We start from the raw sequence: 57,462 nt of genomic DNA, 5'->3' as shown, positions 1-57,462 counted from the left end.
TATGAAGAAAAGGCCTGAACGCCTATGCCATGCTGACGTGCGAGTGAGACAATTTTCTTATCGTCGGTGCCAGGTGCAAGCAAAAGCGTCAGATGCATACCTGATTTCCCGCCAAGCACTTGTTCCGGTGAAAAATGTTCTGTCAGGGCCTGCCGCAAGATCCGCTGACGCTCACGGTAAAGTCGGCGCATACGGCCCAGGTGACGACCAAACTCACCACTTTTCATAAAGTCTGCCAGGGCAAGTTGCTGAAGCTGCTGACCACTGCGCATAATTTCATTCAGCACCGTGCTGGCCTGCTTCATCACGTTCGCCGGAAATACCACATAACCGAGCTTTAGCGACGGAAACATTGTCTTGCTGAACGAGCCGATATAAAACACGGGTGCGTCTTCCGTAAGGCCCTGCATGCTGGCAATTGGGCCACCGGAGTGCCTGAAGTCGCCGTCATAGTCATCTTCAATCAGCCAGGCGTCCTTCCTGGCAGCTTGTGTAATCAGCGACAGCCTTCGTGAAACAGATAAGACGGCGCCGGTGGGATACTGATGAGCAGGTGTAAGGTAGATAAGTTTTGGCGCACGGTTCTGCCAGGCATCCTCCGGTATACATACCCCTTCCCCATCCACCTTCATCATCTCCATGTGCAGATTACCTGCAGAAAATGCCGCTTTAGCGCCCCGGTAGCCAGGTTCCTCCATCCAGACCGTGTCGCCCGGATCTGTGAGCAGGGTCACGCAGAGTTCCAGCGCCTGCCTGGCACCTTCTGTAATGACGATCCGGTGCGGATCGCAGCGGACTCCTCGCGCAACATGAAGATGCGTCGCTATAGCGTCACGCAAGGCGTACTCGCCCGTTGGAGCGCCATAACCCAGCATGCGAGGCATAAACTGCCGGTTTGCCCGCTCGATGGCGCGACGCCAGACAGTAATCGGAAATTCTTTTATCGCGGGCATACCGGGAGATAGCAACGCATCAGACTCCGGTTGCAATGGATTAGTGATAAAGGGAGTCAGACGGGTAGCAAGCTGAACGGTACCGGGTCTGGATTGCATTGGTGCAGTGGCCTTACTGGCCAGGCCGGATACAGGCGCCACGCGCGTGCCTTGCCTGTCAGCCAGAATATACCCTTCAGCCGCAAGGTGCTCATAGACATTCACCACGGTGTTTCGCGATATGCCGAGCTCTTTCGCCAGCGCGCGGGAGGACATCAGCCTGGTGTCTGCAGGCAAGTAACCGCTCAGTATCGCCTGCTGTATACGTTCGGTCAGTTGCTTCTGCAGGGATACCGGCCTGCCGTCCGGGCTAATGGCATCTGGCTTCAGGGGCTCGGTAATATCAAGCATGTATCGTGGACCTGTAAAAAATAGATCTTGTGGACCTTTCAAGAGTACCACAAGAACGTCATGATCCCGCGACGGTAATATTTATTGGTTGAGGAGCAGACAATAGTCATGACACAGAGACTAAATACTTTTAATCAACCGGTAGGCGTGGAGCTTACGGGTTGGAAAGGTGCCATTTTCCCTGACGAAAGACGCCTTGAAGGACGCTACTGCCGACTTGAGCGTATCAACACCGCCCGCCATGCGGCAGAGCTTTATGCGGCCTATCGCGAAGCGCCTGACTGGCGTGACTGGACCTATCTTCCTTCAGGGCCTTTTGAAACGTTTGATTCTTATCGCGATTATTTGCTGAATATTGAAAAAAAGACGGATCCGATGCATTACGCCGTGATTGATTCCACCAGTGGCAAGGCGGTGGGTACGGTTGCCCTTATGCGGATTGACGCTTGCAATGGTGTAATTGAGATAGGCAGCGTGACGTATTCACGACACATGCAGCGCACGCGCATTTCTACCGAGGTGATGGCGCTTTTTTTGCGCCACGTGTTTAAGGATCTCGGCTACCGTCGATTTGAGTGGAAATGTGACTCGCTGAATGCCCCGTCCCGGGCGGCTGCGGAGCGTTTTGGCTTCCGGTTTGAAGGTATTTTCCGGCAGGCGTTGGTTTACCACGGACGTAACCGTGATACTGCCTGGTACTCAGTCATTGACAGCGAATACCCTGCGCTGCGCGTTGCCTATGAAAAGTGGCTCGCACCCACCAGTTTCGATGAAAATGGATGCCAGCGGGAAAAGCTCAGCCAGCTTATTAATGAGGCATGCGCCAGGGATAGCGTCTGAAAATTTTTCAGATCATCTCTTTCTGTCATCTTAACGCCGATTATTTTTAACAAGCGTATAAAATTACAGAATGAAGGGCTGACAATTTCAGATAAAGGTCCAGGGTTTAAGTATAGGAACAAACATCAATCACTCATCTCATCTACAGGAGACTGCCAATGTCCGACTGGAATCCTTCGCTCTATATGCAATATGGCGCCGAACGTTCGCGGCCTGCGGCAGAGCTGTTGACGAGAGTTATGCATGAGCACGTCCAGTCAGTTGTCGATTTGGGATGTGGACCGGGCAATAGCACCGCTCTACTCCGCCATCGCTGGCCAGATGCCGTGATCGTTGGCGTGGATAGCTCACCATCAATGCTGAACGAAGCGCGAAAAGCGTTGCCGGATTGTCAGTTTATCGAAGCCGATATTCGCGACTTTCATGCTGCCACAGCGCCTGATGTGCTGTATGCCAACGCTTCGCTTCAGTGGATCGACGATCACTACACGCTGTTCCCCCGCCTCGTTTCTTTGCTTAATTCACGTGGCGTCTTGGCCGTGCAAATGCCCGATAATACGCTGGAGCCGTCGCATGTTCTGATGCGCGAAGTGGCTTATGAGCAAAATTATCCCAACCACGGACGCGAGCCGCTTCCTGGCGTTCACGCTTATTACGATATCCTAAGCGAAGCCGGTTGCGAGGTGGATATCTGGCGCACAACCTACTACCACCAAATGCCAACCCATCAGGCGATAATCGACTGGGTCAGTGCGACCGGGCTGCGGCCCTGGTTACAGGATCTTAATGAGCCAGCGCAAAAACGCTATCTTGCCCGCTATCACGCGCTGTTACAGGAGCAGTACCCGCTTCAGGAAGATGGGCAGATACTGCTGGCATTCCCACGACTGTTCATGGTCGCCCGTCGCCTGACATAACGATCGAGCGCGCGCCGCGTTTAACAACGATACAGCCAGGAAGGTTATGTCAGTTGATAGTGCTTGTCCGGAACGTGCTTCGCCGGAATGGCTGTTTCATTGTTCATTTGAAGCAGATCGATCTCGATGGCATTACAGATAGCATCAAGCGGCAAGTCGTTGTTTTCCGTACCGAACGGATCTTCCAGTTCCTCTGCCAACGCATCCAGGGAGATAAAGGTATAGGAGATCAGTACCGAGATAAACGGCGTCATGTAATGCAGGTCAACAACCAGCGCAAACGGCAGCATGATGCAAAACAGGTACACCGTGCGATGCAGGATCAACGTATACGCAAATGGCACCGGCGTATTGGCGATTCTCTCGCATCCTGCCAGCACCGCTGACATATCGTTTAACCGATTGTTTAAACTGTGAAATAATATATCAGACAAACGTCCGTCGCGCCGACGAACAGCCAGCCACTCCCCCATCAGCAGCAGAATGCGGTTTGCCGGAGAGTGCGCGGCGAAGACCTGTTTCAGATCTTCCGCGTTGAGGTATTTCGCCAGAGGTTCGGCCTGCGGTTTTCGCCGCAGCGTCATGCGCAAACAATGGGCAAAGGCAATTTGCAGGCGAACAAATTCTCCAGACTGCGTGTCGTCCGGGAGCGTGGTTTTGACTTCCCGCAACAGCGACCGTGAGGCAATCATTAACTGTCCCCACAGTTGTCTCGCTTCGACGTAACGTGCGTAGCAGGCGTTGTTGCGAAACCCTAAAAATATCGCGATGGCCACACCAAGGATGCTGAACGGCGCAAGCGTGAACTTGATACCGAGCATGGTGTACCACGGAAGCATGATGATAACAGCGATGGAAAGCAGGAAATTCAGCAGTAAACGAGAAGAGATTTTAGCTAAAACGGAGCCATGCCAGACGAATATCAGGCGTAGCCAATGCTGTTGAGGACGAACAATCATGACGGTTTTCAGAAAAGAAGCGAATCCCGTTATTAAACGTGATCTGGATCAAACTTACAACTTTCTTGAAACGGGCCATGTTATATCTGTCAGACTGTTAACGGCTTAGGAGTCACAGATCGACAGGTATAAAAATAGATTGTATGTTGTAACTAATTAGCATATACAATAAACCCGGCCTTCGCCGGGTCAATCTTATCGCACACTTATTTTAGCATAGCGGTTTTACCGCTTCGCGCATGCCTTTGCTCAGGATGTTGTCGAGATCGCTGGTCACCTGCTCCACCAGTCCTGGGACATTGGTCAGGTCCTGCTCCCAGTGTTCCTCTGCGGCCAGAACGGCGCTAACCAGTTGCTGCGTACTCAGTTGGCGATCGCCATGCTGGCTCCAGAGCTGCTGGAAACGGGTGATCCAGTGCGCGTCATCCTGCACCGGATACGCTTCACCGCCACGTTCCCCGCGGTAGAAGGCAATCAGCGCGGCTAAAGCAAACGTCAAACGCGCCGGTAATTTACCGTTGGCCCTCTGCCCTGCCAGCAGTTGCGGAAGAATACGGGTGCGGAATTTCGTCATGCCGTTCAGAGCGATCGACAGTAACTGATGCTTAATGTACGGGTTACGGAAACGTCCGGTGACCGCGCTGGCGAACGATTCCAGTTCATCACGCGGCAAATCAAGCACAGGAATGATTTCCTGATAGACAGCCTTTTCCACAAAAGCGCAGATATCGCTATCATTCATCGCCTCGCCGACCGTATCCAGACCCGCCTGGAACGCGACCGGAACCAGCGCGGTGTGCGCGCCGTTCAGAATGGCTACCTTACGCTCTTTATAAGGCTTGATATCATCGACGATTAAAACATTCAGCGGGTATTTGTCGAGGCGTAGCTCGGAAGCCAGGGTCTTCGGTCCCTGGATAACAAACAGGTAGAAATGCTCGGCGGTATCCAGGAAGCCATCGTGATAACCCAGTTCTGCTTCCAGTTGTGCCACTTCATCTCGTGGGTAACCCGTCACAATACGGTCCACCAGCGTCGAGCAAAACACATTAGCCTCATCCAGCCAGGTAACAAAGGCCGCCGGCAGTGACCATTCCTGCGCATAGCGCAGCACCAGTTCACGCAGCGCGTCGCCGTTATAGTCGATCAGCTCACAAGGAATAATAATCCAGCCTTTATCCTGCGCGCCGTTGAAATGACTAAAGCGCTCAAACAACAGGCGCGTCAGCTTCGCCGGATAGCTCACCGCCGGGGCATCATCGAACTTATCGCCCGCATGGTAGCTGATGCCCGCTTCGGTGGTGTTAGAGAAGACAAAACGCATGTCCGGGTTGTGCGCCAGCTTCAGGAACGCATCGTACTCACCATAAACACTGATCTCACGGTTCACTGAACGAATCAAACGCGCATCGCTGACGGCCTCGCCCTGCTCATTCAAGCCGCGAATGATTGTTGTATAAAGCCCATCCTGCGTGCTGAGCGATGGCGGGAAAGCGCTGTCGATGGGACGTACAATCACCACACCGGCGTTCAGATCGGTATGTTCATTGAGCAGATCGATCTGCCAGTCAACAAAGGCGCGCAGAAAGTTACCTTCACCAAACTGAATGATGCGTTCAGGATAGTGGGCACCGGGAAAATCGCTACGGTTTAGAGTTTTCACAATGGGTTCCCTTTCGATTAGTCATACAACCTGATTAAATTGGTAGAACAGGTTAGCAAAACTTTACGCCAGTAAAACCCCGTTTTGATCAAGTGATAGCGATAAATCAAAGCGCTTTGTAGAAAACTGTGGTGCCGGTCAGCGTTCCATCAGGCATCAGCGCATAATCAGGTATCACACCCGCTTTTTGCCACCCGCACGAGTGGTAGAACAACTCGGCGTCGCTACCGGTGGCGGTGTCCAGGACCAGTTGTGTTTTACACTGTTCCCGTGCGCACGTTTCAAGCGCCTGCATCAGATGGCGGGCCAGTCCCTGCCGCCGCGCCGAAGAGTGAACGAGCAGTTTAGCGACATCCGCCCGATGAGGCTGGTTTTCGGGTTGCCGGGTAATGAGCTGCACGGTGCCAACAATCACGCCCTGCTGATTTTCAATAACGAGAACCTGTCGCTCGCCTCTGCCCACGCTTTGGGCGACATCGTTCCAGAAAACATTCGCTTTTTGACGATCGAAGGGGGAAAGAAAACTGACCGACGCGCCGCGATTGACGCAGTCAGTCAGAAGATCACTGAGTTCATCCTGTCGCGCGAGAAGCGTCTCAGCGCTCAATAACATACAGGGGGGTAATGGCATTATAAGGGCTCCTTGAGTAGACCTTGATACCATGCACTTAACATTGTGATAACACAACATGCCGGTCATAGCAGTTTGTTATGACGTCTTACGCCAGATCGCTTTCTGACAGTATCGCCAGGTCAGCCTGGCGAGCGCTGGTACGATTACGCCCCTCTCTCTTCGAGCGGTACAGACACTCATCCGCTTCCACCATCAGCGTGTTGAAAAGCTCCGTCAGCGTGCGTCCTGCCACCCTGCCGTTCCCCAGACCAATACTGACCGTCAGATAGACGCTTTGCTGTTGCCAGTTGAAAGGTTGTAGCGCTACGGCTTTACGGAGAGTTTCAGCGATACGCATTCCTTCTTCAGGATGCAGTGTCGGCATGACCACAGCAAATTCTTCGCCGCCCATGCGGGCAATGAGTCCTTTGCCGCCAACAATTTTTTGCAGTTGTTGAGCAAACACCCGCAGCACCCGATCGCCACATTCATGGCCGTGGCTGTCATTGATGCTCTTGAAGAAATCGATGTCCAGAAGCATAACGGTAAAATGCTGTGTTGCCGGCGCATCCTGCCGCTTCAGCGCCTCGTAAAGGCCCGAGCGCGAGTAAACCTGAGTCAGGAAATCAAAATCGGCGCGTAAAGAAACCTGTTTCATCAGGGAATTAATTGCCGCTACGCTAACTGAAACCATAATGGGGCAAATGGCCATGGTGGCAATCCCCAGCCTCGCGGAAAACATCTGCGGGATCGAGAATGGCGACGCAACGGCGATATCGATTATTGAATTTGCCACCAGCACGATTTCCACCGCACCGGTAATAAAAGTTAACAGACAGGTCACCTGAGGCGTATAGCGTACGGCGCACCAGATAAGCGCAGGAAGGGGAAAGGCAAGGCTCCCTGCTCCGCCAATGATCACCGAGGCCAACACCGAGACGATCAGCGCGATAACCGGCATCATCTGTTCCGGCTTGAAGCGTGTAACGACGCCCGGCATGCCGAGAGTCATCATACAGGGGATAATTAACACGCCCGTTGAAAATTGCTCGCTAAACCAGTCAGCAAACAACGGCCAGAAGGAAAGACGATCAATGCCTACCGAGCCTGTCGCGCCGACCAGGGCACAGATCAATGCGGCGATCAGACAGTAATTAAATAAGCGTAAAGCGCTAATCGGCTGATATTTATTTTTCCCCAGTCGTTTATCACGAATGACCAGTTGGGCGACAATAACAATAAACACCATATTGGAGAGATTAATCACCAACGACACCCAACCCCATTGCGTGGTGAGCGCATCATAGCCAAGCATCGCAACATAACTTACCGCGTAGTAATCCAGTCGGTTTAACCAGACGAAGCGAGCAAAAATCCCGGCCAGTACGCCATTTAGCGGCCAGAACAGCGACAGTTCATGAATCAGGCGCAGCTCTGCGCCGATAAAATAGAACAGTGTGGTGAACGCAAATACCGCGACCGCATTACGCAGTGGACGATCTTCCTGAAACAGGCGGAAAGAAGGAATGGGAAGTGATTGCATTAACTCTCTGTCCATATCACTGCCGGGGGCAATTATCTCTGCGGCGTAATGGTAATATTTTGAGAATAGCATGAATTATTCTCAAAGATAGTCATTACCGGCAGCGTTAACCTGTTATTTTCCCGGCTGGAATAAAATAAACCCTGGCAATTTCACGGTTTTACACTACGCCGTTAATTATCAGGTTTTATTCATTTGAATAACCAGCCAGTGATGAATAACCGCAACAATATAACGTTGTTGCTCTTCAGTCAGCGCGTCGCCTTGCGGGATCGCATGCCATTTAGCAAGACAGCCGCGACAGCAGGTCGCCGTGGCATGCTGGGCAATAAAAACGGGATGGCCGCGCATCGGGGTTTGTTTGCCGTCGTTCAGCGGAATGGCGGGCGCAAGTCGTTTTGCCACAAAGTCTGCGGCGTGCTGGTCAATAACCTCTGCGCCTTTATCCCAGCAGTACTGCCGCTCTTTCGGCCCGAGACGAAAACGGGAGCGAAACGTTGAACGGGAAAGTCGTGCAAACAGGGAATCAAATGTATTCATCAGTACACCGAACGACCTAACCGCTTTGTCAGTTGCTCCAGCGCGGCGATGCCCGCCAGCGAATTACCGGTCGGGTCCAGCTCAGGACTCCAGACGGCTATTGCCATTTCGTGGGGAACGATCGCCACGATCCCGCCGCCGACGCCCGACTTCGCCGGTAGACCGACGCGCCAGGCAAATTCGCCGGCGTTCTGATACATTCCACTGGTCGCCATCAGCGCATTGATCTGCCTGGCCTGTAAAGGCGTCACCACCGGTTCATCAAGGTGAAACGCCTTTCCCTGATTAGCAAGAAAGACAAAGGTCCGCGCGAGCTCAACGCAATTCATCTTTAGCGCGCAGTAATGGAAGTAATTTTGCAGCACCGTCGTGACGTCATGATGGAAGTTGCCGAAGGACTTCATCAGCCAGGCGATAGCGGCGTTACGGGCGGAATGCTCGAATTCAGAACGAGCGACCACCGTATCGTAACCGACGTCCGAAACGCCGCTCAGCGCACGGACAATTTCCAGCATGCGCTGACGCGGCGCGCTCAGCCGCCCCTGTAACATATCGCAGACCACCAGCGCGCCCGCGTTGATAAACGGATTGCGCGGGATCCCCTGCTCCATCTCCAGTTGCACCAGCGAGTTAAACGGCGAACCGGAAGGATCTTTTCCGACGCGCTGCCAGATCTCATCTTCCGCATAGTGGCGCATCGCGACCACCAGACTGAGCACCTTAGAGATAGATTGAATCGAAAAGCGTTCAGTCGCGTCCCCCGCCTGCCAGCGCTGACCGTCAACGGTACAAATCGCAATGCCCAGCCGGGCGCCGTCAACGGAGGCGAGCGCAGGGATGTAGTCAGCCACTTTTCCCTGGCCGATCAGTGGACGAACCTCAGCCAGAATGGTCTCTAAAATTGAATTGTCCAGGGCGATTGCCACCGTCTGCTCCTTGCCTGCCAGTCAGAAAAGGCCTGGGAGTATAGCAGAGCGAAATGTGTCACGTCAGGCCGGAAGACGAAATCGCGCCACGGCGTTGATCAACTGATGTGACTCCGCATGCAATTGCTGTGAGGACGCCGACGCGGTATCCACCAGCTCCCGCGTATCGCTCGCCGCCCGGTTAAGCGCCTGCAACTGACGCGTCATCTCATGAATGCGGCTACCCTGATGCAGCGTGGCGGTAGAAATATCCTTTAACGACGCGCCCAGGTTATCCACCAGAGCCATCACCTGCTGAAAGTTTTTTTCCAGATGGTTTACCGCATCGGAACCCTCTTCAATCCCCTCCAGCGAATGATGGATCAGCGCCTGGATATCCTGCGTTGACTGACTGCTCTTACGCGCCAGCACCCCCACTTCCCTGGCGACGACCGCAAAGCCTCGCCCCTGCTCCCCGGCATGTGCCGCCTCAATTGCCGCATTCAGCGCCAGAATATTGGTCTGGAACGCAACGTTATCGATAAGCGCGACAATCCCGCGCATTTCTGAAGAGCGATCGACAATCGCCTGCATCGAACGGTTGACCGTATCCATCATTCTGTCGCCGCCGGCAGCAATCGTCCGCGCGTCTTCCGCGCGCTGATTTGCCCGCTGCGCGATCCCGCTGTTATCTTCAACGTGATTTTCAAGTACAGACACCTGCGCCGTGACGTTGCTCAGTTCTTCGCTTTGCCGGGCGGACTGCTGGTACAGCCGCTGATTGTTCTGCGCCAGTCGATCGATGTTATCCGCCATTGCCGCCGTCGCATCGCTCACCTGTTGAACAAGCTCGCGAAGTCCCTGCTGCATTGCGCCAATACGTTTCGAAAGCTGTGACACTTCACGATTAAACTGCGGCACCGCGGGGACTGTCAGAGAAAGATCGCCTGCCGCCAGAATATTAATATGCCCGATAAGCTGACGCAGCGGCGTTATAACCCAACGTGACATTCCCCACCACACGGCCACCGCAATTACCAGCAGCATGACAGGTAGCGCCCAGAACAGGCGCTGAAGGTTAAGCAAGCGATCAAGCAACTGCTGGCGTCCTTGCTCTCTCGCTTGTGCGTTAACCTTTTGCACCCGGCTATAGTTCTCATTGAAATCGGCCTGGAATGCCTGTACCGGCACCGCAAAGAAGGCATCGATCGATTGTGTTTCGCTTAATCCCTCCACCTGCTCCGCTATCCCGCCGCTGAAGCGCTGATAGCTTTCTACCAGACCGGTATCCGCACGCGGATCCATCTTTCGCCAGGCGTCCCACGCCGCGCCGGACTGCTGAAGCGCCAGCCTTGCCTCATCAATAAGCGCTTGCCAGCTTCCTTCTGAGCCTGTCGCGGCATCCTGCATAAAGTACACTCCCGCGCGGTTAAGCAGGTCGCTTGCCGTCAGCAATGCGATACGCGACGCCTCCAGCGTTGCCTGCTGGCGTAGCGCCAGTTGATTGTGCTGTTCGTTCTCCCGCGCCTGACTGACGGAAAATGACAGCATCAGCGTGGAAGTCACCTGCAGCACGCTGAATAGCGCAATAATGCAAAAAATGCCGGTAAGCAGGCCAAACTGACGGCGGACAACACGGCGTAAAATTTGAGTTAAGTTCATAATATTCTTCAGTATCAACACGTTATACGCGAGTCTACGAAGCGTAAATGACAAAACTATGGCAGAAATATGACAGGTCGAATTGGATTACGCAGACGCCGGGTAGGCAGTGCTACCCGGCTGAGACAGGTTAGCTAACGCAGCGGGATTAAACGCGGTTCTTCCACACCGTCTGGACGTTGCAAAACTCATGCAGGCCAAAGTGAGAAAGCTCGCGACCAAAACCGCTCTTTTTCACGCCTCCAAACGCCACGCGGGCATCGCTGGCGCTGAAGCCATTAATAAAGACGCCGCCGCATTCAAGGCGAGCGGCCATTTCCCTGGCGCGAACCTCATCCGCCGTAAAAAGGGTCGCAGACAGGCCAAAATCGCTATCATTGGCCAGTTCCAGCGCGTGTTCAACATTTTTCGCTACGGTAATGGCGGCAACCGGCCCGAACAATTCCTCACGGAACGCGGTCATTTCAGGCGTGACGTTAGCCAGCACCGTCACCGGGTAATAATTCCCCTTTCCGGCCATTTTCTCACCACCCAGCAGCAGTTGCGCCCCCTGCGCAAGCGTGGCCTGTACTTGCTCATGCAACTCGTCACGCAGATCGAAACGCGCCATCGGGCCAAGATCGTTGTGCTCGTCAAGCGGATTCCCCATTTTCAGCGCCGCGGCAGCGGCCACAAAACGTTCGGTAAACGTATCGGCAATCCCTTCTTCGATAATAAAACGTTTCGCTGCCGCGCAAACCTGCCCGGTATTCTGGTAACGTCCGGCCACCGCCGCTTTCACCGCCAAATCCAGATCGGCGTCGTTAAGGACAATAAACGGATCGGAACCGCCCAGTTCAAGCACACATTTTTTCAGCGCCGCCCCGGCCTGAGCGCCGATTGCCGCGCCGGCGCGAACGCTTCCCGTGACGGTCACAGCGGCAATTCGTCGGTCCTGGATGACAGCGCTGACGCCAGCGTTATCGGCGTTCAACCAGCCATAAACGCCCGTCGGGATCTCCGCTTCCGCAAACACTTGCGCGATGATTTGCGCGCAGCCCGTCACGCATGGCGCGGGTTTTAACAGGTAGCCATTCCCCGCCAGCAAAATCGGCACCGCCCCGCGCAGCACCTGCCAGAGCGGAAAGTTCCAGGGCATCACCGCCAGAATGGTGCCGAGCGGTCGGTACTCAATCACCGCCTGCTGATTTTCCACCAGCGTCGGCTCGGTCGCCAACATCGCCGGACCGTGCTCTGCATACCAGTCGCAAAGCGCCGCTGACTTAGCGACTTCGGCGCGCGCCTGTTTAACAGGTTTGCCCATTTCACGGGTAATGCACTGTGCCATTTCTTCACCATGAACACGCAGCGCCTGACCGAGATCACGCAGCTTTTGCGCGCGAAACGCCACACTGGTGCGCTTCCATGTCGCGAAGCCCTGCTCAGCAAGCGATAAAGCCCGCTCGATATCGTGCTGGCTGGCCCACGGTAACGCGGACAGCTGTTCGCCAGTATCGGGATTAACAGAAATGGCATGTGTTGCAGATGAAATCGTCACAGGGTTTCTCCATTGTTGGTTTTATCATCATCATGGACGCGTTTACTCTTTCCTTAAAATGAATAATATTGAGCAGGGTATTCACAAAATGAGAAAACTATGGACCTGACGCAACTGGAAATGTTTAACGCAGTGGCCGAAACGGGCAGTATCACGCAGGCTGCGGCCAGGGTGCATCGCGTGCCGTCGAACCTGACCACCCGGATACGCCAGCTTGAAGCCGATCTTGGCGTCGATCTGTTTATTCGCGAAAACCAGCGCCTGCGTCTTTCTCCCGCCGGGCATAACTTTTTGCGCTACAGTCAGCAGATCCTGGCGCTGGTCGACGAGGCGCGAATGGTAGTGGCAGGCGATGAACCGCAAGGCCTTTTTACCCTCGGTTCGCTGGAAAGCACCGCCGCCGTGCGCATTCCGGCGACGCTGGCGGAATTTAACCAGCGTTACCCTAAAATTCAGTTCTCGCTGGCGACCGGCCCTTCCGGAAAAATGCTTGACGGCGTACTGGAAGGTCACCTTAACGCCGCGTTTATTGACGGTCCCGTTCCCCACCCGGGACTGGAAGGCATTCCTGTGTATAAGGAAGAAATGATGGTGGTCGCGCCACACGGTCATCCGCCGGTATCGCGCGCCAGCGATGTCAATGGAAGCAACCTGTTCGCCTTCCGCGCCAACTGCTCGTACCGTCGGCATTTCGAAAGCTGGTTTCACGACGACCAGGCCATGCCGGGCACAATCCATGAAATGGAGTCATATCACGGCATGCTGGCCTGCGTGATCGCCGGTGCAGGGATTGCGCTGATCCCCCGCAGTATGCTGGAAAGTATGCCCGGTCATCACCAGGTGGAGGCATGGCCGTTGCCAGAAGAGTGGCGGTGGCTTACCACCTGGCTGATATGGCGGCGCGGCGCCATGACGCGCCAGCTGGAGGCGTTCATCACGCTCCTGAAAGGGACATCAACGCCGGGTTAGGGGGCAGTTTGGTTAAGGTGATTCTTTGTATCTGTGTTTTGGCGGGATGTGAGAACTGTCATCACTCCCGCCCCAAGAAGTAACACTGCGCTCAGGAAAAAAGTACTTTTCCATCCCATACTGTCGAACACAAGCCCTCCGACCGTTGAGCCAAGCGCAATTGAGAGCTGGATGACAGCAACCATGAGACCACCACCCGCTTCAGCATCTTCGGGCAGCGTTCGCGCTATCCATGTCCACCATCCCGTTGGCGCTGCCGTGGCAAACATCCCCCACAGGCTTAGCAATAAGGCAACTGTCCACGGGCGTTGTCCGGTCAGAAGCAATAAGCCGACAATGATAGCCATAAGTAACGGAATGGTGATTAATGTCGGGTAAAACCTGGCATTGAGGAAGGTTGACACGAGCATGGTGCCGATAAAACCAGCCACGCCAATGGACAGCAAAATCAGGGAGAGACCGGAAGTATTAACTCCGGTCACGGTTTCCAGAAAAGGCCGCACGTAGGTAAACAGGGCAAACTGCCCAGTAAAGAACAGCCCACAGGCTAGCAGACCCACGGGTACAACAGAAACGCGGAACAGGCGCAGCACAGACCTCTGCGGTTTTTGTTCTTTCGCGCTTTCCATTGATGGCAGACTGACGCATTGCCAGATGAACGCGGCTATCGCAAGGGGGACAAGGCACAAAAAGGCGCCTCGCCAGCCGATGTTTGCCCCCAGGTAGCTACCAAGCGGTGCCGCCACAACGGTAGCCAGCGCGTTTCCGCCGTTAAATATCGCCAGGGCGCGGGGAACCTGGTGGTACGGCACTAACCGAATCGCAGTTGCCGCCGACATTGACCAGAATCCGCCAATGACGATACCAATCATCCCCCTCCCCAGCATATAAATCGGATAACCGGGCGCCAGTGCAATAGTAATTCCTGATATAGCCATCAACACTGTCAGCCCCAGCAGAAGATATTTACGATTCAGATCTCTGGCGAGGCGAGAAATCGTCAGACTGGTAAGCACCGCCAGTGCGCCAGAGATGGCAATACCTTGCCCCACCACCCCCTCCGTAACATTCAGATCGCGGGCTATGGGCGTAAGCAGGCTGACTGGCATAAATTCAGATGCAATGAGCACAAAAACGCAGAGCGTCATAGCAAAGATACCGCCCCAGTAAGCATGTGGTTTTGAATATGACGATGCAGGATTTAATACAGACATTATTAACTTCTCTTAATCACGTTCCGGGTAATTTCACGCACAGTAGGTATGCCGTTATTCAAGGAATAACGCCATCAAACGAGAGTGAAAGATGACATATTATTTTGAGTATCAGTCAGTTAAAAACCATCCGCCTATAGCGGATGGCCCGGCAACGTGTGCTCAGTGGATTATCTTAAGTTGGTCTTAAAGAACTGTTCAAATTTAGCAAATGGGATCTTACCCGCAGCGTTGTCGTATAAATCTACATGGTTTGCATTCGGAATAATCACCAGTTCTTTCTCTTTGCTGCCGATAGCCTTAAAGGCATCTTCCGCAAAATAGCGTGAATGGGCTTTTTCGCCGGTCACGATGAGTGTCGGGATAGTCACTTCATTGGCGTAACTCAGCAGTGGCATATTCATAAACGACAGAGGCATTGTCGCATTCCATGCGCCGGTTGAATTGACCGAACGCTCATGGAAACCACGCGGCATGCGGTAATAATCAAAGAATTCTTTTAAAACCGGGTTCGAATTAGCAGGCAAGGTTTCCGGCAAAATACGCTCAGAAGTGGTTGCCAGGCCCTTCTCGTCGACATAAATATCATGTCCGCCGGGAGCGACAGTGCCGTTTTCGGCGTCTTTCCAGCGCTGGGCATTCAGATACTGCAATACGGTACGACGATCGGCGGTCGTGTAGCGGTCTTTACCCTCCCCCACGCCATGCCCCATCGCGCGGCTCATGTCATACATAACACTGGTCGCCACCGCCTTAACGCGGGTATCCATCGCGGCATCATTTAAGGCCATGCCGCCCCAGCCGCAAATTCCTAGCAGGCCGATACGGTTGCGATCCACCTCTTTTTGCAGCCCCAGGAAATCAACCGCCGCGCTAAAATCCTCGGTGTTGATATCCGGCGACGCGACGTTACGCGGTTGGCCGCCGCTTTCGCCCGTATATGAAGGGTCGAAAGCCAGAGTAATAAATCCCTTTTCAGCCAACGTCTGAGCGTACAGGCCACTGGATTGCTCTTTGACCGCACCGAAAGGTCCGCTTATGGCAATAGCTGCCAGCTTACGCTCGCCGCGCTCTTTCGGCACGTAAAGGTCCCCAACTAAAGTGATCCCGTAGCGGTTCTGAAAGGTCACCTTACGGTGATCGACCTTGGTACTTTCGGCAAAGGTTTTATCCCACGTATTGATAAGCGAAACGGGGCTGTTAGGGTTGGATGTGTCAGCATAACTCATCGTCGTTACTCCACTTAATGACGCACATAGCAGCATGGCGGGGATCGTGGCCGTTAGTTTTTTGGTGAAAATGGTCATCAAAATACTCCTGAAAACGTTTTAGAAAACAGGTTTCATACGGACAACTCTGCTGTGCTTTGTTGCAATGCGAATATTATAATCAGCATAATTAGTGCTGATTAGAGGCTAAAAATTGCTAAAATTAATACCATATTGTTATGAATAGTGATGATGTTACGAGGGTATAAAGGTGGCAAAACGAGAAAACTACAACGATCTCTACCTTTTTATGCTGGTTGTTCGGGAAGGGAGTTTTACCGCCGCAGCAAAGCGTCTTGGCCTGGCGCAATCAGGAATAAGCCGCTCTGTACGTGAACTTGAAGATCGGCTGGGTATCCGACTTCTTGTTCGCACGACACGGAAATTATCGTTTACCCATGCCGGTGAGCAGCTCTACCGCACCGTCGAGTCAGGATTCGATGCACTTGATATGGGGCTTGCCACGCTGGCCCACTACCGCCAGACTCCATCGGGTTTAGTGCGCATCAATGCCAGCCAGCACGTTATCGATAAAGTGCTCTTGCCGAAGCTTGCGGTGTTTAAGCAGCGCTACCCTGATATCAGGCTGGAACTCATCAGTGAAAGTCGGTTTGTAGATATCATTACAGAGAGGTTCGATGCGGGCGTACGTCTGGGGCCAGAAGTTGGCAGCGGCATGATTGCAGTGCGCATCTCTCCCGATATGGAGATGGCCGTTGTCGGTGCGCCAGAACACTTTCGTCGCTACGGGTTTCCGCACACCCCGGAGGATTTAGTGGTTCATCCCTGCATCGCCTACCAGTTCGGCGACGGCAGTTTGTATGACTGGGAACTCCATCAGGAGGGTAAAAAAATCACCCATCGGCCACAGGGACAATGGGCTTTCGCTGACAGTTATATGGAAGCCAAAGCCGCCAGACTAGGATTAGGGCTGGCTTATGTCCCCGAAGAACTGGTTTCCGATGATTTAGAATCGGGGACGCTCATCAGAGTCCTACAACGTTATAGTCAGCGTCTGGAAGGATCATTCCTCTATTATCCACATCGTAATGTGTCGCCTGCTTTACGAGCGGTGATTGATGCCTTGAGAATTTAAGGGGTAAAGAGGATATTTAACACAAGGCCGGGACATGAACGGGTGAATAGCGTCCGTATTTGGCGCACAGTGGAAAGTAGAAGGGTCAAAAAACAACCTTAACGTACGATCATTTTCGATATCCAAACTGACCCCGGTTAACCCGTTATAATCTTACCCGTTAAATACGTTCTCGCCTTCCCGCCCATCAGTACCCGATCGTTTCGCCACTCGCAGCGCACGTCGCCGCCGCGAGCGGAGACCTGACGGGCGAGCATTTGCGTTTTATTGAGCTTTGCGCCCCAGTACGGAATGAGCATCGTATGCGCAGAGCCCGTGACCGGATCTTCCCATACCGCCTCGCCAGGGGAGAAAAAGCGACTCACAAAATCATATTCGCCGTCACCTGCCGCGGTTACCGAGACTTTATGTTCGCCGGGTCGCATTGCGCCAATCGCCGGGGTGAGCGACTCCACCTGTTGACGGCTTGCCAGCTCAATCATCCAGGCGCGTCCTTTGCGGGCGTGGAGATACTGTTCTATCCCCAGCGCGCGAAGCATTTCCGGCGGCGGCGTCTGTTCTTCGGTCGCGCCAGCGGGAAAGTCCAGTGTTAACCATTCGTCGCACCGCTCCACGGTCAGACGACCGGAAAGCGTATCAAAATGAAGTTTACCGTCAGGATAATTAAGGTGACTGAAAATGACATGCGCGCTGGCAAGCGTGGCATGGCCGCAAAGATTAACCTCATTACGGGTGGTAAACCAGCGCAGGGAAAAACCGCTTTGCTGGCGGACGATAAAGGCGGTTTCCGATTGATTATGCTGCTGCGCCATCTTCTGCAGGATGGCGTCAGGCAGCCAGTCATCAAGCAGACAAACTGCCGCGGCATTGCCCCCAAATGCGCTATCGCTGAACGCATCAACCAGATAAAAATCAATCTCTTTCATGCCTTTGCCTCGTCCGTCTTTGTTTTCTTGCAAAGTGGCATAAATACAGAATATTCACAAGCGTCGATCTCTTTAGTGTGACAACGTCACTTATCCAGTAAAAGGAGATCTGAATCACAAAATGATTGTCTTTTCGCCAATAAACGTTTTAAGATCGCCTTCTCATCCTTTCGCAACTAACCCGACTCATTTCTATGACAACTCACACTGTTTCCCGCAAGGTCGCGTGGCTACGGGTAGTTACGCTTGCCATTGCAGCGTTTATTTTTAATACCACGGAATTCGTCCCTGTCGGTCTGCTGTCTGATATCGCGCAGAGCTTTCATATGCAAACCGCCCAGGTCGGGATTATGTTGACCATCTACGCATGGGTCGTGGCGCTGATGTCGCTGCCGTTCATGCTGCTGACCAGCCAGGTCGAACGACGCAAGCTGTTAATTGGTTTGTTCGTGTTGTTTATTGCCAGCCATGTCCTGTCGTTTCTGGCGTGGAATTTCACCGTGCTGGTGCTTAGCCGTATCGGTATCGCCTTTGCGCATGCGATCTTCTGGTCGATTACCGCCTCACTGGCGATCCGTCTGGCCCCCGCCGGGAAGCGCGCGCAGGCGCTGAGCTTAATCGCCACCGGCACCGCGCTGGCGATGGTGCTTGGCCTGCCGATCGGACGCATTGTCGGTCAGTATTTTGGCTGGCGTACCACATTTTTCGCGATCGGTATGGGCGCGTTGATCACCCTCGTTTGTTTGATAAAACTGTTACCGACATTACCCAGTGAACATTCCGGCTCGTTAAAAAGCCTGCCGCTGTTATTTCGCCGGCCGGCGCTGGTGAGCCTTTATCTACTGACCGTTGTCGTGGTAACCGCTCATTATACCGCTTACAGTTACATTGAACCGTTTGTTCAGACCGTCGCCGGGTTGAGCGCCAATTTCGCTACCGTGCTGCTGTTGGTGCTGGGCGGAGCAGGCATTATTGGCAGCGTCGTGTTTGGTAAGCTAGGCAACCAGCACGCGTCGGCGCTGATTAGCGTCGCCATCCTGTTGCTGACGGTATGTCTCTTGCTGCTGTTGCCTGCGGCGGGCAGCGAAATGCATCTCGCCGTCCTGAGTATTTTCTGGGGGATTGCCATTATGGTGATTGGTCTCGGGATGCAGGTAAAAGTGCTGGCGCTGGCGCCCGATGCCACCGACGTGGCGATGGCGTTATTCTCTGGCATCTTCAATATCGGCATTGGCGCTGGCGCGCTGCTGGGCAATCAGGTAAGCCTGCACGGGTCAATGTCGTCCGTGGGGTACGTCGGCGCCGTCCCGGCGCTGGCCGCGCTGATTTGGTCGATCATCATCTTTCGGAAATGGCCTGTCTCGCTGGAAGAACAACCTCAGCATAGCTGATAAAGCGTGAATCCGTCCTGACCGGAAGGACCGACCAGGACGGTATGACGTGCGCATTAGGGGTAGGTTTTAATAATTTCCAGAACGCCGTTAATTATAAACTGCACGCCCATACAAACCAGCAAAAAGCCCATCAGGCGGGAAATCGCTTCAATACCGCCCTTACCCACCAGACGCATAATGGCGCCGGAACTGCGCAGACAGCCCCAGAGGATCACGGCGACGGCGGCAAAGATAATGGGCGGCGCAACGGTAATCACCCAGTCCGGGAAATCGGCGCCGTGGCGTACCGTGGATGCCGAACTGATGATCATCGCAATCGTTCCCGGACCTGCAGTGCTCGGCATTGCCAGCGGCACAAAGGCGATGTTAGCGGTGGGCTCATCAACAAGCTCTTCCGACTTACTTTTCGCTTCTGGCGATTCATGCGCCTTCTGCTGCGGAAACAGCATCCGAAAACCAATAAACGCCACAATTAACCCACCGGCAATACGCAGACCGGGAATGGAGATGCCAAACGTATTCATCACCAGTTGACCGGCATAGTAGGCCACCATCATGATGGCAAACACATAAACCGAGGCCATCAGCGACTGGCGGTTGCGCTCTGCGCTGTTCATGTTTCCGGCGAGGCCAAGAAATAACGCTACGGTCGTTAACGGATTCGCCAGCGGCAGAATCACCACCAGCCCCAGTCCTATCGCTTTAAACAACTCCATCATAATGGCTTCAGTTCCTGTTTCGATCGTCTGGCGGCAAGTATAAGTGGAAACCCGTCTCCTTCGCCATTCCGCGGCTGTAAGCATTCATGAGCGTCAAAAACTCATAATGTCTAATTATCATTAACATATTCGAATGTGATTTAGATCACGCAAAACGGCTTTTAGCAAATCGTGTGATCGGCCAATTCATTCGTTTGACTTATAGTTGCCTGGGCAATATTATCTGCCGTAACTAAATACTTGCCAGGGCAACCATTGTGAAAAGCACCAGTGACTTATTCAACGACATCATTCCGCTGGGTCGCTTGATCTACATGGTTAATCAGAAAAAAGATCGCCTGCTGAACGAGTACCTCTCGCCGCTGGATATCACGGCATCGCAGTTTAAGGTGCTTTGCTCGATTCGCTGCGCAGGTTGTATCACCCCGGTTGAGTTGAAAAAAGTGCTGTCCGTCGATCTTGGCGCGCTAACGCGAATGCTCGACCGTCTGGTCTGTAAAGGCTGGGTCGACCGACACCCTAACCCAAATGACAAGCGCGGCGTGTTGGTCACACTGACCGAGCACGGCGCGGCAATATGTGAGCAATGTCATCAATTAGTAGGGCAAGACCTGCACCAGGAATTAACAAAAAACCTAACGGCTGACGAAGTGGCAACGCTTGAGTATTTGCTCAAGAAAGTTCTGCCGTAAAAACAAAAAGAGGTATGACGATGTCCAGACGCAATACTGACGCTATCACCATTCATAGCATTTTGGACTGGATCGAAGATAACCTGGAATCGCCGCTCTCACTGGAAAAAGTGTCTGAGCGTTCAGGTTACTCCAAATGGCACCTGCAGCGGATGTTTAAAAAAGAGACCGGCCATTCGTTAGGTCAGTACATCCGCAGCCGTAAGATGACGGAAATAGCGCAGAAATTAAAGGAAAGTAACGAGCCGATTTTATACCTGGCCGAACGTTACGGTTTCGAGTCGCAGCAAACGCTGACCCGGACCTTCAAAAACTATTTCGACGTTCCGCCGCATAAATACCGTATTACCAATATGCACGGGGAATCACGGTATCTGCACCCGCTAAACCATTGTAGCTAACATCGCCTGTAAACGACGTAATCGAGGAAATCATGAAACTGTTGTCTTCTGTAATGCTGGCCCTGCTGCTGGTTATTTCCGGCCAGAGCGTTGCAGAGCAACCTGCCCAGCTTTCGACATCAGATAATCGCGACACGATGCTGATTCCAACCGCTCAGGAACAGTCACCGTTCGATCTGAACCATATGGGCACGGGAAGCGACAAGTCCGACGAACTGGGCGTGCCTTATTACAACCGGCACCGACTCTGATTCGTCTTGCCCCGCCTGCGCGGGGCTTTTTTAGTCCTTCTCCTCAATCTTGTGATACAGTCCAGCCAGATTCTCCACCGCGAATTTTTTGTAGATATTCCTGCGATGATGGCAAACAGTCTTTTCGCTCAGATTAAACTGTCGCGAAATTTCTTTATTCTTCTTACCAAACATGATGTAAGGCAGCAGACTCACCTCTTTTTGTGACAGCTGGGCTTCCTTTTCCAGATGATACAATTTCATGTTTTTGGTAATGACGATTTTTTGATTTCCTTCTTTAAAACTCTCCAGAAAGCTGCTGATTTTTTTGATCACAGCCTTACAGTCGATACTGAATTCCGAGATTGAATTGATAATAATATTATCAATGGTGCTTTCGTAGCACCGCTCACGGGTAATCAATACGATATAACTCTCAGGATAGTGAGATTTAAAATCGAACAATTCACTCAACAGTTGGGTATTGCTTTCGCCATAGTCCACAATAATGGCTTTGATCTTAGCAATACTTTTTTTGTGAATCTCGCGAATATGATTAACATAGCGGACTTCTGAAAATGAATGATGCTCTCTTCTGATTTCTTCAATAATATAGCCAAATCCTTTCTTAAAGTATCCACACGATGTGATAACAACAATCACGTTTCCATTCCTTTGACATGGTTTTTATAAAACTATTTACAGCATATTTTAAATGGCCCGCAAATCAGAAGGCTCCCGGCAGTATAAGATAATTCTTAATCCCGGAGTAACAAAATGTGCTACCACGCACAGTTTTGGTGATGAATTTAATTTTAAGCACCATATAAAACAAAGCGTTATGCAAATATTAGGATTTTTCTTAAGTCGTAATCTGACGTCCTATATCACTCATTCTCGTCGTTTGCTAAATTTCGAAATGTAACTAAGGGTAAATAGTTTCCTGGTTCACTACTTTTCAAGGTTCCTCAGCAACTGGATGGCAAATATTATGGAAAATAAATTAAGCCTTACCCCTCTGGCTAAAAGTATTAGCCTGATTTTCGGCAGTAGCATGGTGCTTTTTGCCGCGCCCGCAGCTGCTGATTGCACAACGTACACGGACGGGATCTGTAATTTGAAAGAATTTCAGATGACCTCCCCTGTTAAGCCGACACCGACTGCCTGGTATTTTACGCTGCCTACCCAGGAGGCGGCCATCAATGCCCAGGCACAAACACAAAACGTCTATTTCGCCAGCGGTACATCATCGCGTAGCGCAAACGACATTCAGCATCTGGTCGTCGATGGCGCAAATTTAAGCGGTTATTACATTAACGCCAGTAAAAATGGTACAGCGGGGATTCACCTGGTAAATAACGCTACTGTTGACTGGCTGGAAGCGGGCGGGAGTCTCACAAATAAAACCAACACGATCATCACGGTGGATAAATCCACATTGAATGGCGCTAATGCGAATACGGATTATGACGAGACGCAGAAAGCGCCCCAGCGCAGTAAATATTACGCCCGCGGTTCGGCGATCTACCTCTCGTATTACGATACCGGCGATAACACCATCGACATCCGCAACGGCAGCGTGCTGAATGGCCGGATCCTGACCGGCAGCGCAGGAAAAAATAGTATTTCGGTCAGCGACAGTGCGATTAACAAAGGCAATATCAACGTCGCCTACGCGAAAGACGATATCACCATTGCCGTAGATAACAGTGCGATCGATACCCGCGATGCAGCAATAGCTAATGAAAATGCGATTATTATTTCCGGCGGCAATACCGATAAAACCAACAGCGTCACGCTGAAAAATAAAAGCCAGCTAACCGGCTCGCTGAAAATTGCCGCGACTGGCGATCTGAATACGGTGACGGTTGATGACAGCACCCTAAAGGCCACCACTGCCGCAAATGCTATTGATATCGCCAAAGGTAAGACCCTCGACCTGACGCTGGCAAACAGCCAGGTGACAGGCATAACCGCACTGGCCGCCAGCGACCGTCTCAACGCAGCGCTGACGGCCAGCCAGATGACCGGCGATCTGCTGTTGAACACGGCTACAACCACTTCCGTCGGTCTGGTGGGCTCCGTGTTGACCGGTTCTGTTAACGCCAGCGCGCTTAGCGGCGAAGTGGATCTGCTGCTTAAAGACAGCCAGATCTCAGGCGACGTGACGTTAAAAGACGGGGATATTGTGCGTGGCAATGTGATTCTCGATAACGCCCAGGTCGGCGGACAGCTATATGGAAACGCCAACAGCACCCTGACGCTCATGGAATCGATGACTCAACTGCAGGGCGATAAATTCAGCCGCTTCGGTAAACTCAATGTGCGCGCCACCACCACCCTCGGCGGCGGTTTTAGCGACAATAACGTTGGAACCCTGCTGGAGGTAACAGGTGGCGTGATTAACGCGCCCGTGGCCCTCACCGCCGGCAAACTGATTTTTAACCAGGCCAGGCTGATTGCCGATTCCCTCTCTTTGCGCGACAGCGCGTCGCTGGAGTTGACCCAAAACAGCCAGCTGGAAACCCACTCCAGCCAACTGTTCAGTACTGTCGCCAACGTTGATGGCGCAACGCAGTTTAATGAGACCGGTAGTCGCCTGACCCTGAGCGAGAGTACCCTGACCCTGACTGACGACACCTACCAACTTGCGTGGCTGAAGTCGGTTAACCAGTTGCTTGGCAGTCAGTCCAACGCCTCGCTTGTCATGACCGGGCAACTGATGAATAACGACTCCGTCACCGGCGAAGCGACAGTGACTGACGCCGCCACCGCCGGCGCAGTTCTCGCGAACGTCGACGTCGTGGCGGACAAAAACCGGGTCGTTGTCGGTAGCGCACAGGCGATGTCAAACCAGGAAATCGCTGTCGCCAACAGCTTTGGCGCCGCCAGTCTGCGTCTTGAAGGCGCAGGCGATGCTTCCGTCGCTATCGTTGGTGGGAAGTCGTTAACCCTGACCGGCGCATCTGGCGGCTCGCTGATCAGCGTGGCGGGTAATCCCGACGCGGAGGTTAACGTTGACGTGGAAAGCGGAAGCCTGAATCTCGGTACGCTGGCCACCGCGAATACCACTGATTACCTTCGCGGACAGCTTAATATTGGTCAGGATGGCGCGCTGAACGTGGTGTCCGGCGATCATACGGTCACCAGCGCCGCCGCGTCGGGGATCGTCAGCCAGGGGGAAATCAGTATCGGGAATCAGGCTGTACTGCACGCGAACGTCGAGCTGGTCGGCAGCGGCGCAATGGCCGTTGACGGTACTCTCGACGCCGGGAAACTTCTCGCCACCGCCGACACTGACGGACTCAGCCAGGCGAAAATCTTTGTCGGTCACGATGCTGCTGCGGGCAAACTGATTGCCAGCGAGGTGGATCTCCACGGCGCCAGCGTTTTCATCGACCCTCAATGGCAACAGAACGCCACCATCGACACGGCGTCTCAGGCCGCGTTTGGCGGGGAGAACGTTAACGGTCGTCTGACGGTCGGGCAAAACGCGTTGCTGGTGCTGGGCGACACCCGCCTGCAACCGGCGATCGATGACTTCGCCAGCACCGGGCTGGCATGGTCGCCAACCGGCGTCACCGCAGCGCTGGCTGTCGCAACGCCGCAAACCCTCATCGCCTCTCAGGGGGGGATACGGGTGGACGGTTCGCTCAGCCAGCCGTCCTCTGACTATGCCGCAACGCTGAACCGGGCGCAGTTTGGCGAACAGTCACTGCTGATGGTGAACAGCGAAAGCACAACGCGCGGTAACGCCGCGTTGAACGCCACCGACGGCAACCTGGACGTGGCCTCCTCAGCGCAATTGTATGTTAAAGACGCCAAAGCGAATCAGCACTACACGATTGCGCACGGTTTCAGCAACATTGAGATCGCCGGTTCCGGCTGGCAGGACAATAACCTGATCCTCAATAAACTGCTGAGCGCGAAGACCACCTGGCAGGAAGGCGATGTGATTGTCACCACAGTCGCAAAAGCGGCCCAGGACGTACTGCCCGGCGTGGTGACAACACATGCGCTGGATACCATGATCGCTCAGGGCATCAACGACACGCAAAGTGGCGCTGCGGGTTTGCGCTTCCTTTCACAGGCGGTAGAAAGCCCGCAGATTGGCGTCCAGGAGGTGGTTAACACCGTTAACAGCGCCGCGCAACTGGCCGTCGCCGCAGGGGTTCAGGCCACGACGCTGGCAACCGGACTTGCCGCTTCCCGGACGATACAGCAACGCATGTCGCTGGCCCATCCTGAATTCGCCGCCGGAGACGGTACCGTCTGGGTCCAGGCCCTCTACGGCAACCAGCGGGCGCGCGACTTTTCTGCCGGACAGGCGGACTATGGCTTTGATACCGACTACTACGGCGTGATGCTTGGCGGTGAAGGGTCCTGGGACTCCGCGATTGGACCAATGCGCACCGGGATCGCCGCCCATGCCGGTCGTGGTAACACTGATTCTTCCGGCGACTTCAACACCACGCATAACGACTTCGATTTCTGGGGCGTTTCGCTGTACCAGAACTGGCGTCGTGATGCGGTTAACGTCACCGCGGATATCGGCTTTAGCGCGAACAGTAACGATATCGAACAGGATCTGCCCGGCTGGATGAATCAGGGGCGCAAACTGAATGGCGATGTAGACTCACAGTTGCTGACCGCAGGCTTAACCGCCGAGTACCGCGTTGAAAATCAGGTTGTGGATGTCATTCCTTATGCAGGCGTACGTTACAACCAGCTTAAAACCAAAGGCTTTACCACCCGGAACGCGAATCATGAAGCGGTCTTTAAAACGGACGAAGAAACCCAGAACATCTGGCAGTTCCCGGCGGGGGTAAAATTGAGTAAAACCTTCGCCCTGGATTCAGGATGGGATCTGTCCACCCAGGCGGATGTCGCGGTCATCACCCGTGCAGGCGATACCCATTCTGACACCCGGATCCGAGCCAAGGGCATCAGCGCGACAGACGCCATTACGGCGAACATCACTGATAAAACCGCCTTTGCCGGACAGTTAGGCATGACGCTGCATAAAGGCGATATGGCCTGGGGCGTGGGTTACGGCGCCAATGTGTCTGACCATAGCAGCGATCAGAAAGTGATGGTCAGTTGGCAACTGACGTTCTGACCGGTAAGCCGCATGGAAACATGCGGCTTTTCTGCGTCTGCTATCCCCTGACCTGCGCGATATTGCGCCAGCGAAAACCAAACACGTTAATGTAGAGTCCCGCCATAATCAGCACCGCGCCCAGGCATTGCAGTCCGCTTAACGTCTCGTCAAGCAATACCGCGGCGCTCGCCAGGCCAACCACCGGCACCAACAGCGACAGCGGCGCCACGCGCCAGGTTTCATAACGCCCAAGCAGCGTGCCCCAGATACCGTAACCCACAATAGTGGCGACAAACGCCAGGTAGACCAGCGACAGGATCGTCGTCAGGTCAATGTCGACGAGGCTCTGGATCATGTGGGGCGCGCCATCAAGAAGTAATGACGAGACAAAGAATGGCATAATCGGAATGAGCGCGCTCCATACCACCAGTGACATCACTGGCGGTCGCGACGCATGCTGCATAATCTTTTTATTAAAGATATTGCCGCAGGCCCAGCAAAAGGCTGCCGCCAGCGTCAGCATAAAGCCGAACAGCGCCACGTGTTGACCGTTGAGGCTGGCTTCAATCAGCACCAGCACGCCGAATACAGCAAGCGCGATCCCGGCGATTTGCCTGCCCTGTAAACGCTCGCCAAAGGCAAACGCGCCGAGCACGATGGTGAAAAAGGCCTGTGCCTGCAGCACCAGAGACGCCAGCCCGGCAGGCATACCAAAATGGATGGCGCAAAACAGAAACGCGAACTGGCCGAAGCTAATCGTCAGACCGTATCCCAGCAGCAGCGAGAGCGGAATGTTAGGCCGCGCAACAAAGAAGATCGCAGGAAAAGCCACCAGTAAGAAGCGTAACCCCGCCAGCATCAACGGCGGCATATTGTGCAGACCCACTTTGATCACCACAAAGTTAAGTCCCCAGACCACCACGACCAGTAACGCTAACAGTCCGTCTTTTCGCGACATACCACCGCCCTGAAATATTAAATTTTTGTAAACAAGTTAAAGTAACGTAAAACATTAGCACGCAACAGATCATTAATTCTGGTAGGGATAACCGTGCACGATCGAACAATTTATCCGCTATACATCACATTTTTGCCGTGCTATTCCTTAAAAGTCATTGAGCACAAAAATATAACGAAACGAGAACCCACTGTCGGGCATAGACATGAACAAAACGCTAAGACGATCCACCCTGGCTTTACTTGCTTCTTCCCTGTTACTGACGATTGGTCGCGGCGCAACGCTGCCCTTCATGACCATCTATTTGAATCGCCAGTATCATCTGAGCGTGGACGTGATCGGCTATGCCATGACCATTGCGTTAACCATCGGCGTTATCTTTAGCCTCGGTTTTGGCATTCTGGCGGATAAATTCGACAAAAAGCGCTACATGCTGCTGGCAATCTCCGCCTTTGCCTTCGGTTTTATCGCTATACCGCTGGTACATAACGTGGTGCTGGTCGTGCTGCTGTTCGCGCTAATTAACTGCGCTTACTCAGTGTTTGCTACCGTTCTGAAGGCCTGGTTTGCCGATAACCTGTCACCCGCCGCGAAGGCGAAGATTTTCTCGCTTAACTACACGGTACTGAACATCGGCTGGACCGTCGGGCCGCCGCTCGGCACATTACTGGTGATGCAAAGCATTAATCTGCCCTTTTGGCTTGCCGCAGTCTGTTCCGCCTTCCCGCTGGTGTTTATACAGCTTTTGGTTAACCGTTCGACCGCGCGCGCTGAGGCAGATACCCGCGTGGCCTGGTCGCCGTCTGTACTGCTCCAGGATAAAGCCTTGTTCTGGTTTACGCTGTCAGCGTTTCTCGCGTCATTCGTCAGCGGCGCATTCGCGTCCTGTATCTCTCAGTACGTCATGGTGGTCGCAGACGGCGATTTTGCGGAGAACGTGGTGGCTGTCGTCCTGCCCGTTAACGCGACGGTGGTTGTCGGTTTGCAATATGCCGTTGGCCGCCGACTGACGCCCGGCAATATCCGCCCCCTGATGGCTTTCGGGACCGTCTGCTTTGTCATCGGTCTCGCCGGTTTCATGATCGCCGGCGAAAGTCTCTTGCTTTGGGGGATCGCCGCCGCAATCTTCACCCTTGGCGAAGTCATTTATGCGCCGGGCGAATATATGCTTATTGATAACATCGCGCCGTCGGGCATGAAGGCCAGCTATTTTTCTGCGCAATCGTTGGGCTGGCTCGGGGCGGCGGTCAACCCCCTCGCCAGCGGCGTGATCCTAACAACCTTCCCCGCCTGGACGCTGTTTGCTGTGCTGATGGTGGCGATCGTCATCGCCTGGGCGCTGATGCTGAAAGGCATGCGCGCCGGACCATGGGGCCAGCCTGCGCTGTGTTAATGACCTGCGGGCGGTATCAGATAGCGACCAGCCCGCGCACCCCCTCCGTTTCCATGTTTTCTCCGCGCCCGCGCTGAATAATACTGCCCCGCGACATCAGCAAATACTGATCCGCCAGTTCGGCGGCAAAGTCATAAAACTGTTCGACCAGCAGTATCGCCATATCACCACGGCGCGCGAGCTGGCTGATGACCTGACCGATCTCTTTTATCACCGAAGGCTGGATACCTTCCGTGGGCTCATCGAGGATCAACAGTTGTGGACGACTCGCCAGCGCGCGTCCGAGTGCCAGCTGCTGCTGCTGTCCGCCGGAGAGATCGCCCCCCCGGCGATGCTTCATCTCATGCAGAACCGGAAAAAGCGCATAGATATCCTCCGGTACCGTTCTCGCCTCGCGCCCTGAAAAGCGGGAAAGTCCCAGTAACAGATTCTCTTCCACCGTCAGGCGCGGGAAGATCTCTCGCCCCTGCGGCACATAGGCCACGCCCGCCTGCACCCGCTGATGCGGCTTGCGATGGGTGATGTTTTTTTCCTGCCAGGTGACTGTACCGGTGCGCGCCGGGATCAGCCCCATCAGGCATTTCAGCAGCGTCGTTTTACCCACGCCGTTGCGCCCCAGCAGACAGGTCACTTCGCCGATTTTCGCCTCGAAGGACACGCCGCGCAGGATATGGCTTCCACCGTAGTATTGATTCAGTTCATTTACCTGTAGCATTTGCGTTCCTTAGCGTCCGAGATACACATCAATGACCTGTTCATTGGCCTGCACGTCGCGCAGACTGCCTTCCGCCAGAACGCGTCCCTGATGTAGCACCGTGACGCGATCGGCAATGGTTTCGACAAAGCCCATATCGTGTTCCACCACCATCAATGAATGTTTTCCCGCCAGCGTCCGGAACAGTTCCGCGGTGTACTCCGTTTCCGCATCGGTCATACCTGCCGCGGGCTCGTCGAGTAATAGCAGGTGCGGCTCCTGTACCAGCAACATGCCAATCTCCAGAAATTGCTTTTGTCCATGAGAGAGCCGCCCGGCGTGACGCCCGCGTTCAGTCCGTAACCGCAATAGCCCGAGCATTTCATCGATCCGATCATGTTGTTCGCTGTTTAGCGTGGCGCGCAACGACGCCCACACCGATTTATCGCTTTTCATCGCCAGCGCCAGATTGTCCGCCACCGTCAGAGCTTCAAACACCGTGGGTTTCTGAAACTTGCGGCCAATACCCTGGCGGGCAATGGCGATGGGATCCAGCGTCGTCAGATCCGTCGACTGGTCATACAACGCTTTTCCGCTTTGGGGCCGCGTTTTACCGGTAATTACGTCCATAAGCGTGGTTTTTCCTGCGCCGTTGGGGCCGATAATGCAGCGCAGTTCTCCTACGCCAATGTTCAGGGTGAGATCGGTTAGCGCCTTAAAGCCATCAAAGCTGACGTTGATGTTTTCCAGCTGTAATACCGGGTCGGTTTGCTGGCGATAGCGATCGCCCGGCACCTGGCGGGTGAAAAGCCCTTCGTCTGGCTGCATTATTTTTCTCCTTTACGAAACAGGCCAATCACGCCGCGCGGTAAAAACAAGGTGACAACAATGAAAATTAACCCGAGAAACAGCTGCCAGTATTCCGGCATGATGACGGTGAACAGGCTTTTCGCCCCGTTAACCAGTACCGCGCCAGTCACCGGCCCAATCAGCGAACCGCGTCCCCCCAGCGCAACCCAAATGGCGGCCTCAATGGAGTTGGTTGGCGACATTTCGCTGGGGTTAATGATGCCGACCTGTGGCACGTAGAGCGCACCGGCCAACCCGCAAAGCACAGCGGAAAGCGTCCAGACCAGTAGCTTGAAGCCCTTCGGATCATAACCGCAAAACATCAGCCGATTTTCTGCGTCTCGAACGGCGGTCAGGATGCGCCCAAATTTACTCCGCGCCAGCGCGAATCCCAGCCACAGCGACAACACCAGCAGAAGCACCGTCGCCAGAAACAGCCCAATTCGCGTGCTGGTGGCGGTGATCGGCAGTCCCAACAGGGTCGTGAAGCCAGTAAAACCGTTGTTGCCGCCAAAGCCGGTTTCGTTACGAAAGAACAGCAGCATCCCGGCGAAGGTCAACGCCTGCGTCATGATCGAAAAATAGACGCCTTTGATCTTCGATCGAAACGCAAAGTAACCAAAGATGAGCGCCAGCACGCCCGGCGCCAGCACCACCAGCGCCAGCGCCCAGGCGAAATGTTGCGTTCCCCACCAGAACCACGGCAGCTCGGTCCAGGAAAGAAAAGACATAAACGCCGGTAATCCCTCCCCGGCGGCCTGGCGCATCAGGTACATCCCCATCGCGTACCCGCCCAAGGCAAAGAAAATTCCGTGTCCGAGCGACAGCATACCGGCATAGCCCCAGACAAGATCCAACGCCACCGCCACAATCGCATAGCAGAGGATTTTGCCGGCAAGCGTAAGCGTCCAGACGGATATCGCCAGCGGGTGGTCGGCAGGCAGCAGCGCCAGAAACGGCAGCGTCACCAGCATTAGCAGGACAAGCGAACCTGTCACGAGGCTGGCGCGCGGCGCTTTGCGCGCCAGCGTTAAGGTCATTGGCATAGTCATTAGTCAGCCACCCTCCCTTTTAAGGCAAACAATCCCTGGGGTCGCTTCTGGATAAACAGAATGATCAACACCAGAATGACGATCTTCCCGAGCACCGCCCCCATCTGCGGTTCAAGGATCTTATTAAATACTCCGAGGCCAAACGCCGCCGCCACGCTGCCAGCAAGCTGACCAACGCCGCCCAGCACCACCACGAGAAAGGAGTCGATGATGTAGCTTTGCCCCAGCTCAGGCCCGACATTACCAAGCTGCGACAACGCCACACCGCCCAGGCCGGCAATGCCCGATCCCAGACCAAACGCCAGCATATCCACCCTGCCCGTCGGGACGCCGCAGCAGGCCGCCATGCTGCGGTTTTGCGTCACCGCCCGCACCCGTAACCCCAGCCGCGTTTTAGCGAGCAGCAGCCAGGTAAAGACCACCACCAGCAGCGCAAAGCCAAACACCATTATCCGGTTCCACGGCAGTACGAGGTTCGCATACACCTGCACGCCGCCGGACAGCCAGGCCGGATTCGCCACTTCCAGGTTCTGTGCGCCAAAGGTCATGCGCACCAGTTGGATCAGCATCAGGCTAATACCCCAGGTCGCCAGCAATGTCTCCAGCGGACGACCATAAAGATGGCGGATCACCCCGCGTTCGAGAATCATTCCCACGCTGGCGGTGAACAGAAAGGCTACCGGTAACGCGACGAGCGGATACAGCGCCAGCCACTGCGGCATGAACTGCGCCATCAGATGTTGCACCATCCACGTACAGTAAGCCCCAAGCATCAGCATTTCACCGTGGGCCATATTGATTACCCCGAGCAGGCCATAGGTTATCGCCAGGCCGAGGGCCGCCAGCAGTAACACCGAACCTAATGACAATCCCATAAACGCCTGCCCGAGCAGTTCGCCTGTCGCCATACGATGCTGAATCCGCGTCACGCTCTCAGTTGCCGCTTCACGTACGCTGGCGTCAGGCTCGTGCGCATGGTCGGTAAAGGGTTGCAAACGCGCCTGCATTTCCGGATCGCTGGAATCGCCGAGCAGCGTAATGGCCTGACGACGAACGTCCGCGGAAGGACTGGTCAGTTGTAGACTCGCCAGCGCGACGGTCAGACGCGATGTCACAACGGGATCGCTTTCTGCGGCCAGACGCTGCTGGATAAGCGGCAGCATGGCAGGCTGCGCGCCGCGCTGTAGCGCTGTGGCGGCGGCGCGCCTTTCCGTGACACTGTCACTTATAAGTTGATGTGTGGCCAGCGCGCCAGCCACCAAATTACGCAACCGGTTAGTCAAGCGCAGCTTTTTAAGTGTGCCGGTTGGCGTACTGGCTGCGCCCAGCGTCGTCAACTGTGTCCCGTTTTGCGTGAAAGCCTGTTTTTTGCTGTCAAGCAGCACACTTTCCTTGCTTAATGCCGCCAGCAACGGAAGCCGCTGCGGTTCAGGCGACGCCGTCCACTGCTCCAGCAACTGCGCCTGTTGGTTACGGCTGGCGGCGACAAACGTGTCGGCATCGCTGGCCTGAACCAACCACGGCATCAACCCCAGCGCCAGCACGACACCGTGAATAAAGCTCATGGCTTTCATGTCCTGTTCTCCCGTTATCCTGCCCTCCCGCCGGAGGGCGTCGTCTCAGTTACTCGCCGTTTTCACCGGCTGCTCTGATTTTTTATCGTTACCGGCAATGAAGGGACTCCATGGCTGGGCGCGGACCGGTTCTTCAGTCTGCCACACCACATTAAACTGACCGTTGTCTTCGATTTCGCCGATCATCACGGGCTTATGCAGATGATGGTTGGCGGCATCCATCGTCAGGGTAAAGCCTGATGGCGCCTGGAAGGATTGTCCTGCCATCGCCGCACGGACCTTATCAACATCGGTCGTTCCGGCCTTCTCAACCGCCTGCGCCCACATGTGCAGGCCGACGTACGTGGCCTCCATCGGATCGTTTGTAACGACCGTCCCGGCGTTCGGTAAATTGTGCGCTTTCGCGTAGGCGCGGTAGTCGGCGACAAACTTCTGGTTTACAGGGTTATCGACGGACTCGAAATAGTTCCAGGCGGCAAGGTTGCCGACCAGCGGCCTGGCATCGATACCGCGCAGTTCTTCTTCACCAACCGAGAACGCCACAACCGGTACATCGGTCGCTTTCAGCCCCTGATTAGCCAGTTCTTTATAGAATGGTACGTTTGAGTCGCCGTTAATGGTGGAGACCACCGCCGTTTTGCCGCCAGCGGAGAATTTTTTGATGTTGGCAACGATAGTCTGGTAATCGCTGTGACCAAACGGGGTGTAAATCTCTTCGATATCTTTATCTGCCACCCCTTTTGAATGCAGGAAAGCGCGCAGGATCTTGTTGGTGGTACGCGGATATACGTAGTCGGTACCGAGCAGAAAGAAGCGTTTAGCGCTACCGCCATCTTCACTCAGCAGATACTCGACGGCGGGAATAGCCTGTTGGTTAGGCGCGGCGCCGGTGTAAAAAACATTCGGCGACATCTCTTCGCCTTCGTACTGTACCGGATAAAACAGCAGGCCGTTGAGTTCTTCAAACACCGGTAACACTGACTTTCGGGAAACGGAGGTCCAGCAGCCAAACACGACCGCCACCTTATCCTGGCTCAGCAACTGCCGCGCTTTTTCGGCAAACAGCGGCCAGTTGGACGCCGGGTCGACCACCACCGGTTCCAGTTTTTTCCCTAATACCCCGCCTTTTGCGTTGATTTCCTCAATCGTCATCAGCGCAACGTCTTTCAAAGGGGTTTCCGATATCGCCATAGTGCCGGAAAGCGAATGCATAATGCCGATTTTAATGGTGTCGGCGGCCTGGACGCTGAAGCTAAGCCCCATGGCAACCACCGAGGCAGAGAGGGCAAAAGCTTTAAGTAATGTACGACGCTGCATAGTTTCACTCCTGAAAAGAAAGATGCTGTGCGATCCGACAAACAAAACGGCGCAAAAATGACGTTCAGGAGGAATAAGGCAAAAAAGATGCCAGAACGGCGAAGGAGAAAAAAACGCGCTGAGTGGCGCGATATAAAGGGGTAATGAACCACAATGGCACAGCGCTGCATTACGAGCGTGCAGCGTCGTGCTCAGTCATGAAGCAATTTACCAGACCTGCCGGGCAATTTCGGTGATTAGTTTAATTTTGCTCCATTGTTGGGCTTCCGTCAGCGTATTTCCTTCTTCAGTCGAGGCGAAACCACACTGCGGACTCAGGCAGATTTGCGCCTTGTCGACATAATGTGCGGCTTCCTCAAGGCGCGCTTTCACCCCTTGCGGATTTTCCAGTTCGCCGTGTTTGGTCGTGATCAGTCCCAGCACGACCTGCTGATGGCCAGGGCGAATAAAGCGCAGCGGCGCGAAGTCACCGGAGCGATCGTTATCGTATTCAAGGAAAAACGCATCCACATTCACGCTGCCAAGCAGGATCTCAGCGACCGGCTCGTAGCCTCCTTCCGAAATCCAGGTAGACCGGAAATTACCGCGACAGACATGCAAGCCAATCGTCATATCAGCGGGCTTATCACGCAACGCGCGATTAATTACGTCGGCATAGATGCGCGCCAGGGCGTCCGGATCGTCTCCCCGCTCACGGATCTGTTGGCGCTGCGCATCGGAACATAAGTAAGCCCATACGGTATCGTCCAGTTGCAGGTAGCGGCACCCGGCAGCATAAAATGCGTGAATAGCATCACGCCAGGTGGACGCGAGATCGTCGAAATAAGCATCGAGGTGTGGATACACCGTCGCGTCAATGTCCTTACGCCCGCCACGGAAGTGCAATACGCTGGGGCTGGGGAGGGTCATTTTCGGCTGCGCATTGCCGCTGATGCTTTTCAGATAGCGAAAATCCTCCAGCATCGGATGATCGCCGAACGCCAGCTTCCCGGTGACGCGAACGCCGTGGGCTTTAGTCTGAACGCCGTTGAACTGAATACCTTGCGCTGCGTCGTAACGCTCTACGCCCTGCAGTCCGTCAAAGAAATCAAAATGCCACCAGGCACGACGAAATTCCCCGTCCGTCACAACGTGCAGGCCGCAGGCGCACTGTTGCTCTACCACGTGACGTATCGCTTCATCTTCAACCGCGCGCAGCTGACTGGCGCTTAACGCCCCGCGGGAATACTGTTGGCGAGCCTGTTTAATTTCATCCGGGCGTAAAAAGCTCCCAACGACTTCTGCACGAAACGGGGCCTGTTGTCTTTGCATGCGATCTCCTTTGTCATCCGGCAATGATTACCGGAGGTGATAGTTTCTTATTTGAACATTAAGACTTCTGGATGGCTATACGTCCAAACTGACATACCACAGGCCGTCGGGCAAACGAGAAAAATTCATGCCCGTTGAAATTAATTCAGGTTGCCGCCGGGGGAAAGTTAAAGCGCAGGTTACGTTCGCCCATCCGGAAGTGCCGCCTGTCATGCTTTTCACTGCCAATTCCATGTTGCCTGCAGCAACGCCGCGTGATTGCGCCACCCTTTTCGACATACTTATGTCGACCCTCTCTCGCAATATCGTTAAAAATTTACTTTTATCGGGAAATAATCACCTAATTCAGCTTTTGTTTAGATTAGAGCTGCTAATATCTCTGTCATCAACCGAAATTAAGGTAAGCGAGGAAACACACAATCAAATAAACGGAGGCAAACATGCTGGGAAATATGAACGTATTTATGGCAGTTCTGGGAATTATCTTGTTTTCCGGATTTCTCGCCGCGTACTTCAGCCACAAATGGGATGACTAATGAACGGAGATAGTCCTGCACCGCGAAGGCCCCTTGTCGCATTACAGCACAAGGGGCCACTTTTTTATCTGTCGCCAATAAAAAAAAACCGCCGGATAACCGACGGTGAATGCTTGCATGGATAGATTGTTTTTACTCTATTCGTTGTCATGCGATTCCTTGCTCAACAACGAATCACAGCCAACTTACCACGCCTTTTCTCAATGAAAGTTAAACGGCGAAGATTTACCCGTCCGCCGGTCGCGTTTCTAATTTTGTCAAAATGGCGTGTCCAAAGTAATTACTCCAGTTAAAGCTGTTTTGCAAAACCACCACTGCATTTTGATTTTTCTTGTCGTAGCCAATATAGCTCGAATAGCCGCCAATATAACCAACCTGATAGGTAATGGTACGGTCAGGTAACGTATCACTCACCCATGCAATGTTTGCCGCCTCTTTTTCCTGAGCGAAATAAACGCGCGAAACCTCGGCGAACACCGCGCTGAGCGCGACGGGTTGACCTTGGGCAAAGTGGGCACGAGCATAGGTCGCCAGATCGCGGGCGCTGCTGTACAAACTTGCCGCCCCCACCATATTGTTTTTAAACACCCAGTCCGGCGTCAGATGACCACGCGATATAAACTTTGGCTGATCGCCTGCGTGACCGAGGGCGCGATAAGGGTATGCCTGTAGCTGCGCCGGAATGAAACTGCTGTTATTCATCGCCAGCGGCTGAAACAGTAGCCGGTTTGCCAGCGACTGGATGGTCTCCCCGGTTTTACGTTGCACACTGTAGCCCAGTAAGGCATAGCCAATATTCGAATACTGCGGTATTCGCGCGTCCGGCGCGCTGAAATCGGCGAGATAACGTAGCACATCGTCACTGTCCAGCTGCGTATAAAAGTTTTCGCCGGTGCTGAAATAGCGCAACACGTTTTCCAGCGTCAATAGATCAATAGGTTGTCTGGGTAAGCCCGACGTGTGGGTCGCCAGCTGTAACAACGTGATCTTTTTCGCATCGTCACTGAGCGGCGTGTTAACGGGTAAAAGCTGTTCCAGCGTGTCGTCCCAGCTAAACACGCCCTGTTGGACCAGCATGGTTAACACTTCTGCCGTTACCCCTTTACTAAGCGAACCCAGCGCAAACAAGGTGTCTGGTGTAATGGGATATCGATGACGCGCGTCGGTAACACCATAACAGTGAAATTCTACCGGCCCGTTATGCTGGATCACCGCGACAACCATGCCGGATACCTGCTTTTCCTGCATGTATCGGGTCACCATTGGGTCGATGCCGCGCGCATAATAGCCCACCACGGCCTGCGCGCTTTTTTGCGCAGGCATATCCATCTGAGAAAGCGTACTGTTTCCGCAGGCGGACATTAAAAAGATCGAAGCGAGGATCAGCGGCTTGCCCGGATTCATCGTCAACCCGCCGCCCGTACAGTCATCGTATGCCACGGCGATGACGAAACAGAGAGCATGAGGGAAGAAAAAGCGGACATAGTGAGGATGGGCTCCAGAAAAAGAAGCCCGCATTGTACATCAGTCACCTGACGTATTGAATGTCAGCGTTGTCTTAATCCTTGACCTCCGCCGACATGACTAAGCGTGTCCTATTTTTGTAGACGGGTTACCCGCACGACCGGCGGCGTCGACTTTTTGTCCAGGCTGCCATTAATATTGATCATCTGGTCCGGCTGCACTTCACGTCCATCAAATACGGACGCAGGGATCACCGTATCGATTTGCCCCGATTTGTCGCGGAACACGTAGGTATCATTGCCTTTTTTGTCGATCAGATTGCCTCGCAGAGAGACCGTAGCCCCATCATGCATCGTTTTAGCAAATTCAATCGTCATTTTTTTAGCATCTTCCGCTCCCCGGTAGCCATCTTCAATCGCGTGAGGCGGTGGCGGCGCAGCATCTTTTTTTAACCCACCTTCATCAGCCGCTAACGCGTAAGGCATTATAAGAACACTCGTTAATACGATAATGTTAAATTTCATTTTTTCCCCTTTCGGCGTTCGGTTTGACTTATTAAGTCTGGTTGCTATTTTTAAATTTTACAAATTAGCGTCCTGCTGAGGAGTAGATTGGTGTGAAATCAAGCAGGTACGGCAACCTCAATTTACAGGCAGGTAGACTATGCCCGGTTCTGACGATACCAAACACCCTATTCCGTTTGTTGAAGAAAGTCGTAAGGCGCTTAACTTTGAAGATAAATTCAGACGAATCGGCTTTACATGTTTGCTGTTAATTATTATCGCGGCGTTAAGCGGTTTATTTTCCAGCGGTTACTTTAGCAGCAGCAAACTCGTCGCCGATAACCCAAAGTTGCAGGTGGAATATGAAAAATTCGGACGTCTGATGAAAGATGACACGCTCAAAATTAGCTTGCCTTCCCCACCTTCCGGCCCCCTTACGCTGCAATTAGGCAAGGATTTTACCGCTTCCTTCCAGATAGAAACCATCACCCCTGAGCCAGACAGCATGCGCAACGTCAACCATCAACTGGTCATGGAGTACGCATCAACGCCAAACGCGGAGACCACCGTCTGGCTAACGGTTAAACCGCTCCGACCCGGCTTTTTTCAGACCACTCTTTCGGCCAATTCCGGGGCGGAAAAAGTGATTTCTCAATTCGTTTATCCGTAGGAGACGCGTATGGACATGGTTCTCAGAGCGATCGCCATCTACCTGATTTTGCTGATCGTCATTAAAATTGCCGGTAGACGGACGCTCATGCAAATGACGAGTTTTGATCTGATCCTGTTGCTGATAATCAGCGAAGCGACACAACAGGCTTTACTGGGAGAAGATTTTTCCGTAACCGGCGCCATGCTAACCATTATCACCCTTGTGGTGGTTGATATTTTGTTTGGCTATCTGAAAAAGAAAATACCCGGCGCAGAAAATCTTATTGACGGCGCGCCCGTTATTCTGGTGGCTCACGGTGCCGCTAATCAGACAAAATTGCAGAAAGTCAGCGTATCGTGTGACGATATTATGCTCGCCGCACGTCAGAATCATGGCATTCTGGAAATGAAGGAAATTAAATATGCCATACTGGAAAGAAACGGACAAATTTCTATTATTCCAGAGACTGAAAAATCATGATGCCAATACCGACAAATAAAATTATTACGCTGCAAAATACCCAGACTGTCGCCGCCCTGACAAAGCGCCTCGGCACGTTGCTCAGTCAACGACAATTACGCCTGACAACAGCGGAATCCTGTACCGGCGGGAAGCTGGGATCGGCGCTCTGCGCAGCCGAGGATACGCCGACATTTTACGGCGTCGGCTTTATCACCTTTACCGATGAAGCGAAAACAAGGATCCTCGGCGTGGCGGAACGCACGCTGGAAATACATACTGCGGTCAGTGAGGCGGTCGTGGCGGAAATGGCGACGGGCGCGCGCGAACACGCCGATGTTGATATCAGTATCGCGATAAGCGGCTACGGCGGCCCGGAAGGCGGTGACGACGGAACGCCTGCGGGCACCGTCTGGTTTGCCGGGGATATAGACGGCGCGGTTTACACCGTTGTGCAACAATTTAGCGGGGAGTGCGAAGAGGTGCTGGATCAGGCCGTTCGTTTTGCTCTTGCCCAGTTGCTGCGTCTGCTTGAGGATTAAAAATGAGCGGTGCCCTCTGACGGGCACCTCCTGTTGGTTACGCCAACCCGCGATGTTTCAGCATCGGCGTGATGGTGGGTTCACTTCCCCGCCAGGCCGGATAAAGGCGGTCGAGGTCTTCACTGTTACCGCGTGAGAGAATCGCGTCACGAAAACGTTGCCCGTTCTCGCGCGTTAACCCGCCCTGCTCCTCAAACCATTGATAGCCGTCATCTGCCAGCATTTGCGTCCATAAATAGGCGTAATACCCTGCGGCATAGCCGCCGCCGAAAATATGGGCGAAATAACTGCTGCGATAGCGCGGGGGAACGGCAGGCAGGGCGAGATCCTCTGCAGCCAGCAACTGCGCTTCAAAATCGCCGACGTCCTGCGCGTCGCATGCGCCGGGTAAACTGTGCCACCCCATATCCAGCAGTGCGGCGCTGAGCAGTTCGGTCATGTCATAACCTTTGTTGAACAGGCTTGCCCTGCGCATTTTCTCCTGTAACGCTTCGGGCATTTTTTCCCCGCTGGCGTAATGGCGGGCGAAACGCGCAAACACTCCGGGATGGCTTGCCCAGTGCTCGTTAATTTGCGACGGAAACTCCACAAAATCACGCGGCGTATTCGTACCAGACAGCGTGGCGTAGCGTTGTGTGGCGAACAGACCGTGAAGCGTATGGCCAAACTCATGGAATAAGGTGATGACATCATCCCAAAAGAGCAGCGCGGGTTGTCCGGCGGCTGGCTTCAGATAATTACAGACATTGTAGATGACCGGGCGGCTATCAGTGAGCGTTGATTGCTCGACAAAATTGCCCATCCATGCCCCGCCGCTTTTCGAATCGCGCGCGAAGAAATCACCGTAAAACAGCGCCAGCCCGACGCCGTCATGGTCGAAGATCTCCCAGACGCGGACATCCGGGTGATACACCGGAATATCAAAGCGTTCAACAAACGTAATGCCAAAGAGTTGGTTCGCCGTCCAGAACACCCCTTCGTGAAGTACCGTGTTGAGTTCGAAGTACGGCTTAAGCTGAGACTCATCGAGGTCGTATTTCGCACGCCGGACCTGCTCGGCATAATACGCCCAGTCCCAGGCCTCGGCGGTAAACCCGCCCTGTTCCTCGTCGATGACCTTCTGAATATCAGCCTGTTCATTCTGCGCGCGTTGACGCGCCGCCGGGACAATGGCGCGCATGAAAGCCAGCGCCGCTTCCGGCGTTTTTGCCATTTGATCGGCGATTTTCCACGACGCGTAATCCGCAAACCCTAACAGTTTCGCCTGGGCGGCGCGAAGGCAGACCAGCCGCTGAATGATCGTCCGCGTATCGTTTTCATCTCCCTTCTCAGCCCGCTGCCATCCGGCGGTAAATAAATTCTGCCGTGTCTGGCGGTCACGTAACGCGCTGAGCGCCGGTTGCTGCGTCGTGTTCAACAGAGGGATCAGCCAGCCTTCATTCAGCCCTTTCTCCTGAGCCGCGTCGCGGGCAGCAGCGATTTCAACGTCGCTCAACCCATCGAGCTGGTGTGCATAATCCACCACCAGACCGCCGGACTTATTGGCCGCCAGTAGTCGTTGGTTAAACTGACTGGTCAGGGTCGCCGCCTCGGTATTGAGGGCTTTGAGTTGCGCCTTGTCTGAATCGCTGAGCCTTGCGCCCGCGAGGACAAAACGCTGATGGAGCACCTCAAGCAGCCGTCGCGACTCGCTATCCAGTTGCAGCGAGGCGCGCTGCTGCCAGAGGCTGTCGACGCGAGAAAACAGCGCTGCGTTCAGCCAGATATCATTCGCCAGCTCTGCCAGTTCAGCTGAAAACGCTTCGTCCAGCCGCTGTAATTCTTCGTTGGTGTGCGCGGAGGTCATGGCGAAGAAGACGCTGGTTACCCGGCTTAGCAACTCGCCGCTTTTCTCCAGCGCCACGACAGTATTGTCAAAGTCTGGCGCGGCATCGTTTTCAATAATGGCGGCAATTTCAGCGCGCTTCTGGCGCAGTCCTTCGTCAAAGGCCGGGCGATAATGCGCGATTTCTATCTGATCAAATTGGGGTGCCTGATACGGTAGCAGGCTCGGTTTAAAGAACGGATTCGTTAACGACATCTTTCACTCCTGAAAACGATTTGTTCACTAGAGTAGGCTTCCGTGGAAAAGACCGCAATCCTGTTAACGAGCATTACCCGCCAGCGTTGATCGCGTGCTATGGTAGTACGACGTAAAAAGCGTTGAGGAACAGTGAGATGATCGTTTTAGTAACCGGAGCAACCGCAGGTTTTGGTGAATGTATTACACGTCGTTTTGTTGAGAATGGGCATAAAGTGATTGCCACTGGCCGTCGCCAGGAACGCCTGCTGGAGCTAAAAGAGTCGCTGGGCGAAAACGTCCTGACTGCGCAACTGGACGTGCGCAACCGCGCGGCCATCGAGGAAATGCTGGCGTCGCTGCCTGCGCAATGGCGCGAGATCGATCTGCTGGTCAACAATGCCGGGCTGGCGCTGGGGATGGAACCGGCGCACAACGCCAGCGTTGAAGACTGGGAAACCATGATCGACACCAACAATAAAGGCCTGGTTTATATGACCCGCGCGGTCCTGCCAGGCATGGTTGAACGCAATCGCGGCCATATCATTAATATCGGCTCCACCGCCGGGAGCTGGCCGTATGCCGGAGGCAACGTTTACGGGGCGACTAAAGCCTTCGTTCGTCAGTTCAGCCTGAATCTGCGCACCGATCTGCACGGCACCGCCGTCCGCGTGACCGACATCGAACCGGGTCTGGTGGGCGGCACAGAGTTTTCTAACGTGCGCTTTAAGGGCGACGATCAGAAAGCGGGGAAAACGTATGAAAATACCACCGCCCTGACACCGGAAGATGTAACGGAAGCGGTCTGGTGGGTGGCGACGTTACCTGCTCACGTCAACATCAATACGGTAGAAATGATGCCCGTCACCCAGTCCTTCGCCGGACTGAGCGTACATCGCGGTTAATTTCTTCTCCCGGCCTGCGGGCCGGGTATAGCTCATCACAAAAAAGTGGTAGAATTTGTGGGTTAACTTTCTAAAAAGTAAGAGCGAATGACCGTCGAAACGCAACTCAACCCTACACAGCCCGTAAATCAGCAGATTTATCGCATTCTTCGTCGTGATATCGTGCACTGCCTGATCGCGCCAGGCACGCCGTTATCAGAAAAAGAGGTCTCGGTTCGCTTTGATGTGTCACGCCAGCCGGTACGCGAAGCCTTCATTAAACTCGCGGAAAACGGATTGATCCAGATCCGTCCCCAGCGCGGCAGCTACGTCAATAAGATCTCTTTATCACAGGTACGAAACGGCTGCTTTGTCCGTCAGGCCATTGAGTGTGCGGTCGCGCGTCGCGCGGCTGCGATGATGACCGACAGCCAGTGCTATCAGCTTGAGCAGAATCTCAACCAGCAGCGCATCGCCATTGAGCGTAAGCAGCTCAATGATTTCTTTGAACTGGACGATGACTTTCATCAGAAACTGGCGCTGATTGCCGACTGCCAGCTGGCCTGGGACACCATCGAAAACATCAAGGCGACTATTGACCGCGTACGCTACATGAGCCTCGATCACGTTTCGCCGCCGGAGATGTTGCTTCGTCAGCATCTGGATATTTTTGCGGCGCTGGAGAAGCATGACGCCGATGCGGTTGAAAACGCGATGACGCAGCATTTGCAGGAAATTGGCGAGTCGGTGCAGTTGATTCGTCAGGAAAACAGCGACTGGTTTACTGAAGAATAATTCCTCTCCCTCACCCTCCAGGGGTGAGGTTTCACATTTACACCTCTGCACGTCTGCATCAAAAAAGATGTGAGCTTGATCAAAAACAAAAAAACTCCGGACTGATGAGCGTATTTATATAGCGCCCGTTACGTGGGACCAGAGCCCACGGGCTTTGACGGTAAGTTAGAAAGGAGAAAACACCATGATGACATACGATCGTAACCGTAACGCAATCACCACCGGCAGCCGCGTCATGATCAGCGGTACCGGCGTCACCGGTCGCATTAAAGCTATCGCGACAGAGGGTCTGGACGCCGCGCAAATCCGTCGCGAAAAAACCGTGGAAGTGGAAGGTTGTGAAGGTAAGTTTGCGCCCGTCGAACTGATTCGTCTTGGCATGAACTGATGGTGTGAATGCCAGATGGCGTTTCACTTTTCCGGCCTGGTCTGAGTTTGGCTGAAAATCCCAGGTCGGATAAACAAAGCGCCATCCGGCAACCGCGTTGCTGTTACTTCAGATTTGCAGCATAGCGAGCCACGGTTTTTTTCGCCCCTTCCGCCAGCAGAGCCTGGTAGGCTTCTTTCACCGCGTTGGTGAACAACGCCACGTGTGGCAGTTCGTTTCCGAAGATCGCCTCAATCCCTAACAGGGCCTCAACGCGGCTTTCCCCTTCCGCACTGCTTTGCACCGCCTGCTGAATCACCGGCAGTAACGGATCGTTGACTTCAATCGCCTTCCCCTGTTCGTCCACACCGCCGACATAGCGCATCCAGCCCGCCACGCCCAGCGCCAGCAGGTCGAAACGGCTATTATGGGCCAGGTGCCAACGCACCGAGTCCAGCATACGCTGCGGCAGCTTCTGACTACCATCCATCGCGATCTGCCAGGTACGGTGGCGTAGCGCCGGATTGCTGTAGCGCTCAATGAGCAGATCGGCGTAGCGCGTCAGATCAACCCCCTGCACTTTTAGCGTTGGCGCCTGCTCATTGAGCATCAGCCCACGGGCCGCAATGCGGTAATGTTCATCCTCCATGCAGTCGTTAATGTGCTGATAGCCCGCCAGATACCCCAGGTAAGCGAGGAAAGAGTGGCTACCGTTCAACATACGGAGCTTCATTTCTTCAAACGGGATAACGTCAGCAACCAGTTCAGCGCCTGCTTTTTCCCATTGTGGACGCCCGGCGACGAAGTTGTCTTCAATCACCCACTGACGGAACGGCTCACACGCGACACCCGCCGGATCGCGCACGCCGGTCAGTTGTTCGATTTTATCCAGCGTTTCGGTGGTCACTGCCGGAACAATGCGGTCAACCATGGTTGACGGGAACGTCACGTGTTGCGCGATCCATTCTGCCAGCTCCGCATCAACCGCGCGGGCATAGGCCGTGACCACGTTTCGCATGACGTGTCCGTTCTCCGGCATATTGTCGCAGGACATAACGGTGAAGGCGGGCAGTCCTGCCGCTTTGCGTCGCGCCAGCGCTTCAACCACCACGCCCGGTGCAGTTTTAGGCTGGTGAGGAGTCCGGAGATCGGCTGCGATCATTGGGTGATCCAGCATTAACTGTCCGGTGGCGGGAGAATGGCAATACCCTTTTTCGGTGATGGTCAGTGAAACAATCGCCACCTGGGGTTCGCACATTGCCGCGAGTACCGCTTCCAGTCCATCCACCTGGGCATGCAGCGCGTTCTTCACCACGCCAACCACTCTTGCCGTCCAGGCATCGGCAGACATTTCCGCCACGGTGTACAGGTTATCCTGTTGTTTCAAATCGGCAATTTGCTGCTCGCCGCCGATCAGGTTCACTTCACAGTATCCCCAGTCGCTGTTGTGCTCAGCCGCCAGGATGTCGGTATAAACGCCCTGGTGCGCACGATGGAACGCGCCAAAGCCGAGATGAACGATACGGAAAATCAACGTATTGCGATCGTAGCCAGGTAACGTCGCTTTTGCCGTTAAGAGCTTGTTTTGCATTGTATGACCTATTTGGAATGAAATCAGGACCGTTTCAGAGTAACGCCTGTATGGTTGTATGTTTTGATTTGAATTAAGCTTTCGCTAATTGGTATAACATCATTTTTAAGTTATGTGACAGCCCTGGCTTAACGTACGTTCTGCGACAGAGCTGCCCTCGTTTAGCTTACTGTTACCGTTGATTTCGCGGGGTTCGTGCCCTGTTGGGCTTCCTCGCACCATAATGTGTCATAGCTGTATCCCGTCAGGTCTTCGACGATCCGGCGTGTTTCAGGATCGACATCTTGTTTTGCGCCGTCGGCTTTAAGGCGATCGACCTCATCGACAAATATTTTATGGGTGCGCTTATTCAGGTGGAACGTCACAGCCTGCCAGAGCGCAATCAGCAATAGCCCCGCCGTACCAACAAACAAGAGAGTGGCAATCGTGTTAATGGCCTGTTCGGGCTGGACCTGGCTGCCTTTAACAAAGCCGCCGTTCTGTAACATGAGCCCAACGATAAATGTGGCGATGGCAACGGTCGTTTTGCGTGAGAATGTCATTACCGCCGCGAACAGACCTTCACGACGCTGCCGGGTAATCATTTCATCAATATCCGGAATGAAGGGAAATACGTTCCATGGTGTGAATTCCAGTACACAACGCCCAACCTGATATAGCGCCGCCAGGATCACCAGCAAGGTGACTTTATTGTCTGTCGGGAACTGGTACACCACAAACAGGCCGAGCAGACACAGCATCATCAGGGTGTAGGCGAAAACGTAGAGGCGTGACGGGCCATATTTGATGATCCCAACCCCTGCCAGCAACGTCACCGGCAGGCCCACAATACTCATCGACAGAAGCGTTCCCGCAAGCGACGAGGAAACATTCAGACAATAGACGCAAAAGAAGACGAAAACAGTGTTGTAAACATCTTTCGCCGTAAAGGAAAACAGATAGATTGCTAAGTGCTTACGAAAGGCTCGAACTTTAAGCGTTGAGGCATAATCTTTAAACAGCCGCCCTACTTTCGCCCATTTTTCCCCCAGCGTGGATGGTTGAACGCTACGTTCCAGTTCTTGCAGCATTTCTGGCGTTAAATCTCGTTCCCAGGTGACTTTCCAGGAAATAAATACACACAACATAAACATGACAGCAAAGACGACGCCGTTGATGAAATACGCATTTGGATCGTGCTCACCAAAATAACCAATTAGCAGCCCAGGAATAAATGTTGCTAAAAAGGTGCCGGAGGCTGATAGAAACATACGGCAGGTGGATAATTTTGTGCGGGAATTAAAGTCTTTTGTCATTTCAGAAGGCAATGTTTCCCACGGAATAAGTACCATCGCCGCAATAACTTCGAAAGCCAGATAAACGCCAAGATAAAACCAGAAGTTCATTCCGGTAACCCATAGCAATATATAAACCAGCATGAGCGGCGCACCAATAAGCAGAAAGAAACGTCTTCTTCCAAACCGCTTACCTAATGCATTTTTATAGAAATGATCGGTAAATGAGCCCATGAATAAGCTCACAATCGCATCCACTATCCTTGCAATAGCTACAATTGACGCTGCTTCGACCGGCGAAAGGCCCACGAAGGTTGTGTAAAAGAAAAGCAACCATGCGCCAATAACGGTAAACGCACCGCCCCCCATGATATCCGTCAGTCCATAACCGATACTGACTGGAATCGTTATTTTTCTGTTGGTACGAGTCATGTTCTATCCTCAGCAGATAGTATTAAAATTTAAAATAGTTTTTAGCATTATCGTGACAGATATTTCTAATCATTCGCGTCAGAATATCTTTATTATTAGGTACTTCTCCTTTCTCAACCCATCCGCCAATAAGATTGCAAAGGATCCTGCGAAAATAATCGTGGCGAGTATAAGAAACAAAACTTCGTGAATCCGTTAGCATGCCGACAAAATGCATTAGCAATCCCTGATCGGCCAGGCTATTAAGTTGATTTTCCATGCCTCTACGAGTGTCGTTAAACCACCAACCAGAGCCAAACTGCATGGGCGATTTCACACCAAACTCCGCGCTCTGAAAATTGGCGATGGTAGTCGCGACAATATCGTTATAAATAGCGTTCAGGTTATACAAAATGGTCTTAGGCAACGCATTTTCTTGCATCATTGCATCAAACAAATGATTAAGCGAAGACGCCAGACGTGACTGATCATTAATGGAATCAAATCCGGTATTTATTCCCAGTCGGTGATGCATTCGGCTATTAGTATTGCGGATTGCGCCAAAATGAATTTGCATCGCCCAACCAAACGCTTTGTAATGCCCTGCCAGCATCACGAAAATGGCGCTATTGAGTTGACGCTCGTCTTCAGCAGTTAATGTCTCTGCTGACGCTTTACGGGAGAACAGTGCGTTAACACGTTCAGGCGTTGCTGCCTGATAGTCAATACAGGCAGGACCGTGATCGGAAATTCGGCATCCAGCGTTGTGAAACCAGGCAATGCGTTGTCGGATAGCTTCAGAAAACTGTGCAAATGTCTTCACCTCTTCGTCTGTACTCTGCGCCAGTTTGGTCGTGAATTCCGCAAACCGGGCGGGGTCATCGCTAAACACATCGTCAGGACGGAATGTCGGCAACACCTTAATACCAAAAGAGTTGTCCTGTCGTAATAACCGATGATATTCCAGCGAGTCGAGGGGGGCATCGGTAGTACAAACGACCTCCACTTTTGAACGTTCCATCAGGCGACGCGGAGTAAAATCCGGCTGCCGGAGCAGACGGTTACAGTATTCCATCACCTCACGCCAGTTATGGCTGTCGAGCGTTAGATGACAGTCAAAATAATGACTGAGCTCCAGGTGCGTCCAGTGATACAGCGGATTACCAAATGAGGCTTCGACGGTTTCTGCCCAGGCCTGGAATTTTTCTTCCGAACTCGCGTCGCCTGTTATGCATCGCTCATCAATCCCGTTCGCACGCATTGCACGCCACTTATAGTGATCGCCCGCCAGCCAGAGCTGGGTAATATCCTCAAACGCGTTATTCTCGTAAATATCTTTTGCTTCAAGATGACAGTGATAGTCGATGATCGGCAGATCTTTTGCGATGTCCTGATAAAGCCGAACACCGACTTCATTATCGATCATGAAACGATCGTTAATGAAGCCCATGTTTTTTCTCCTGATTGAGTTGCAATGCGCCTTTACCAGTTCCACAATGTGCCATCTTCCAGTCGGGCGACCGGCAAATAAGCGGGGTCATAGGGATATTTCGCCGCCAGCTTTTCGTCGAACTCAATGCCCAGTCCCGGCTTGTCGCCCGGGTGCATATAACCGTTGTCAAAACGCCAGTTATGCGGGAAAACGTCCAGCATTTGCTCTGAATAGCCCATGTATTCCTGAACGCCGAAGTTGGGCACCCAGAGATCAAAATGCAGCGCCGCAGCCATGCACACCGGAGAGAGATCGGACGGCCCGTGGGAGCCCGTGCGAACCTGATAAAGCGACGCGAAATCGGCGATGCGGCGCATTCCGGTAATGCCGCCTGCATGGGTGATGGTGGTGCGGATATAGTCGATCAGCTGTTCTTCTATCAGTTGCTTGCAGTCCCAGATACTGTTAAAGACTTCACCGACAGCAATCGGCGTAACGGTATGTTGTCGAATCAGGCGGAAGCATTCCTGGTTTTCCGCAGGCGTCGGGTCTTCCATCCAGAACAGACGATAATCTTCGATGCTCTTTCCAAAACGCGCCGCTTCAATCGGCGTTAAGCGATGATGCATGTCATGTAGCAAGTGTTCATTGAATCCGAACTTGTCGCGAACGGCTGCAAACAGCTTCGGCGTGAAGTCGAGGTATTTCTCGGTAGACCAGAGCTGTTCTTCCGGCCACTGTCCCTTGGTTGCGGGTTCGTAGGCCAGCCCTTTCCCTTTGGACATACCGTAAGTGGTCTTCATCCCCGGTACGCCGCACTGCACGCGAATCGCTTTAAAGCCCATCTCTTTATGGCGAGCGTAATCTTCCAGCACATCGTCAACGGTATGTCCGGTGGTGTGGCAATATACCATCACCCCTTCGCGGGACGCGCCGCCGAGCAATTGATACAGCGGCATGTTTGCCGCTTTGGCTTTGATGTCCCAGAGCGCCATGTCGACAGCAGAGATGGCAGACATCGTTACCGGGCCGCGACGCCAGTAAGCACCCTTGTAAAAAAACTGCCAGATATCTTCGATACGGTGCGCATCGCGACCGATTAACTGTGGGCAGAGATGATCTTTCAGGTACGACGCTACAGAAAGCTCGCGCCCATTCAGCGTGGCATCGCCCAGTCCGGTGATACCGTCTTCGGTGGTTATTTTCAGCGTGACAAAGTTACGTCCCGGACAGGTGACAAAAACCTCAGCCCCTACAATCTTCATTTTTCTTCCTACCTCTATGTGGTGATATTAAGAATTTACGCTTTACGCATACTACCATACAAGTATTACGAACCTGATTCTCCACTGAGATCACAAAAATCAGCGTCCACTGACGTGGGGTTTGTGCCGATGCGTAAAAAAAGCGGTCCGTGAATACGTAACCGCTTTGAACGCAGGGGTTAAATACGGCTGGCGCTGGGCAGCCTCTGTTTACTGCCTGTAACCTCTGCCGCATCCTCAGGAATACGCAGATCGCGATCGCAGACTTCCGGCATCAGCAGTGCGGAAATGAGGCCTATCAGGGAATAAATGACGATCATCACCAGGATCGGCAGCCAGTTGCCGGTCATGTTGCAGAAAATGCCCGCCAGTACCGGACCGAACCCCACCGCGACCAGTCCCCCGGCCTCCTTCGATATCGCCATGCGGGTGAAGCGGTTACGGGAGCCGAAGATCTCCGCCATGGTGATATTTTCAAGCGCAAACAGGCCAAGCACCGCAAAGTTATGAATGACAATCAGCGCCGTCATGATGATCCCGGGGCTGTACGTTTTATCCACGACAATCGACAGCATCGGGTAAGCAAGAATGATGGCCGAGATGTTTAACAAAATGTAGGGTAAACGGCGTCCGTATTTGTCTGACAACCAGCCCAGAAGCGGGATAGTGATAAAACCGATAATCGAGCTTATCATCAGCGCATCCGTGGGTATCGATTTGTTGAATAACAGCGTCTGGACGAGGTAACCGGCAAGAAACGTCTGGATCAATCCCGAGTTACCGGCTTGCCCAAAACGTAACCCCGTTGCCAGCCAGAACGATTTACTGGTAAACATCGCGCCCAGAGAAACATCTGCCGCCGTCGGCGCTGCGGTGGTTTCACCTTCGTTGACCTGCTCAAACACCGGACTTTCTTTCAGGTTCAGACGCAGCCATATGGCGAAGATCATGACCACTACGCTTGCGAGGAACGGAATACGCCATCCCCAGGCCAGCAATGCTTCACGGTCAAGAGCGAAAAACATCACCGCCCAGATCGCCGTGGCGCTTAACGTACCGCAGTTGGTGCCCATCGCCACCAGAGATGAAATGATTCCGCGTTTCCCTTTCGGCGCGTATTCCGCCAACATGGTTCCGGCGCCAGAAATTTCCGCCCCCGCGCCTAGTCCCTGAATAATACGTAAAGTGACTAACAGCACTGGCGCAAAAATTCCGATTTGCGCGTAGGTCGGCAAAACGCCAATTAAGGTGGTGCAGATGCCCATCATGGTGATGGTGATAAAGAGCACTTTTTTGCGCCCTATTCTGTCGCCCATTTTGCCGAATATAAAGGCGCCGACGATACGAGCGATATACCCTGCGCCGTAGGTGCCCATCGCCAGAATAAGCGCCATAGCCGCGGATTGTTCCGGGAAAAATATCTCATGAAACACCAGCGCGGCGCCAAGAGAATATAACTGGAAATCCATAAATTCCAGGGCAGTGCCTAACCAACCTGAAACGGCGGCGCGCACCAGATCCTGCGTACTTCTTTCATGTTTTAATGTATTCATATTAGCTATCTCTGAAAAGGAGATGCGTACCACAAAATACCCGACGAATCGGGCATTTACCGCATTGTTCGTCTGTTATGCAGAAAAGGTCAGTAATACTTTGCAGCACTGACGCTGATCTTTTTCGAATATTTCAAGGGCGTCGGTAATATGGTGATAGTCAAACTGATGAGTAATTAACTTTTCAGGATCGATAAATCCCTTTTCCATCCATTCGATGACGGTGGGAAATTTGTGCGCATTCAGTCGCGATGAAAAAATAGAAAGCTCTTTACCGGTAATGCCCTGCTGCGTAATCACGCACGGGTCGCTGGAAAAACCCATTAACACGATACGCGCCGCAGGTGAGGCAAGGCCAATGGCTTCCTGGAGAATGGCTGGATGACAGGCCGCGTCAACAATCAGGGTCGGCTTGATTCCTTTTTCTTCGAGCCAGGATTGCAGTGTAAGCTCGCTATTATTCAGGATCACATCAGCGCCGCATGTTTTTGCCATCGCCAGACGTTCTTCAATACGATCGGCCACAATCACGGTGCCAACGTTATAAACACCTTTTAACGCCTGTAAAGTGGTTAACCCCATCGGACCGGCGCCGTAAATGAGCGCAATATCATTTTCTGTCGGCTCAACCTGTCCGGTAACATTTGCGGCAATCGTAAAAGGTTCAACCATCACGGCGTGACGATCGGGGATCGTCTCCGGAATAACGTAGGCATTCCTGGCTGGCGCAGTCACATATTCACTAAAACCGCCGTCCCGGTGCACGCCTAATACCACTAATGACGTGCAAACATTGGGTTTGCCAATTGAGCAGGGATAGCATTCCCCGCAGCTAATAACCGGATCCAGCGCCACACGTTCACCAATACGGCAGGTATCTACGCCCTCGCCCACTTTATCTATCACACCAAAAACTTCGTGACCGATAACGCGTGGATATTTCGCAAATGGATTATGACCGCGATAAATATGACTGTCCGATCCGCATATTCCGGCGAGTTTAACCCGAACGCGAACGTCTCCTTTTCGCGGTTCGGGTAATTCCCGTTGTTCAATCACCAGATTATTGGGTTGCTGAATAACGACACTTTCCATGCGCTTTCCTTACATCAAATTAGTGATGCAAGAAATTTATTCATTCCTGAACTACCATACAAGCATGGTGATCAAAAAACCGACGGGCGATCACAAAAAAGCGATCTACGTCCGTCCCCATCCCGCAACTATGATCAGCATGCCGCACAGCGCAACGACGGCCCCTGTCCAGTCATAAATACTAAGTTTAACGCCGTCCACTATGCGTAACCATACGAGCGCAGTACATACGTAGACGCCGCCGTAGGCGGCATATACGCGTCCGCTGGCAGCCGGATGGAGCGTCAACAGCCAGACAAACAGGGCCAGAGCAATGCCAGCGGGAACCAACAGCCAGATCGTTGCCCCGCGTTTTAGCCAGAGCCAGGGTAAAAAGCAGCCGACGATTTCACACAACGCCGTGGCAATAAAAAGAAGTGTCGTTTTGATCATGGTTGTCGTTTATTGAGCTGAAGTTAAATCATGATACGCGATAATCGTCGTCGCTTATCCATGACCTTCAGGCGGGTATGCCCTGCGCCGTGATTAGTGTAGAATTTGCCTGCAAGTGATGATTTTATACCCCACTCATGAAAGGAATTTGCCATGAACAATACACTTAGCAAGCGTCTGGGCCTGACGGCAATGCTGCTGCTTGGTGCTGTCGTGTATACCGCGTCTGCTCAGGCTGAGACCAGCAGGCTGGTGATCGAGTCCGGCGACAGCGCGCTGAGCCGTCAGCAAGCGACAATGCAAAAAGAACAATGGAATGACACGCGCAATCTGCGCCAGAAAGTGAATAAACGCGCTGAAAAAGAGTGGGACAAAGCAGATGCCGCTTTTGATAACCGCGACAGCTGTGAGCAAAGCGCTAATCTCAATGCGTACTGGGAACCGAATACTCTGCGCTGTCTGGACCGCCGTACTGGCCGGGTTATCGCGCCTTAATGTCGTGATGCGAAAAGACGCTAAGGAATCGGTATGACAAGCGCCCTCAGTGTAAAGTTGCGCCCGCTGGAGCGTGAAGATTTACGTTTCGTCCATCAACTCGATAATAACGCCAGCGTAATGCGTTACTGGTTCGAAGAACCTTACGAGGCATTCGTTGAGTTGTCGGATCTCTACGACAAGCACATTCACGATCAAAGTGAACGCCGGTTTGTCGTGGAGTGCGATGGCCAGAAAGCCGGACTGGTTGAACTGGTGGAGATTAACCACGTCCACCGCAGAGCCGAGTTTCAGATCATTATTTCCCCGGAATTTCAGGGTAAAGGACTTGCCTCACGCGCGGCCAGGCTGGCGATGGACTACGGATTTACCGTACTTAACCTGTATAAACTGTATTTAATCGTTGATAAAGAAAATGAAAAAGCGATTCATATCTACCGTAAGCTGGGCTTTATGGTGGAAGGCGAGCTAATCCATGAGTTTTTCATCAACGGCGAATACCGCAACACCATACGAATGTGTATTTTCCAGCATCAGTATCTCACGGAACTGAAAACGTCCGCACCCGCCATGTTGAAACCGACCGCGCAGTAAACGCTGCGCGGCAAGGTCAGTAATAATCGATGGTATTTTTAATGGTGTAGTTATGCTCAACGGCAGGCTTGACGCTTTGATCGATAATCACCAGCGTGCAATCTGTAGGATTGGCGTGACTGTCGTAGTCGCAGGTCTGCTTCACATTGCCTAACGGGCGATCGTTCAGCAGACTTACTGCCGTATAGTCGAGCTTCTTACGCGGGTCCGATGAAGGTTTCGCTTCCACCGATAATGTCTGATCTTTCGTCACGGTGGTTTTACCCAGTGGATACCCTTCGGAATCATAGCGATAATGTACTTTCATCTCTTTGCCAACGGCGGTGACAATAAACCCATTGTCATCGGTGTCCCAGACCACACCCGCAGAGGGCAGCTCCGCTAGCTGGCATTTCCCTTGCAGGCGCATCCGCTTTTCCAGCGTTTCCGCGTCGCGGTAATAGTTAGCATCCAGAACAAGGGCAACAGCGGTATTATTTTCCAGGTCGTGCAACTCCAGCGTATCAAAGCAGCCTTCCTCAGAAAGCGAGCCATTTACCCGTTTCGCCACTTCGCCCTTTTCATTGAGTAATGTCTGGCTGAAGTCTTTCACCGGGCCCCGCAGCGGGTCAAAGTCGAACTCATTTGAGAAGCTGGCCATTTCAGGCGTAAAAGAAAGCGGCAGCGTGTTATTGTCGCATCCTGCCAGCACAAGGCCGCAAAGCAAAAAAAGGCACTGTTTTTTCACACATTCCCCGTCAACCATGGATGATTCCCAATCATATTAGCAAATACAGTTATTTACACTAAGGGTGCTATGCTTATTTTAGCGCATCTCATAAAAGGAGCAGATGATGAAAGTCACCCGAGGAATACTGACGTGTTTATTGTTGAGCGCGTCCCCGCTGGTTTTTGCGGTTCCGAACTCGTGCGAACGCGTTAAAAGCGATATTGAACAGCGCATCATTAATAACGGCGTGCTGGAAGCGAATTTTACGCTCAGCATTGTGCCAAACGATCAGGCTGACCAGCCGGATTCCCAGGTCGTCGGACATTGCGCCAACGACACCCACAAAATTCTTTATACCCGCACCAGCAGCGGCAATGCACCGGCAAATACTGCGCCTTCGCAGGATGGCGCCAGCGCCGAACCGCAATAATGCGACCCGATGTTACCCGCCTTTCCTGGTGGGTAACGTCCTTTTGATTTGGATTAATACCCGCCGCGCCTGAACAGGTACACTCTCGCCCACTGATGCACGCATCGTGCAATACACCTGCATTGTTGGATACTGTTAATGACTGAATTTACGCAACGTGACGATTTCGCTATGACGGCGCGGGTACTGGGCGCGCTGTTTTACTATGCGCCGGACAGCAATGAGGCCGCGCCGCTGGTCGCATTATTAAAAACAGAAGAGTGGCAGGCCCAGTGGCCGCTGCCCGCGCATAAGCTTGCGTCTCTCGGTCAGTTGCTTCAGCGCGACGCGGAAGAAACGCTGGCGCAGGCATGGCAGCGTCTGTTTGTCGGACCTTACGCGCTGCCTTCGCCACCGTGGGGTTCCGTCTGGCTGGATCGTGAAAATGTGCTGTTTGGTGATTCCACGCTGGCCCTGCGCCAGTGGATGCGCGACAACGGGATTCACTTTGCGATGCAGCAAAATGAGCCGGAAGATCATTTTGGCGCCTTGTTGCTTCTCGCCGCCTGGCTGGCAGAAAACGGGCGCCATACGCAGTGCGCCGAACTGCTGGCGTGGCATCTGTTGCCATGGTCGTCGCGCTTTCTCGATGTTTTTATCGACAATGCCGGACATCCGTTTTACCAGGCCGTCGGCGAGCTGGCGCGTCTGACCCTTGCCGACTGGCAGTCGACGCTGATCGTACCGGTGGCCGTGAAAAAACTGTATCGGTGAGCATAAATCCTCACTTTACGCTGGCCGGAAAGCAGAAGGATGGCGCTTCCGGCCTAACACAATTGTGACAACGTCACTTTTTATTGCCGCTTTTAAGACAATTCTTTACAGAGTGAACCACCCGTTGCGCCATAAGGCCTGATCCCCCTTACAGATCAGCAGCCTGGTTCACTTTTTACGCCGTCTGACTGGCGACCTTCTCCCCCTGTTGCTATAGCTCAAAACACCCTGCCGATACATGGCATAACAACACGCAGCGGCAACCCGCTGCCATAACGCATGCAAACAGGGAGACACACCGCAATGCACACTTCCGCGTTAAAACGCGTCGCCGCCTTCACTTTCGCCATTATCATTGTGCTGGCGCTGGTGGTCTGGGGAGTCGGCCTCGACACGCTTCAGGCCCGACAGGTCGATCTGCTGTATCTCGGTAAACAGCACCTGTTCTTAGTGTTCAGTTCAATGTTTTTGGCTCTGCTGGTGGGGATCCCGAGCGGCATTTTACTGAGTCGTCCAGCCGCCAAAGGCATTGCCGAATACGTCATGCAGATCTTTAATGTCGGCAACACCCTGCCTCCGCTGGCTGTGCTGGCGCTCGCCATGGTGATTATCGGCATCGGCGATATTCCGGCGATCGTCGCGCTGTTCCTGGCTTCGCTGTTGCCCATCGTTCGTAACACCTACGCGGGCCTCTGCTCCGTCCCGGCCTCGCTGATTGAAGCAGCGAACGGCATTGGCATGACCAAATGGCAGCGGTTGTGGCAGGTGGAATTGCCGAACGCATGGCCGGTCATGCTTTCAGGGATCCGGATCGCCACGGCCATTAACGTCGGTACCGCCCCGCTGGCCTTTCTGATTGGCGCCAGCAGCTACGGCGAGCTGATCTTCCCCGGTATTTACCTGAACGACTTCCCGACGCTTATTCTGGGCGCGACCGCCACGGCGCTTTTCGCCCTGATCCTCGACAGCCTGCTCGCATGGCTTGGCCGGGACCTGAGTCCGCACACGGCCTGAAGACAATGATAAGTACATGGAGCGCTAAATGAAGATTAAAAGACACCTGTTGGGCTGGCTTGCCTGCGTGCTGATTTTCAGCGCGCAGGCGCAAGCCGCCCCGATCGTCCTCGCCACGAAAGGCTTTACCGAGCAGCACATTCTGTCAGCGATGACGGTGCTGTATCTGCAAAAGAAAGGCTTTCAGGTTGAGCCTCGTACCAATATTGCGGCCGTGATTTCGCGTAACGCCATGGTCAACAACCAGATTGATGTGACCTGGGAATATACCGGCACTTCGCTGATCATTTTCAACCGTATCGATAAACGGATGACGCCGCAGGAGTCCTACGACACGGTGAAGCGGTTGGATGCAGAGAAAGGTCTGGTCTGGCTGAAACCCGCCGATATGAATAATACCTACGCCTTTGCCATGCAGCGCAAACGCGCCGAGGCGGAAAACATCACCACGATGTCCCAAATGGTGGCGAAAA

General features: G+C 53.4%; 55 protein-coding genes and 1 pseudogene (2 of these 56 cut by a window edge). 24 read left to right on the top strand and 32 right to left on the bottom strand.

Translation table 11 applies throughout. The features are described from left to right. Positions 1 to 1,343, bottom strand: the 5' portion of a protein-coding gene (locus APU02_RS08225) for a PLP-dependent aminotransferase family protein (RefSeq protein WP_060569763.1). Its footprint begins 121 nt before the window's first position; the window shows 1,343 of its 1,464 coding nt (coding positions 1-1,343); it begins with the start codon at positions 1,341 to 1,343; the stop codon falls past the left edge of the window. 108 nt (positions 1,344 to 1,451) lie between these two features. On the opposite strand from APU02_RS08225, the gene APU02_RS08220 reads away from it, so the two are divergent. Then, a complete protein-coding gene (locus tag APU02_RS08220; RefSeq protein WP_060569762.1) occupies positions 1,452 to 2,183 on the top strand; it encodes a GNAT family protein in 732 nt (243 codons plus the stop codon). 158 nt (positions 2,184 to 2,341) lie between these two features. Further along, a complete protein-coding gene (gene tam / locus APU02_RS08215; RefSeq protein WP_060569761.1) occupies positions 2,342 to 3,100 on the top strand; it encodes a trans-aconitate 2-methyltransferase in 759 nt (252 codons plus the stop codon). A gap of 44 nt (positions 3,101 to 3,144) precedes the next feature. Here tam and APU02_RS08210 read toward each other — a convergent pair whose 3' ends face one another. The 8 genes from APU02_RS08210 to sad form a co-directional block, all read right to left on the bottom strand. Further along, entirely contained in the window at positions 3,145 to 4,059 is a 915-nt protein-coding gene (locus tag APU02_RS08210; RefSeq protein WP_042282973.1) for a bestrophin family protein, read from the bottom strand. A gap of 211 nt (positions 4,060 to 4,270) precedes the next feature. After that, positions 4,271 to 5,722 carry a tagaturonate reductase gene (locus tag APU02_RS08205; RefSeq protein WP_060569760.1) on the bottom strand — a complete coding sequence of 484 codons (1,452 nt, stop codon included), beginning with the start codon at positions 5,720 to 5,722 and terminating at the stop codon, positions 4,271 to 4,273. Positions 5,723 to 5,828: 106 nt separating this feature from the next. Continuing rightward, a complete protein-coding gene (locus APU02_RS08200) occupies positions 5,829 to 6,353 on the bottom strand; it encodes a GNAT family N-acetyltransferase (RefSeq protein WP_060569759.1) in 525 nt (174 codons plus the stop codon). A gap of 88 nt (positions 6,354 to 6,441) precedes the next feature. Further along, positions 6,442 to 7,878, bottom strand: a complete 1,437-nt coding sequence (locus APU02_RS08195; RefSeq protein ID WP_060569758.1) for a GGDEF domain-containing protein — start codon at positions 7,876 to 7,878, stop codon at positions 6,442 to 6,444. Between the two features lie 180 nt (positions 7,879 to 8,058). Beyond that, positions 8,059 to 8,418 carry a DUF4186 domain-containing protein gene (locus APU02_RS08190; RefSeq protein ID WP_042282964.1) on the bottom strand — a complete coding sequence of 120 codons (360 nt, stop codon included), beginning with the start codon at positions 8,416 to 8,418 and terminating at the stop codon, positions 8,059 to 8,061. Beyond that, positions 8,418 to 9,344 carry a glutaminase B gene (gene glsB, locus APU02_RS08185; protein ID WP_042282961.1) on the bottom strand — a complete coding sequence of 309 codons (927 nt, stop codon included), beginning with the start codon at positions 9,342 to 9,344 and terminating at the stop codon, positions 8,418 to 8,420. Before glsB ends, APU02_RS08190 begins: the two co-directional genes overlap by 1 nt. A gap of 63 nt (positions 9,345 to 9,407) precedes the next feature. Beyond that, positions 9,408 to 10,985: a methyl-accepting chemotaxis protein gene (locus APU02_RS08180; protein ID WP_060569757.1), complete on the bottom strand. Its 1,578-nt coding sequence runs from the start codon at positions 10,983 to 10,985 to the stop codon at positions 9,408 to 9,410. Positions 10,986 to 11,133: 148 nt separating this feature from the next. Further along, the gene (gene sad / locus APU02_RS08175) at positions 11,134 to 12,522 is read right to left on the bottom strand and encodes a succinate-semialdehyde dehydrogenase (RefSeq protein WP_060569756.1); all 1,389 of its coding nucleotides are present in this window, start codon (positions 12,520 to 12,522) and stop codon (positions 11,134 to 11,136) included. Positions 12,523 to 12,621: 99 nt separating this feature from the next. On the opposite strand from sad, the gene APU02_RS08170 reads away from it, so the two are divergent. After that, a complete protein-coding gene (locus APU02_RS08170; protein ID WP_042282955.1) occupies positions 12,622 to 13,491 on the top strand; it encodes a LysR family transcriptional regulator in 870 nt (289 codons plus the stop codon). Here the strand turns inward: APU02_RS08170 and APU02_RS08165 are convergent. Continuing rightward, entirely contained in the window at positions 13,488 to 14,705 is a 1,218-nt protein-coding gene (locus tag APU02_RS08165; RefSeq protein WP_060569755.1) for an MFS transporter, read from the bottom strand. The genes APU02_RS08170 and APU02_RS08165 overlap by 4 nt on opposite strands. Positions 14,706 to 14,875: 170 nt before the next feature. Continuing rightward, on the bottom strand, positions 14,876 to 16,012 hold the full coding sequence (locus APU02_RS08160; protein ID WP_060569754.1) for an alpha/beta hydrolase: 1,137 nt from the start codon (positions 16,010 to 16,012) through the stop codon (positions 14,876 to 14,878). A gap of 172 nt (positions 16,013 to 16,184) precedes the next feature. Between APU02_RS08160 and APU02_RS08155 the strand changes: the two genes are divergently transcribed. Continuing rightward, positions 16,185 to 17,069 carry a LysR family transcriptional regulator gene (locus tag APU02_RS08155; RefSeq protein ID WP_060569753.1) on the top strand — a complete coding sequence of 295 codons (885 nt, stop codon included), beginning with the start codon at positions 16,185 to 16,187 and terminating at the stop codon, positions 17,067 to 17,069. Between the two features lie 137 nt (positions 17,070 to 17,206). On the opposite strand, the gene APU02_RS08150 is transcribed toward APU02_RS08155, so the two are convergent. Next, on the bottom strand, positions 17,207 to 17,995 hold the full coding sequence (locus tag APU02_RS08150; RefSeq protein ID WP_060569752.1) for a PhzF family phenazine biosynthesis protein: 789 nt from the start codon (positions 17,993 to 17,995) through the stop codon (positions 17,207 to 17,209). Positions 17,996 to 18,189: 194 nt separating this feature from the next. Between APU02_RS08150 and APU02_RS08145 the strand changes: the two genes are divergently transcribed. Beyond that, positions 18,190 to 19,386, top strand: coding sequence for a sugar transporter (locus APU02_RS08145; protein WP_060569751.1), 1,197 nt, complete (start codon positions 18,190 to 18,192; stop codon positions 19,384 to 19,386). 56 nt (positions 19,387 to 19,442) lie between these two features. Here APU02_RS08145 and APU02_RS08140 read toward each other — a convergent pair whose 3' ends face one another. Continuing rightward, the gene (locus APU02_RS08140) at positions 19,443 to 20,108 is read right to left on the bottom strand and encodes a MarC family NAAT transporter (protein WP_042282942.1); all 666 of its coding nucleotides are present in this window, start codon (positions 20,106 to 20,108) and stop codon (positions 19,443 to 19,445) included. A gap of 257 nt (positions 20,109 to 20,365) precedes the next feature. On the opposite strand from APU02_RS08140, the gene marR reads away from it, so the two are divergent. The 3 genes from marR to marB are packed head-to-tail and all read left to right on the top strand — an operon-like array spanning position 20,366 to position 21,452. After that, complete coding sequence (gene marR, locus APU02_RS08135; protein WP_042282939.1) at positions 20,366 to 20,800, top strand: multiple antibiotic resistance transcriptional regulator MarR; 435 nt, start codon at positions 20,366 to 20,368, stop codon at positions 20,798 to 20,800. A 20-nt stretch (positions 20,801 to 20,820) separates the two neighbouring features. Then, a complete protein-coding gene (marA, locus tag APU02_RS08130; RefSeq protein ID WP_148365360.1) occupies positions 20,821 to 21,201 on the top strand; it encodes an MDR efflux pump AcrAB transcriptional activator MarA in 381 nt (126 codons plus the stop codon). Between the two features lie 32 nt (positions 21,202 to 21,233). Next, positions 21,234 to 21,452, top strand: coding sequence for a multiple antibiotic resistance protein MarB (gene marB, locus APU02_RS08125; protein WP_042282936.1), 219 nt, complete (start codon positions 21,234 to 21,236; stop codon positions 21,450 to 21,452). 30 nt (positions 21,453 to 21,482) lie between these two features. Here marB and APU02_RS08120 read toward each other — a convergent pair whose 3' ends face one another. Beyond that, positions 21,483 to 22,094: a LuxR C-terminal-related transcriptional regulator gene (locus APU02_RS08120; protein ID WP_060569750.1), complete on the bottom strand. Its 612-nt coding sequence runs from the start codon at positions 22,092 to 22,094 to the stop codon at positions 21,483 to 21,485. A 328-nt stretch (positions 22,095 to 22,422) separates the two neighbouring features. Between APU02_RS08120 and APU02_RS08115 the strand changes: the two genes are divergently transcribed. After that, positions 22,423 to 26,550, top strand: a complete 4,128-nt coding sequence (locus APU02_RS08115) for an autotransporter outer membrane beta-barrel domain-containing protein (protein ID WP_060569805.1) — start codon at positions 22,423 to 22,425, stop codon at positions 26,548 to 26,550. Between the two features lie 40 nt (positions 26,551 to 26,590). Here the strand turns inward: APU02_RS08115 and eamA are convergent, their stop codons facing one another. Continuing rightward, positions 26,591 to 27,490, bottom strand: coding sequence for an O-acetylserine/cysteine exporter (gene eamA, locus APU02_RS08110; RefSeq protein ID WP_060569749.1), 900 nt, complete (start codon positions 27,488 to 27,490; stop codon positions 26,591 to 26,593). Positions 27,491 to 27,695: 205 nt separating this feature from the next. Here eamA and ydeE point away from each other — a divergent pair, with 205 nt between their 5' ends. Next, entirely contained in the window at positions 27,696 to 28,883 is a 1,188-nt protein-coding gene (gene ydeE, locus APU02_RS08105) for an efflux MFS transporter YdeE (protein WP_060569748.1), read from the top strand. Between the two features lie 16 nt (positions 28,884 to 28,899). On the opposite strand, the gene urtE is transcribed toward ydeE, so the two are convergent. From urtE to APU02_RS08075, 6 genes are all read right to left on the bottom strand, one after another. Then, positions 28,900 to 29,598, bottom strand: coding sequence for an urea ABC transporter ATP-binding subunit UrtE (gene urtE / locus APU02_RS08100; RefSeq protein ID WP_042282932.1), 699 nt, complete (start codon positions 29,596 to 29,598; stop codon positions 28,900 to 28,902). 9 nt (positions 29,599 to 29,607) lie between these two features. Beyond that, positions 29,608 to 30,405 (bottom strand): urea ABC transporter ATP-binding protein UrtD, encoded by a 798-nt coding sequence (gene urtD, locus APU02_RS08095; RefSeq protein WP_042282931.1) that lies wholly within the window; start codon positions 30,403 to 30,405, stop codon positions 29,608 to 29,610. Then, complete coding sequence (urtC, locus tag APU02_RS08090) at positions 30,405 to 31,478, bottom strand: urea ABC transporter permease subunit UrtC (RefSeq protein WP_060569747.1); 1,074 nt, start codon at positions 31,476 to 31,478, stop codon at positions 30,405 to 30,407. The genes urtD and urtC overlap by 1 nt, the downstream gene beginning before the upstream one ends. Further along, a complete protein-coding gene (gene urtB / locus APU02_RS08085; RefSeq protein ID WP_060569746.1) occupies positions 31,478 to 33,052 on the bottom strand; it encodes an urea ABC transporter permease subunit UrtB in 1,575 nt (524 codons plus the stop codon). The genes urtC and urtB overlap by 1 nt, the downstream gene beginning before the upstream one ends. 45 nt (positions 33,053 to 33,097) lie before the next feature. Continuing rightward, entirely contained in the window at positions 33,098 to 34,369 is a 1,272-nt protein-coding gene (urtA, locus tag APU02_RS08080; RefSeq protein ID WP_060569745.1) for an urea ABC transporter substrate-binding protein, read from the bottom strand. Between the two features lie 207 nt (positions 34,370 to 34,576). Then, positions 34,577 to 35,680 carry a cobalamin-independent methionine synthase II family protein gene (locus APU02_RS08075; RefSeq protein WP_060569744.1) on the bottom strand — a complete coding sequence of 368 codons (1,104 nt, stop codon included), beginning with the start codon at positions 35,678 to 35,680 and terminating at the stop codon, positions 34,577 to 34,579. Between the two features lie 127 nt (positions 35,681 to 35,807). Here APU02_RS08075 and APU02_RS27110 point away from each other — a divergent pair. Both APU02_RS27110 and mgtS read left to right on the top strand, forming a co-directional pair. Next, a pseudogene (locus APU02_RS27110) lies at positions 35,808 to 36,170 on the top strand (hypothetical protein); the annotation flags it as partial. Further along, entirely contained in the window at positions 36,133 to 36,216 is an 84-nt protein-coding gene (mgtS, locus tag APU02_RS26135; RefSeq protein ID WP_146314140.1) for a protein MgtS, read from the top strand. The pseudogene APU02_RS27110 and the gene mgtS, both read left to right, overlap by 38 nt. A 225-nt stretch (positions 36,217 to 36,441) precedes the next feature. Here mgtS and APU02_RS08065 read toward each other — a convergent pair whose 3' ends face one another. Beyond that, positions 36,442 to 37,545: a serine hydrolase domain-containing protein gene (locus APU02_RS08065; protein ID WP_239692855.1), complete on the bottom strand. Its 1,104-nt coding sequence runs from the start codon at positions 37,543 to 37,545 to the stop codon at positions 36,442 to 36,444. Between the two features lie 266 nt (positions 37,546 to 37,811). Continuing rightward, positions 37,812 to 38,204: a YdeI family stress tolerance OB fold protein gene (locus tag APU02_RS08060; protein WP_042282922.1), complete on the bottom strand. Its 393-nt coding sequence runs from the start codon at positions 38,202 to 38,204 to the stop codon at positions 37,812 to 37,814. Positions 38,205 to 38,343: 139 nt separating this feature from the next. On the opposite strand from APU02_RS08060, the gene APU02_RS08055 reads away from it, so the two are divergent. Genes APU02_RS08055 through APU02_RS08045 form a run of 3 tightly spaced genes read left to right on the top strand, consistent with a single transcriptional unit; the run spans position 38,344 to position 39,836 of the window. Beyond that, a complete protein-coding gene (locus APU02_RS08055; protein WP_042282920.1) occupies positions 38,344 to 38,853 on the top strand; it encodes a hypothetical protein in 510 nt (169 codons plus the stop codon). Positions 38,854 to 38,862: 9 nt separating this feature from the next. Next, entirely contained in the window at positions 38,863 to 39,315 is a 453-nt protein-coding gene (locus APU02_RS08050) for a YetF domain-containing protein (protein WP_042282918.1), read from the top strand. Then, positions 39,315 to 39,836, top strand: a complete 522-nt coding sequence (locus APU02_RS08045) for a 2-oxo-tetronate isomerase (RefSeq protein WP_060569743.1) — start codon at positions 39,315 to 39,317, stop codon at positions 39,834 to 39,836. Before APU02_RS08050 ends, APU02_RS08045 begins: the two co-directional genes overlap by 1 nt. 37 nt (positions 39,837 to 39,873) lie before the next feature. Here APU02_RS08045 and dcp read toward each other — a convergent pair whose 3' ends face one another. Continuing rightward, entirely contained in the window at positions 39,874 to 41,916 is a 2,043-nt protein-coding gene (gene dcp, locus APU02_RS08040; protein ID WP_060569742.1) for a peptidyl-dipeptidase Dcp, read from the bottom strand. Positions 41,917 to 42,053: 137 nt separating this feature from the next. Between dcp and ydfG the strand changes: the two genes are divergently transcribed. The 3 genes from ydfG (at position 42,054) to ydfZ (ending at position 43,962) form a co-directional block, all read left to right on the top strand. Beyond that, positions 42,054 to 42,800 (top strand): bifunctional NADP-dependent 3-hydroxy acid dehydrogenase/3-hydroxypropionate dehydrogenase YdfG, encoded by a 747-nt coding sequence (gene ydfG / locus APU02_RS08035; protein ID WP_042282911.1) that lies wholly within the window; start codon positions 42,054 to 42,056, stop codon positions 42,798 to 42,800. A gap of 87 nt (positions 42,801 to 42,887) precedes the next feature. Further along, positions 42,888 to 43,574 (top strand): GntR family transcriptional regulator, encoded by a 687-nt coding sequence (locus tag APU02_RS08030; protein ID WP_042282909.1) that lies wholly within the window; start codon positions 42,888 to 42,890, stop codon positions 43,572 to 43,574. Between the two features lie 184 nt (positions 43,575 to 43,758). After that, positions 43,759 to 43,962 (top strand): putative selenium delivery protein YdfZ, encoded by a 204-nt coding sequence (ydfZ, locus tag APU02_RS08025; protein WP_042282907.1) that lies wholly within the window; start codon positions 43,759 to 43,761, stop codon positions 43,960 to 43,962. A 103-nt stretch (positions 43,963 to 44,065) separates the two neighbouring features. On the opposite strand, the gene APU02_RS08020 is transcribed toward ydfZ, so the two are convergent. The 7 genes from APU02_RS08020 to APU02_RS07990 form a co-directional block, all read right to left on the bottom strand. Then, positions 44,066 to 45,532, bottom strand: a complete 1,467-nt coding sequence (locus APU02_RS08020; protein WP_060569741.1) for a mannitol dehydrogenase family protein — start codon at positions 45,530 to 45,532, stop codon at positions 44,066 to 44,068. 161 nt (positions 45,533 to 45,693) lie between these two features. After that, complete coding sequence (locus APU02_RS08015; protein ID WP_060569740.1) at positions 45,694 to 47,238, bottom strand: MFS transporter; 1,545 nt, start codon at positions 47,236 to 47,238, stop codon at positions 45,694 to 45,696. Between the two features lie 22 nt (positions 47,239 to 47,260). After that, a complete protein-coding gene (uxaC, locus tag APU02_RS08010) occupies positions 47,261 to 48,667 on the bottom strand; it encodes a glucuronate isomerase (RefSeq protein ID WP_060569739.1) in 1,407 nt (468 codons plus the stop codon). A 32-nt stretch (positions 48,668 to 48,699) separates the two neighbouring features. Next, positions 48,700 to 49,914: a starvation-sensing protein RspA gene (rspA, locus tag APU02_RS08005; RefSeq protein ID WP_042282900.1), complete on the bottom strand. Its 1,215-nt coding sequence runs from the start codon at positions 49,912 to 49,914 to the stop codon at positions 48,700 to 48,702. 179 nt (positions 49,915 to 50,093) lie between these two features. Beyond that, a complete protein-coding gene (locus APU02_RS08000) occupies positions 50,094 to 51,467 on the bottom strand; it encodes an MFS transporter (RefSeq protein WP_060569738.1) in 1,374 nt (457 codons plus the stop codon). A 75-nt stretch (positions 51,468 to 51,542) separates the two neighbouring features. Further along, a complete protein-coding gene (locus APU02_RS07995) occupies positions 51,543 to 52,562 on the bottom strand; it encodes a Zn-dependent oxidoreductase (RefSeq protein WP_060569737.1) in 1,020 nt (339 codons plus the stop codon). 105 nt (positions 52,563 to 52,667) lie between these two features. Next, entirely contained in the window at positions 52,668 to 52,994 is a 327-nt protein-coding gene (locus APU02_RS07990; protein ID WP_060569736.1) for a YnfA family protein, read from the bottom strand. A gap of 153 nt (positions 52,995 to 53,147) precedes the next feature. On the opposite strand from APU02_RS07990, the gene APU02_RS07985 reads away from it, so the two are divergent. Beyond that, entirely contained in the window at positions 53,148 to 53,489 is a 342-nt protein-coding gene (locus tag APU02_RS07985; RefSeq protein ID WP_060569735.1) for a DUF1283 family protein, read from the top strand. Positions 53,490 to 53,522: 33 nt separating this feature from the next. After that, positions 53,523 to 54,083: a spermidine N1-acetyltransferase gene (gene speG, locus APU02_RS07980; RefSeq protein WP_042282890.1), complete on the top strand. Its 561-nt coding sequence runs from the start codon at positions 53,523 to 53,525 to the stop codon at positions 54,081 to 54,083. Positions 54,084 to 54,099: 16 nt separating this feature from the next. On the opposite strand, the gene APU02_RS07975 is transcribed toward speG, so the two are convergent. Beyond that, positions 54,100 to 54,828, bottom strand: a complete 729-nt coding sequence (locus APU02_RS07975; RefSeq protein ID WP_060569734.1) for a YnfC family lipoprotein — start codon at positions 54,826 to 54,828, stop codon at positions 54,100 to 54,102. A gap of 85 nt (positions 54,829 to 54,913) precedes the next feature. Between APU02_RS07975 and APU02_RS07970 the strand changes: the two genes are divergently transcribed. The 4 genes from APU02_RS07970 to osmX form a co-directional block, all read left to right on the top strand. Next, positions 54,914 to 55,222 carry a DUF1161 domain-containing protein gene (locus APU02_RS07970; protein ID WP_082636797.1) on the top strand — a complete coding sequence of 103 codons (309 nt, stop codon included), beginning with the start codon at positions 54,914 to 54,916 and terminating at the stop codon, positions 55,220 to 55,222. A gap of 138 nt (positions 55,223 to 55,360) precedes the next feature. Next, complete coding sequence (gene dmsD / locus APU02_RS07965; protein WP_060569732.1) at positions 55,361 to 55,975, top strand: Tat proofreading chaperone DmsD; 615 nt, start codon at positions 55,361 to 55,363, stop codon at positions 55,973 to 55,975. 303 nt (positions 55,976 to 56,278) lie between these two features. Next, the gene (osmY, locus tag APU02_RS07960; RefSeq protein ID WP_060569731.1) at positions 56,279 to 56,989 is read left to right on the top strand and encodes an osmoprotectant ABC transporter permease OsmY; all 711 of its coding nucleotides are present in this window, start codon (positions 56,279 to 56,281) and stop codon (positions 56,987 to 56,989) included. Between the two features lie 28 nt (positions 56,990 to 57,017). Then, positions 57,018 to 57,462 carry the 5' end (the start) of an osmoprotectant ABC transporter substrate-binding protein OsmX gene (gene osmX / locus APU02_RS07955; RefSeq protein ID WP_060569730.1) on the top strand. The gene runs 458 nt beyond the window's last position, so only the first 445 of its 903 coding nucleotides appear in the window; it begins with the start codon at positions 57,018 to 57,020; its stop codon lies off the right edge, out of view.

It is taken from the genome of Citrobacter sp. 50677481, from assembly GCF_001463265.1.
In the GTDB taxonomy this organism is placed as follows: domain Bacteria; phylum Pseudomonadota; class Gammaproteobacteria; order Enterobacterales; family Enterobacteriaceae; genus Citrobacter_A; species Citrobacter_A sedlakii.
The sequence above is the reverse complement of the archived record's forward strand: the minus strand, read 5'-3'. Positions and strand labels throughout refer to the sequence as shown.

What these genes read in the sequence shown, in the direction of transcription:
- APU02_RS08220 (WP_060569762.1), top strand. Translation starts at nt 1,452, where the DNA reads ATGACACAGAGACTAAATACTTTTAATCAACCGGTAGGCGTGGAGCTT.
- tam (WP_060569761.1), top strand. Translation starts at nt 2,342, where the DNA reads ATGTCCGACTGGAATCCTTCGCTCTATATGCAATATGGCGCCGAACGT.
- APU02_RS08210 (WP_042282973.1), bottom strand. Translation starts at nt 4,059, where the DNA reads ATGATTGTTCGTCCTCAACAGCATTGGCTACGCCTGATATTCGTCTGG.
- APU02_RS08200 (WP_060569759.1), bottom strand. Translation starts at nt 6,353, where the DNA reads ATGCCATTACCCCCCTGTATGTTATTGAGCGCTGAGACGCTTCTCGCG.
- APU02_RS08195 (WP_060569758.1), bottom strand. Translation starts at nt 7,878, where the DNA reads ATGCAATCACTTCCCATTCCTTCTTTCCGCCTGTTTCAGGAAGATCGT.
- APU02_RS08190 (WP_042282964.1), bottom strand. Translation starts at nt 8,418, where the DNA reads ATGAATACATTTGATTCCCTGTTTGCACGACTTTCCCGTTCAACGTTT.
- APU02_RS08180 (WP_060569757.1), bottom strand. Translation starts at nt 10,985, where the DNA reads ATGAACTTAACTCAAATTTTACGCCGTGTTGTCCGCCGTCAGTTTGGC.
- APU02_RS08170 (WP_042282955.1), top strand. Translation starts at nt 12,622, where the DNA reads ATGGACCTGACGCAACTGGAAATGTTTAACGCAGTGGCCGAAACGGGC.
- APU02_RS08165 (WP_060569755.1), bottom strand. Translation starts at nt 14,705, where the DNA reads ATGTCTGTATTAAATCCTGCATCGTCATATTCAAAACCACATGCTTAC.
- APU02_RS08160 (WP_060569754.1), bottom strand. Translation starts at nt 16,012, where the DNA reads ATGACCATTTTCACCAAAAAACTAACGGCCACGATCCCCGCCATGCTG.
- APU02_RS08150 (WP_060569752.1), bottom strand. Translation starts at nt 17,995, where the DNA reads ATGAAAGAGATTGATTTTTATCTGGTTGATGCGTTCAGCGATAGCGCA.
- APU02_RS08145 (WP_060569751.1), top strand. Translation starts at nt 18,190, where the DNA reads ATGACAACTCACACTGTTTCCCGCAAGGTCGCGTGGCTACGGGTAGTT.
- APU02_RS08140 (WP_042282942.1), bottom strand. Translation starts at nt 20,108, where the DNA reads ATGATGGAGTTGTTTAAAGCGATAGGACTGGGGCTGGTGGTGATTCTG.
- marA (WP_148365360.1), top strand. Translation starts at nt 20,821, where the DNA reads ATGTCCAGACGCAATACTGACGCTATCACCATTCATAGCATTTTGGAC.
- marB (WP_042282936.1), top strand. Translation starts at nt 21,234, where the DNA reads ATGAAACTGTTGTCTTCTGTAATGCTGGCCCTGCTGCTGGTTATTTCC.
- APU02_RS08115 (WP_060569805.1), top strand. Translation starts at nt 22,423, where the DNA reads ATGGAAAATAAATTAAGCCTTACCCCTCTGGCTAAAAGTATTAGCCTG.
- eamA (WP_060569749.1), bottom strand. Translation starts at nt 27,490, where the DNA reads ATGTCGCGAAAAGACGGACTGTTAGCGTTACTGGTCGTGGTGGTCTGG.
- ydeE (WP_060569748.1), top strand. Translation starts at nt 27,696, where the DNA reads ATGAACAAAACGCTAAGACGATCCACCCTGGCTTTACTTGCTTCTTCC.
- urtE (WP_042282932.1), bottom strand. Translation starts at nt 29,598, where the DNA reads ATGCTACAGGTAAATGAACTGAATCAATACTACGGTGGAAGCCATATC.
- urtD (WP_042282931.1), bottom strand. Translation starts at nt 30,405, where the DNA reads ATGCAGCCAGACGAAGGGCTTTTCACCCGCCAGGTGCCGGGCGATCGC.
- urtC (WP_060569747.1), bottom strand. Translation starts at nt 31,478, where the DNA reads ATGACTATGCCAATGACCTTAACGCTGGCGCGCAAAGCGCCGCGCGCC.
- urtB (WP_060569746.1), bottom strand. Translation starts at nt 33,052, where the DNA reads ATGAAAGCCATGAGCTTTATTCACGGTGTCGTGCTGGCGCTGGGGTTG.
- urtA (WP_060569745.1), bottom strand. Translation starts at nt 34,369, where the DNA reads ATGCAGCGTCGTACATTACTTAAAGCTTTTGCCCTCTCTGCCTCGGTG.
- APU02_RS08075 (WP_060569744.1), bottom strand. Translation starts at nt 35,680, where the DNA reads ATGCAAAGACAACAGGCCCCGTTTCGTGCAGAAGTCGTTGGGAGCTTT.
- mgtS (WP_146314140.1), top strand. Translation starts at nt 36,133, where the DNA reads ATGAACGTATTTATGGCAGTTCTGGGAATTATCTTGTTTTCCGGATTT.
- APU02_RS08065 (WP_239692855.1), bottom strand. Translation starts at nt 37,545, where the DNA reads ATGGATATGCCTGCGCAAAAAAGCGCGCAGGCCGTGGTGGGCTATTAT.
- APU02_RS08060 (WP_042282922.1), bottom strand. Translation starts at nt 38,204, where the DNA reads ATGAAATTTAACATTATCGTATTAACGAGTGTTCTTATAATGCCTTAC.
- APU02_RS08055 (WP_042282920.1), top strand. Translation starts at nt 38,344, where the DNA reads ATGCCCGGTTCTGACGATACCAAACACCCTATTCCGTTTGTTGAAGAA.
- APU02_RS08050 (WP_042282918.1), top strand. Translation starts at nt 38,863, where the DNA reads ATGGACATGGTTCTCAGAGCGATCGCCATCTACCTGATTTTGCTGATC.
- APU02_RS08045 (WP_060569743.1), top strand. Translation starts at nt 39,315, where the DNA reads ATGCCAATACCGACAAATAAAATTATTACGCTGCAAAATACCCAGACT.
- dcp (WP_060569742.1), bottom strand. Translation starts at nt 41,916, where the DNA reads ATGTCGTTAACGAATCCGTTCTTTAAACCGAGCCTGCTACCGTATCAG.
- ydfG (WP_042282911.1), top strand. Translation starts at nt 42,054, where the DNA reads ATGATCGTTTTAGTAACCGGAGCAACCGCAGGTTTTGGTGAATGTATT.
- APU02_RS08030 (WP_042282909.1), top strand. Translation starts at nt 42,888, where the DNA reads ATGACCGTCGAAACGCAACTCAACCCTACACAGCCCGTAAATCAGCAG.
- ydfZ (WP_042282907.1), top strand. Translation starts at nt 43,759, where the DNA reads ATGATGACATACGATCGTAACCGTAACGCAATCACCACCGGCAGCCGC.
- APU02_RS08020 (WP_060569741.1), bottom strand. Translation starts at nt 45,532, where the DNA reads ATGCAAAACAAGCTCTTAACGGCAAAAGCGACGTTACCTGGCTACGAT.
- APU02_RS08015 (WP_060569740.1), bottom strand. Translation starts at nt 47,238, where the DNA reads ATGACTCGTACCAACAGAAAAATAACGATTCCAGTCAGTATCGGTTAT.
- uxaC (WP_060569739.1), bottom strand. Translation starts at nt 48,667, where the DNA reads ATGGGCTTCATTAACGATCGTTTCATGATCGATAATGAAGTCGGTGTT.
- rspA (WP_042282900.1), bottom strand. Translation starts at nt 49,914, where the DNA reads ATGAAGATTGTAGGGGCTGAGGTTTTTGTCACCTGTCCGGGACGTAAC.
- APU02_RS08000 (WP_060569738.1), bottom strand. Translation starts at nt 51,467, where the DNA reads ATGAATACATTAAAACATGAAAGAAGTACGCAGGATCTGGTGCGCGCC.
- APU02_RS07995 (WP_060569737.1), bottom strand. Translation starts at nt 52,562, where the DNA reads ATGGAAAGTGTCGTTATTCAGCAACCCAATAATCTGGTGATTGAACAA.
- APU02_RS07990 (WP_060569736.1), bottom strand. Translation starts at nt 52,994, where the DNA reads ATGATCAAAACGACACTTCTTTTTATTGCCACGGCGTTGTGTGAAATC.
- APU02_RS07985 (WP_060569735.1), top strand. Translation starts at nt 53,148, where the DNA reads ATGAACAATACACTTAGCAAGCGTCTGGGCCTGACGGCAATGCTGCTG.
- speG (WP_042282890.1), top strand. Translation starts at nt 53,523, where the DNA reads ATGACAAGCGCCCTCAGTGTAAAGTTGCGCCCGCTGGAGCGTGAAGAT.
- APU02_RS07975 (WP_060569734.1), bottom strand. Translation starts at nt 54,828, where the DNA reads ATGGTTGACGGGGAATGTGTGAAAAAACAGTGCCTTTTTTTGCTTTGC.
- APU02_RS07970 (WP_082636797.1), top strand. Translation starts at nt 54,914, where the DNA reads ATGATGAAAGTCACCCGAGGAATACTGACGTGTTTATTGTTGAGCGCG.
- dmsD (WP_060569732.1), top strand. Translation starts at nt 55,361, where the DNA reads ATGACTGAATTTACGCAACGTGACGATTTCGCTATGACGGCGCGGGTA.
- osmY (WP_060569731.1), top strand. Translation starts at nt 56,279, where the DNA reads ATGCACACTTCCGCGTTAAAACGCGTCGCCGCCTTCACTTTCGCCATT.